General features: G+C 62.9%; 53 protein-coding genes (1 of these 53 cut by a window edge). 19 read left to right on the top strand and 34 right to left on the bottom strand.

The features are described 5' to 3' along the window. The 3 genes from ABQX22_RS09580 to ABQX22_RS09570 all read left to right on the top strand — a co-directional run. Positions 1-574, top strand: partial view of a TonB-dependent receptor gene (locus ABQX22_RS09580; protein ID WP_349798832.1) — the 3' end only. It extends 1,625 nt beyond the left edge of the window; the window shows 574 of its 2,199 coding nt (coding positions 1,626-2,199); its start codon lies off the left edge, out of view; its stop codon occupies positions 572-574. A gap of 256 nt (positions 575-830) precedes the next feature. Beyond that, positions 831-1,670 carry a glutathione-dependent disulfide-bond oxidoreductase gene (yghU, locus tag ABQX22_RS09575; protein WP_349798830.1) on the top strand — a complete coding sequence of 280 codons (840 nt, stop codon included), beginning with the start codon at positions 831-833 and terminating at the stop codon, positions 1,668-1,670. A gap of 108 nt (positions 1,671-1,778) precedes the next feature. Then, positions 1,779-2,159: a RidA family protein gene (locus ABQX22_RS09570; protein ID WP_349798828.1), complete on the top strand. Its 381-nt coding sequence runs from the start codon at positions 1,779-1,781 to the stop codon at positions 2,157-2,159. 65 nt (positions 2,160-2,224) lie between these two features. Here the strand turns inward: ABQX22_RS09570 and ABQX22_RS09565 are convergent, their stop codons facing one another. Both ABQX22_RS09565 and ABQX22_RS09560 read right to left on the bottom strand, forming a co-directional pair. Next, entirely contained in the window at positions 2,225-2,449 is a 225-nt protein-coding gene (locus ABQX22_RS09565; RefSeq protein ID WP_349798826.1) for a DUF6555 family protein, read from the bottom strand. A gap of 174 nt (positions 2,450-2,623) precedes the next feature. Further along, positions 2,624-3,271, bottom strand: coding sequence for a helix-turn-helix domain-containing protein (locus tag ABQX22_RS09560; RefSeq protein ID WP_349798824.1), 648 nt, complete (start codon positions 3,269-3,271; stop codon positions 2,624-2,626). 256 nt (positions 3,272-3,527) lie between these two features. On the opposite strand from ABQX22_RS09560, the gene ABQX22_RS09555 reads away from it, so the two are divergent. Genes ABQX22_RS09555 through ABQX22_RS09530 form a run of 6 tightly spaced genes read left to right on the top strand, consistent with a single transcriptional unit; the run spans position 3,528 to position 8,340 of the window. Further along, positions 3,528-4,496, top strand: coding sequence for a substrate-binding periplasmic protein (locus ABQX22_RS09555; RefSeq protein ID WP_349798822.1), 969 nt, complete (start codon positions 3,528-3,530; stop codon positions 4,494-4,496). Positions 4,497-4,541: 45 nt separating this feature from the next. Then, on the top strand, positions 4,542-5,339 hold the full coding sequence (locus ABQX22_RS09550) for an amino acid ABC transporter ATP-binding protein (protein WP_349798820.1): 798 nt from the start codon (positions 4,542-4,544) through the stop codon (positions 5,337-5,339). A gap of 3 nt (positions 5,340-5,342) precedes the next feature. Continuing rightward, positions 5,343-6,017 carry an amino acid ABC transporter permease gene (locus tag ABQX22_RS09545; protein WP_349798818.1) on the top strand — a complete coding sequence of 225 codons (675 nt, stop codon included), beginning with the start codon at positions 5,343-5,345 and terminating at the stop codon, positions 6,015-6,017. A 1-nt stretch (position 6,018) separates the two neighbouring features. Beyond that, entirely contained in the window at positions 6,019-6,666 is a 648-nt protein-coding gene (locus tag ABQX22_RS09540) for an amino acid ABC transporter permease (protein WP_349798817.1), read from the top strand. Between the two features lie 38 nt (positions 6,667-6,704). After that, the gene (locus ABQX22_RS09535; RefSeq protein ID WP_349798815.1) at positions 6,705-7,079 is read left to right on the top strand and encodes a RidA family protein; all 375 of its coding nucleotides are present in this window, start codon (positions 6,705-6,707) and stop codon (positions 7,077-7,079) included. Positions 7,080-7,083: 4 nt separating this feature from the next. Further along, a complete protein-coding gene (locus ABQX22_RS09530; protein WP_349798813.1) occupies positions 7,084-8,340 on the top strand; it encodes a D-amino acid dehydrogenase in 1,257 nt (418 codons plus the stop codon). 10 nt (positions 8,341-8,350) lie between these two features. Here ABQX22_RS09530 and ABQX22_RS09525 read toward each other — a convergent pair whose 3' ends face one another. The 5 genes from ABQX22_RS09525 to ABQX22_RS09505 all read right to left on the bottom strand — a co-directional run bounded on the left by ABQX22_RS09525 (position 8,351) and on the right by ABQX22_RS09505 (position 13,926). Further along, positions 8,351-9,607, bottom strand: a complete 1,257-nt coding sequence (locus ABQX22_RS09525) for an Nramp family divalent metal transporter (RefSeq protein WP_349798811.1) — start codon at positions 9,605-9,607, stop codon at positions 8,351-8,353. A 278-nt stretch (positions 9,608-9,885) separates the two neighbouring features. Continuing rightward, a complete protein-coding gene (locus tag ABQX22_RS09520; RefSeq protein ID WP_349798809.1) occupies positions 9,886-10,974 on the bottom strand; it encodes an alkene reductase in 1,089 nt (362 codons plus the stop codon). A 24-nt stretch (positions 10,975-10,998) separates the two neighbouring features. Further along, complete coding sequence (locus ABQX22_RS09515) at positions 10,999-12,372, bottom strand: NAD-dependent succinate-semialdehyde dehydrogenase (protein WP_349798807.1); 1,374 nt, start codon at positions 12,370-12,372, stop codon at positions 10,999-11,001. A 241-nt stretch (positions 12,373-12,613) separates the two neighbouring features. After that, the gene (locus tag ABQX22_RS09510) at positions 12,614-13,297 is read right to left on the bottom strand and encodes a type 1 glutamine amidotransferase domain-containing protein (RefSeq protein ID WP_349798805.1); all 684 of its coding nucleotides are present in this window, start codon (positions 13,295-13,297) and stop codon (positions 12,614-12,616) included. Between the two features lie 35 nt (positions 13,298-13,332). Continuing rightward, positions 13,333-13,926, bottom strand: coding sequence for a TetR/AcrR family transcriptional regulator (locus ABQX22_RS09505; protein WP_349798803.1), 594 nt, complete (start codon positions 13,924-13,926; stop codon positions 13,333-13,335). Between the two features lie 228 nt (positions 13,927-14,154). Here ABQX22_RS09505 and ABQX22_RS09500 point away from each other — a divergent pair, with 228 nt between their 5' ends. The 3 genes from ABQX22_RS09500 (at position 14,155) to ABQX22_RS09490 (ending at position 17,024) form a co-directional block, all read left to right on the top strand. Continuing rightward, positions 14,155-15,102 (top strand): GlxA family transcriptional regulator, encoded by a 948-nt coding sequence (locus ABQX22_RS09500; protein WP_349798801.1) that lies wholly within the window; start codon positions 14,155-14,157, stop codon positions 15,100-15,102. Positions 15,103-15,303: 201 nt separating this feature from the next. Further along, a complete protein-coding gene (locus tag ABQX22_RS09495) occupies positions 15,304-15,735 on the top strand; it encodes a DUF2231 domain-containing protein (RefSeq protein WP_349798799.1) in 432 nt (143 codons plus the stop codon). Next, positions 15,732-17,024 (top strand): PQQ-dependent sugar dehydrogenase, encoded by a 1,293-nt coding sequence (locus ABQX22_RS09490; RefSeq protein ID WP_349798797.1) that lies wholly within the window; start codon positions 15,732-15,734, stop codon positions 17,022-17,024. Before ABQX22_RS09495 ends, ABQX22_RS09490 begins: the two co-directional genes overlap by 4 nt. Before the next feature lie 54 nt (positions 17,025-17,078). Here ABQX22_RS09490 and ABQX22_RS09485 read toward each other — a convergent pair whose 3' ends face one another. Continuing rightward, positions 17,079-17,468: a RidA family protein gene (locus ABQX22_RS09485; RefSeq protein WP_349798795.1), complete on the bottom strand. Its 390-nt coding sequence runs from the start codon at positions 17,466-17,468 to the stop codon at positions 17,079-17,081. Between the two features lie 143 nt (positions 17,469-17,611). Between ABQX22_RS09485 and ABQX22_RS09480 the strand changes: the two genes are divergently transcribed. Then, complete coding sequence (locus tag ABQX22_RS09480; protein ID WP_349798793.1) at positions 17,612-18,538, top strand: LysR family transcriptional regulator; 927 nt, start codon at positions 17,612-17,614, stop codon at positions 18,536-18,538. Between the two features lie 371 nt (positions 18,539-18,909). On the opposite strand, the gene ABQX22_RS09475 is transcribed toward ABQX22_RS09480, so the two are convergent. From ABQX22_RS09475 to otnK, 9 genes are all read right to left on the bottom strand, one after another. After that, positions 18,910-19,872, bottom strand: coding sequence for a GNAT family N-acetyltransferase (locus tag ABQX22_RS09475; protein WP_349798791.1), 963 nt, complete (start codon positions 19,870-19,872; stop codon positions 18,910-18,912). Positions 19,873-19,918: 46 nt separating this feature from the next. Beyond that, positions 19,919-21,955 carry an LTA synthase family protein gene (locus ABQX22_RS09470; RefSeq protein ID WP_349798789.1) on the bottom strand — a complete coding sequence of 679 codons (2,037 nt, stop codon included), beginning with the start codon at positions 21,953-21,955 and terminating at the stop codon, positions 19,919-19,921. Positions 21,956-22,097: 142 nt separating this feature from the next. After that, positions 22,098-22,712 carry a hypothetical protein gene (locus ABQX22_RS09465; protein WP_349798787.1) on the bottom strand — a complete coding sequence of 205 codons (615 nt, stop codon included), beginning with the start codon at positions 22,710-22,712 and terminating at the stop codon, positions 22,098-22,100. Then, positions 22,709-24,007, bottom strand: a complete 1,299-nt coding sequence (locus tag ABQX22_RS09460; protein WP_349798785.1) for a sialidase family protein — start codon at positions 24,005-24,007, stop codon at positions 22,709-22,711. The genes ABQX22_RS09465 and ABQX22_RS09460 overlap by 4 nt, the downstream gene beginning before the upstream one ends. A 350-nt stretch (positions 24,008-24,357) precedes the next feature. Continuing rightward, a complete protein-coding gene (locus tag ABQX22_RS09455) occupies positions 24,358-25,992 on the bottom strand; it encodes a GMC family oxidoreductase (RefSeq protein WP_349798784.1) in 1,635 nt (544 codons plus the stop codon). Beyond that, on the bottom strand, positions 25,989-26,531 hold the full coding sequence (locus ABQX22_RS09450; protein WP_349798782.1) for a sugar dehydrogenase complex small subunit: 543 nt from the start codon (positions 26,529-26,531) through the stop codon (positions 25,989-25,991). The genes ABQX22_RS09455 and ABQX22_RS09450 overlap by 4 nt, the downstream gene beginning before the upstream one ends. Positions 26,532-26,546: 15 nt before the next feature. Continuing rightward, on the bottom strand, positions 26,547-27,947 hold the full coding sequence (locus tag ABQX22_RS09445) for a cytochrome c (RefSeq protein ID WP_349798780.1): 1,401 nt from the start codon (positions 27,945-27,947) through the stop codon (positions 26,547-26,549). A 1,019-nt stretch (positions 27,948-28,966) separates the two neighbouring features. Continuing rightward, complete coding sequence (otnC, locus tag ABQX22_RS09440; RefSeq protein WP_349798778.1) at positions 28,967-29,605, bottom strand: 3-oxo-tetronate 4-phosphate decarboxylase; 639 nt, start codon at positions 29,603-29,605, stop codon at positions 28,967-28,969. Then, positions 29,602-30,891 carry a 3-oxo-tetronate kinase gene (otnK, locus tag ABQX22_RS09435; protein ID WP_349798776.1) on the bottom strand — a complete coding sequence of 430 codons (1,290 nt, stop codon included), beginning with the start codon at positions 30,889-30,891 and terminating at the stop codon, positions 29,602-29,604. The genes otnC and otnK overlap by 4 nt, the downstream gene beginning before the upstream one ends. A gap of 278 nt (positions 30,892-31,169) precedes the next feature. On the opposite strand from otnK, the gene ABQX22_RS09430 reads away from it, so the two are divergent. The 4 genes from ABQX22_RS09430 (at position 31,170) to ABQX22_RS09415 (ending at position 36,636) form a co-directional block, all read left to right on the top strand. Beyond that, the gene (locus ABQX22_RS09430) at positions 31,170-32,540 is read left to right on the top strand and encodes a hypothetical protein (RefSeq protein WP_349798774.1); all 1,371 of its coding nucleotides are present in this window, start codon (positions 31,170-31,172) and stop codon (positions 32,538-32,540) included. Between the two features lie 93 nt (positions 32,541-32,633). Next, positions 32,634-33,983, top strand: a complete 1,350-nt coding sequence (locus ABQX22_RS09425) for a GntT/GntP/DsdX family permease (protein WP_349798772.1) — start codon at positions 32,634-32,636, stop codon at positions 33,981-33,983. Between the two features lie 125 nt (positions 33,984-34,108). Next, positions 34,109-35,161: a LacI family DNA-binding transcriptional regulator gene (locus ABQX22_RS09420; protein WP_349798770.1), complete on the top strand. Its 1,053-nt coding sequence runs from the start codon at positions 34,109-34,111 to the stop codon at positions 35,159-35,161. Positions 35,162-35,475: 314 nt separating this feature from the next. Then, complete coding sequence (locus ABQX22_RS09415) at positions 35,476-36,636, top strand: L-talarate/galactarate dehydratase (protein WP_349798768.1); 1,161 nt, start codon at positions 35,476-35,478, stop codon at positions 36,634-36,636. Between the two features lie 118 nt (positions 36,637-36,754). Here the strand turns inward: ABQX22_RS09415 and ABQX22_RS09410 are convergent, their stop codons facing one another. The 17 genes from ABQX22_RS09410 to ABQX22_RS09330 all read right to left on the bottom strand — a co-directional run bounded on the left by ABQX22_RS09410 (position 36,755) and on the right by ABQX22_RS09330 (position 54,665). Beyond that, positions 36,755-36,973, bottom strand: a complete 219-nt coding sequence (locus ABQX22_RS09410) for a DUF6434 domain-containing protein (protein WP_349798766.1) — start codon at positions 36,971-36,973, stop codon at positions 36,755-36,757. Between the two features lie 415 nt (positions 36,974-37,388). Next, entirely contained in the window at positions 37,389-39,200 is a 1,812-nt protein-coding gene (locus ABQX22_RS09405; protein ID WP_349798764.1) for an ABC transporter ATP-binding protein, read from the bottom strand. Positions 39,201-39,344: 144 nt separating this feature from the next. Further along, the gene (locus ABQX22_RS09400; protein ID WP_349798762.1) at positions 39,345-39,962 is read right to left on the bottom strand and encodes a GAD-like domain-containing protein; all 618 of its coding nucleotides are present in this window, start codon (positions 39,960-39,962) and stop codon (positions 39,345-39,347) included. Between the two features lie 12 nt (positions 39,963-39,974). Continuing rightward, positions 39,975-41,318, bottom strand: coding sequence for a DUF6861 domain-containing protein (locus ABQX22_RS09395; RefSeq protein ID WP_349798760.1), 1,344 nt, complete (start codon positions 41,316-41,318; stop codon positions 39,975-39,977). Positions 41,319-41,578: 260 nt separating this feature from the next. Further along, entirely contained in the window at positions 41,579-42,466 is an 888-nt protein-coding gene (gene yghX / locus ABQX22_RS09390; protein WP_349798758.1) for a YghX family hydrolase, read from the bottom strand. Positions 42,467-42,803: 337 nt separating this feature from the next. After that, a complete protein-coding gene (locus ABQX22_RS09385) occupies positions 42,804-43,808 on the bottom strand; it encodes an ABC transporter substrate-binding protein (protein ID WP_349798756.1) in 1,005 nt (334 codons plus the stop codon). A 39-nt stretch (positions 43,809-43,847) separates the two neighbouring features. Beyond that, complete coding sequence (locus ABQX22_RS09380) at positions 43,848-45,959, bottom strand: TonB-dependent receptor (RefSeq protein WP_349798754.1); 2,112 nt, start codon at positions 45,957-45,959, stop codon at positions 43,848-43,850. Between the two features lie 11 nt (positions 45,960-45,970). Next, complete coding sequence (locus ABQX22_RS09375; protein ID WP_349798752.1) at positions 45,971-46,735, bottom strand: ABC transporter ATP-binding protein; 765 nt, start codon at positions 46,733-46,735, stop codon at positions 45,971-45,973. Beyond that, complete coding sequence (locus ABQX22_RS09370; protein ID WP_349798750.1) at positions 46,732-47,748, bottom strand: FecCD family ABC transporter permease; 1,017 nt, start codon at positions 47,746-47,748, stop codon at positions 46,732-46,734. The genes ABQX22_RS09375 and ABQX22_RS09370 overlap by 4 nt, the downstream gene beginning before the upstream one ends. 507 nt (positions 47,749-48,255) lie before the next feature. After that, complete coding sequence (alc, locus tag ABQX22_RS09365) at positions 48,256-49,260, bottom strand: allantoicase (protein ID WP_349798748.1); 1,005 nt, start codon at positions 49,258-49,260, stop codon at positions 48,256-48,258. Between the two features lie 127 nt (positions 49,261-49,387). Then, positions 49,388-50,068 carry an urea carboxylase-associated family protein gene (locus ABQX22_RS09360; RefSeq protein ID WP_349798746.1) on the bottom strand — a complete coding sequence of 227 codons (681 nt, stop codon included), beginning with the start codon at positions 50,066-50,068 and terminating at the stop codon, positions 49,388-49,390. Between the two features lie 32 nt (positions 50,069-50,100). Further along, on the bottom strand, positions 50,101-50,757 hold the full coding sequence (locus ABQX22_RS09355) for an amino acid ABC transporter permease (protein ID WP_349798744.1): 657 nt from the start codon (positions 50,755-50,757) through the stop codon (positions 50,101-50,103). Then, a complete protein-coding gene (locus ABQX22_RS09350; RefSeq protein WP_349798742.1) occupies positions 50,757-51,416 on the bottom strand; it encodes an amino acid ABC transporter permease in 660 nt (219 codons plus the stop codon). The genes ABQX22_RS09355 and ABQX22_RS09350 overlap by 1 nt, the downstream gene beginning before the upstream one ends. Before the next feature lie 3 nt (positions 51,417-51,419). Beyond that, complete coding sequence (locus tag ABQX22_RS09345; RefSeq protein ID WP_349798740.1) at positions 51,420-52,064, bottom strand: urea carboxylase-associated family protein; 645 nt, start codon at positions 52,062-52,064, stop codon at positions 51,420-51,422. A 10-nt stretch (positions 52,065-52,074) separates the two neighbouring features. Beyond that, positions 52,075-52,692, bottom strand: a complete 618-nt coding sequence (locus ABQX22_RS09340; RefSeq protein WP_349798738.1) for an urea carboxylase-associated family protein — start codon at positions 52,690-52,692, stop codon at positions 52,075-52,077. An 8-nt stretch (positions 52,693-52,700) separates the two neighbouring features. Next, positions 52,701-53,552, bottom strand: coding sequence for a transporter substrate-binding domain-containing protein (locus ABQX22_RS09335; RefSeq protein ID WP_349798736.1), 852 nt, complete (start codon positions 53,550-53,552; stop codon positions 52,701-52,703). Between the two features lie 234 nt (positions 53,553-53,786). Continuing rightward, on the bottom strand, positions 53,787-54,665 hold the full coding sequence (locus ABQX22_RS09330) for a MurR/RpiR family transcriptional regulator (protein WP_349798734.1): 879 nt from the start codon (positions 54,663-54,665) through the stop codon (positions 53,787-53,789). Positions 54,666-54,902: 237 nt separating this feature from the next. Here ABQX22_RS09330 and ABQX22_RS09325 point away from each other — a divergent pair, with 237 nt between their 5' ends. Together ABQX22_RS09325 and ABQX22_RS09320 are read left to right on the top strand one after the other, a co-directional pair. Next, positions 54,903-55,511: an SCO family protein gene (locus ABQX22_RS09325; protein WP_349798732.1), complete on the top strand. Its 609-nt coding sequence runs from the start codon at positions 54,903-54,905 to the stop codon at positions 55,509-55,511. Further along, a complete protein-coding gene (locus ABQX22_RS09320; protein WP_349798730.1) occupies positions 55,511-55,990 on the top strand; it encodes a copper chaperone PCu(A)C in 480 nt (159 codons plus the stop codon). The genes ABQX22_RS09325 and ABQX22_RS09320 overlap by 1 nt, the downstream gene beginning before the upstream one ends. The last annotated feature ends 138 nt before the right edge of the window (positions 55,991-56,128 follow it).

The following is a 56,128-nucleotide window of genomic DNA, read 5'->3' as shown; positions in this document are numbered from 1 at the left end:
GCAGCTGGAAGCCGGTATCAAGCTGGACATGCAAACCTTCGGCGCCAACCTGGCGGTGTTCCGCATCGAGCGCCCGACCGATGGTTTCGTAGACACGACCCAAAACCTTTATGTGCGCGATGGCAAACAGGTCAACAAAGGCGTGGAGTTGAGCATCTTCGGCGAGCCGATCGAAGGGCTGCGCCTGATGGCCGGCGGTACCCGCATGACCTCGGAGTTGAAAGACACCTCAGGCGGCTTGAATGACGGCAACCACGCCATCGGCGTCCCCACCTTCCAGCTCAACGCCAGCGCGGATTGGGACATCCCGGGCCTGGAAGGCGCCGCACTCAGCGCCCGCATGCTGCGCACCGGTGGTCAGTACGCCGATCAGGCCAACAACCTCAGCCTGCCGACCTGGAACCGCTTCGATGCCGGCGCGCGTTACAAGCTCAAGCTGAGCGAGAAGGACCTGACCCTGCGCGTTAACGTCGAAAACATCACCGACAAAAACTACTGGGCCTCTGCCAACGGCGGTTACCTGACTCAGGGCGATCCTCGTCTGGTGAAGTTCTCCGGCACCATCGATTTCTAATCGAACGTCCGCCTGTTCACGGCGAAACCTGCACCTGACCTGCCGACACACTGTCGGCAGGTTCGCCTGAAAACCCTCGCAATCCCTACGCCGACCCCTGACATTTCATGCGCCGGACCTTCCGTTCGCCGCTGCCGGTGTTACCGTGGGCGCTGGTTGAACCGACGCCTTTGCCGGCCGGTCCCAACATCATCCTGGCATTGTCCTTTAGCTAGCGGTCCTCGTGACCGTATCGACCCACGTTGAGGTTCGTCCCATGAGCGAAGCACCGTATGTTCCCCCCAAGGTCTGGAAACACGAAGCGGAGTCCGGCGGCCATTTCGCCAGCATCAACCGCCCCACAGCCGGGCCGACCCATGACAAGACGCTGCCGGTGGGCAAGCACCCGCTGCAGCTCTACTCGCTGGCCACGCCCAACGGCGTGAAAGTCACCGTGATGCTCGAAGAGCTGCTGGCCCTGGGGCACACCGAAGCCGAATACGACGCCTGGCTGATCCGCATCAACGAAGGCGACCAGTTCTCCAGCGGCTTTGTCGCCGTCAATCCCAATTCCAAAATCCCTGCACTGATGGACCATAGCGTCGAGCCGGCCATCCGCGTGTTCGAGTCCGGTTCGATCCTGGTGTACCTGGCGGAAAAATTCGGCGCGTTGCTGCCCACCGACCCGGCCGGGCGCACGGAAACCTTGAATTGGCTGTTCTGGCAGATGGGTGCGGCGCCGTATCTGGGCGGCGGCTTCGGGCATTTCTACGCCTACGCCCCGGAGAAGCTGGAATACCCGATCAACCGTTTCACCATGGAAGCCAAGCGTCAGCTGGATGTGCTGGACCGTCGCCTCAGCGAAAGCACATACCTGGCCGGCGACAGCTACACCATCGCCGATATCGCGGTCTGGCCCTGGTACGGTCAGCTGGTGCGGGGCAATCTGTATTCGGCCGCCGAGTTCCTCGACGTGGGCCAGTACACCCACGTGCAACGCTGGGCCGAGACCATCGCCAACCGACCTGCAGTGCTTCGCGGTCAGCGTGTGAACCGCACATGGGGCGAAGAAGACAAGCAATTAGCGGAGCGGCATCAGGCCTCCGATCTGGACTGATGGCCTGGCTGCAAATCGTTGCAGCGCAGCGCCCCTCACGCGGCAGACGGAGCAATACGCCTGCCGTTGTCCGGCTCTATGATCAATCACGACTGGCTAGAGATTCTTATGGCACACGACGACATCACCTTCATCCCCGACCCTGATGCGGACTCCATCTCTTCTGACGTCGCCGGCTTCGGCGGCCTGCTGGTGTCCACTCAGGTGCCGACGCACGCCGACGGCAGCCTTGAACTGGGCAGCATCACGCGGCAGAGCGAGTGCACGTTGCAGGCACTCAAGCTGGCGCTGGAGAAAGCGGGCAGTTCAATGGATCGGGTGCTGCACCTGACCATCTACCTCACCGACATGGCCGATCGCGGCGCCTTCAATGAGGTTTACCAGCGGTTCTTCGCCAAACCGTGGCCGGTGCGTGCCGCCGTCGGCGTTGCAGCGCTGGCGGTGGAAGGGATGCGTGTGGAAGTCACAGCGATGGCGGCCAAGGGCTGACGCCATCCGTTGAAGCGGTTGACTTGGTCAGGCGGCGCAGGCGTTGAGCCTGCGCACAGTCCGGGTCAGGCAACGGTCCATTCGACGTTGGACAGCCCCAGATCCTGAGCTTTGGGCTTACTCAGTTTCGGGACTTTGTCCGATCGATATTTCGGGATCTGGCTGAAACCGGCGTCCACCGACGCCCAGTGCCAGGCTTCCGAATTGTCCATGTCCTGCGCGCTGATATAGAAGGTCTTGTAGCTGCCGTGCAGCAGATAATCGATTCTGAAATGTTTGTGTCCGGCCATCACCCGTGCTCCTGTTGCATTCATGTCTGCAAGAACAGAACGCACGGTCACAAAAAAATTCAGCGTTTTGCACTCAGCGGCACACACCTGTGGGTTCCGGCTGGCCGGTCGCCCACGTAAGTGAATGAGGAGGGAGTGTTTCCAGCATTGGCGCGGGCTTTGCTCATGCCCTGATCAGGTGCGGTATCGCGTGACCACGCTGAGAAAGCGCGCCGGTGTGGTCACCCCATAGTAGGCGTGGGGCATGGAGGCGTCGAAGTACACGCTGTCGCCCTGATTGAGTTGCAGCGGCGAATAATCCTGCATGAAGAACACAATGCTTCCCTCCAATACCAGTAGAAATTCCTCCCCCTCGTGGCCCTCCAGCTTGCGCAGGCCAGTGTCCGGTACCGCGTCGACGATGGTTGGCTCCATGCTTTTGGTCGCAAGGTCTGACCCCAGCCATTCATAGATCCCACGCGCCGTATTGTGGGTCACCCCGGAACCGGCCCGGGTAATTGCGCGGCAGCCTTTGGCGAATCGTTGTTCTTCCGGGCCGATCATGTCGGCCCAACGGATCTCCAGCGCCTCGCACAGCCGCGCCAGCACCGCATAGGTCGGGGAGATGAGGCCGTTTTCGATTCGGGAAATGGTCGAGATCGACACGTTCGATTGCTCGGCCAGCCTGGTCAGCGACCACTTAAGGCGCTTGCGCTGCATCGCAATCATCGGGCCAGGCTCATGCATGGGTGCCGGGGGCGGTTGCATGCCCTTGTTCAGCGCGCCGGGATCCTGATCAGCACCGTCCGGGGACGTGCCGTTTACGCGGGGTTGGTCACTCATGGGTTCAAAAAATCCGTGTTCAGGGGGCCGTGCCAAAGAAATACCAGCAGGCAGGGATTTTGCAGGTTCCCTTGTGAAACCTCAATTAAGAAAAATATTTGCATTTATGCAAAATAACGATAGAGTCGTTTTGCCGACACAAAACCAATAAGCCTCACCCCGCGTCACCTTTGCAGCCTGCCCAGCCTGTTGTTCGACGTTTGCCACCGCGTAGGTCGGGGCAAGCCAGTCAATCAATTCTTGTGGTAGGTGACTCATGACTTCAGATTCAAACCTCCTCGCCCGTGGCCTGTCCCGACGTTCGCTGCTCAAGGCTTCCGGCGTGGGTGCCGCAGCGTGTGTGGCCGCCGGCTTCATGGGCCGCATCCCCTCCAGCTTCGCCGCTGGCGCGCCGATCAAAACCATACGCCCCGGTTACCTGACAGCCGCCTGCATGGGCGACATGCCATTGGGCGCCGTGCGCGACGGCAAGCCGGTGGGCACCGATCTTGAAATGCTCAAGCTGATTGCCGACCGTCTGGAGCTCAAGCTCGACGTACTGCCCATGGGCTTTCCGGCGGTGATCGAGGCCGTGCGATCGGGCCGGGCTGACTGGTTCGGCGGCAATTTCGCCTGGAACCCGATGCGTTCGAAGATTCTGCTGCTGACCGATCCGCTGTTCTACACCGGCGCCTACATCATCATGCGTCAGAGCGAACCCTTCGCCAGCAGCATCACTGCCGACGACATGAAAGGCCGGACAATCGGCAGCAACACGGGTTATTCAGTGGTGCCCGACATGAAGAAAATCCCTGGCGTGAAGGAGGTCAAGCTGTACGACAACTCCGACGCCTGTGTGCGCGACGTGGTGGCCGGGCGCCTGGATTTTGCGGTGCTCGACGCGCCGACCATCGACTACATGATCCTGCAAAACCCGGACATGAAGCTCAAGCAGATCCCCATTGCCTTCGACGAGCGCTACCCGAGCCTGACCGGCAAGTTCGAAGCAATCTGGGGTGTCTACCCGCAGAACGTCGACCTGTTCGACGGTATCAATCAGGGCATCCGCTGGCTCAAGTCCACCAATCAGATCGCGCCGACCCTCGCTCGCTACGGGATCAGCAACCCGGACTATCTGGTCCCGATGCCGGTGGACCCGCGCCTGGGGGTGGACCGCGATGCGCAGGGCAATGTGTTGGGCCCCTTCAAACATCAACCGCGAGATTTCAGCCAGTCGTTCGGCTGATCGGGCGTCGCTGCCGCTTTCAACCACTCGCACAAGGGTTTCTTCATGTCGTACGCACCGTCTGAAACGGCTTGCACCGAGCCGCTGGTCAGGATCGAAAACCTGCACAAATCGTTCGGCCACATCGAGGTGCTCAAGGGCATCGACCTGACGGTGATGGCCGGGCAGAAGGTCTCGCTGATCGGCCCGAGCGGGTCAGGCAAGACCACCTTGCTGCGTTGCATCAATTACCTGGAGGAACCGTCGGCCGGTGACATTTATGTCGACAACCAGTTGATGGGGCATCGCGAGTCAGGCGGGCGGCGTGTGCCGTTGCGTGATGCCGAGCTGGCCCGATTGCGCGCCAGCATCGGCATGGTGTTCCAGCGCTTCAACCTGTTTGCCCACCTCACGGTGCTGCAAAACATCATGCTCGGGCCGCTCAAGGTCCAGGGCCGCCCGGCTGCCGAGGCCCAGGAAATGGCGCGTGCGCTGCTGGCCAAGGTCGGTTTGCACGGCAAGGAGCAGGCGTATCCGGATCAGCTGTCCGGCGGGCAGCAGCAGCGGGTGGCCATTGCGCGCGCGCTGGCCATGAAGCCCAAATTGATGCTGTTCGATGAAGCCACCTCGGCGCTGGACCCGGAATTGGTCGGAGAGGTGCTGGGGGTGATGCACCAACTGGCCGAGGAGGGCATGACCATGATCATCGTGACCCACGAAATGCGCTTCGCCGAACAGGTCTCCGATCAGGTCGTATTCATGGCCGAGGGCCGTGTGATCGAACAGGGCCCGCCGCGTCAGGTCTTTCGCGACAGCCAGGTGGAGCGCACCCGTGCGTTCATCCGTGCCGTCGAGGAGCGCTGATCAATGACGTTCATGAGCGAGCTGGAACACGCGGCCCGATTGTTTCCCTATTTCCTCAAGGTGCTGGGCCTGGGCGCGATGACCACAGTCGGCCTGACCCTGGCCTCGTTTGCGGTCGCGGTGCTGCTGGGCTTTGCGCTGGCGTTGATGCGCGTGTCCCGCAGCCTGTGGCTTCGCTCGATCGCGAGTCTGTACCTGGAGCTGTTTCGCAACGTACCGATCCTGACCCAGCTGTTCATTCTGTATTTCGGCCTGACCCACCTGGGGCTGACGCTACCGGCCACGGTCGCGGCCATCATCGGGTTCGGTCTCAACGGCGCGGCGATTCTGTGCGAGGTCTTTCGCTCCAGCATTAATAACGTCGACCGCGGTCAGGGCGAGGCCGCGTTTGCCATCGGCATGACCCGACGCATGACGATGCGCATCATCGTCTTGCCGCAAGCGATCAAGGTGGCGCTGCCGGGCATGGCCAACTTCGCCATCAGCCTGCTCAAGGACACCTCACTGGCCTCGGCCGCCGCCGTACCGGAACTTGCGTTCAAGGCGCGGATGCTGGTCAGCGAAACGTACCAGACCAACCTGATCTACCTCATGGTTGCGGTCATTTATCTGGTCCTCAGTCTGGTGCTCGCGCGGTTGGGCCACAAAGCCGAATCCCGCCTGAGAAGGAGCCACTGAGATGACCTATTTCGAACTGTGGCAAGCCTGTCGCGAAGAGCTGTTGAGCGCGGCGTGGGCCACCTTGCAACTGGCATTGGGCGCGTTGCTGATCGGCCTCGTCGTGGGGCTGCTGGTGGCGTTGCTGCGGATGAACCGCTCGCCGCGCATCCGGCGCCTGGCAACGATGTACGTCGAGCTGTTTCGCGGCACGCCGGCATTGGTGCAGCTATTCATTCTGTATTTTGGGCTGACCGCCATCGGCATTGAGTTCAGCTCGTTTCAGGCGGCCATGATCGGCCTGGGCCTGAATGCCTCGGCGTACCTGAGTGAAGTCTACCGAGCCGGTATCGAGGCCGTGCCCAAGGGCCAGTTCGAGGCCGCGCACACCATCGGCATGACCCGCTACAAGACCCTGCGCTGGGTGGTGCTGCCCCAGGCGATCCGCATCGTGCTGGCGCCCATCGGCAACGTGGCGATTTCGCTGCTCAAGGACACGTCAGTGGCCTCGCTGATCGCGACGCCTGATCTGATGCTGCGTGCCCAGGACCTCAGCTCTGTGTATTTCATGCCCCTTGAAACCTACCTGATCGTGGGCGCGATGTACTTCGTGCTGTGTTTCCCGCTGTCCCTCGCTGTGCGGATGCTGGAGCGCAAAACCTCCAGATGATCCACCCCTTGCAAGTCTCAACCTCAACAGGAGTCAACATGCGCAAAATCATCAAAACAGGTCTGCCTGACGGTTCTTCGCCCGTGGAATGGGCCACCGTGGGCGGCAAGACGCTGTACACCGCGAGCATTCCGATCTACCCCGACGCCAGCATTGAAACCGGCGACATCAGTGTGCAGACCGAATTGACCCTCAACAACCTCAAGCAGACCATCGAGGCGGCTGGCGGCACCATGGATGACTACACCCAGCTGCAGGTGATCCTCACCGACAAGCAGTATTTCGAAGGCATGAATGAGGTGTACCGCCGTTTCTTCACCGCGCCGTTTCCGAACCGGGCCACGATCATTGCGGACCTGATGGTGCCAGGCGCCAAGATCGAAATCATCGCCAACGCCTACCTGGAACACTAACCCCATGACCGCCACGATCATCATTGGCGCCGGCGTCATCGGCGCGACCACGGCTTATTTTCTGGCACGCGAAGGCCTGTCGGTGACGGTTCTGGACAGCCAGCCCGAACCCGGCCTGGAAACCAGCTTTGCCAATGGTGGGCTGCTGGCGGCCAACAGCGCGCTGCCCTGGTCTTCACCGGGCACGCCGCTGCAAATGCTCAAGTGGCTGGGGCGTGAAGATGCGCCCTTACTGCTGCGGCCCTCGGCCATCCCGTCTCTGGGTGCCTGGGGCCTCAAATTCCTGGCCAATTGTCGCGACAGCAAATACCGCGACACAGCCAACACCCTGACCCGCTTCGGCCAGCACAGCCTGGGGCTGATGGAGTCGTTGCTGGCGCGTGAACCCTTGCAGTTCGATCTGGGGCGGGGCGGGTTTCTGGAAATTTTCAAGGGCCCCCAGGCGCAGGCCAATGCTCAGGCCTTCGCTACATTGCTTGAACGCATGGGCGCGGTGATCAAGCGCCTCGACCGCAGCGCCTGCGTTGCACTCGAGCCGTCACTGGCGCCTATCGAATCGAGCATCGAAACCGGTCTCTGGCTGGAAAACGACTGTTGGGGCGATGCCCATAAATTCACCCGGGAAATGGTCCGCCTGGCCCAGGCTCAGGGTGCCACTTTTGTTTACACCAGTCAGGTCACCGGGCTGGACGTCACCGGTGGCAGGGTCTGCGGTGTGACGCTGGCGAACGGTCGAATGGACGCTGCGCGGGTAATCGTGTGCGGCGGCGCGGCGTCGTCAGGATTGCTTGCGCCTTACGGCGTGAAACTGCCCATCGCGCCGGTCAAGGGTTATTCCCTCACGCTGGATCGGGACGCGGCCGGCGTGGCGCCCACGCGGCCGATCGTCGATGACCATGAGCACATTTGCGTGACCCCGCTGGGTGATCGCCTGCGCGTGGCAGGCACGGTGGAGTTCGCCGGCAATGACCGCATACTGCGGTCATCACGGGTCGAGAATCTAAAGCAGGCGCTGCGCAATCTGTACCCGCACATCCGCATGCCGGTGGAGGTCAACGCATGGTGCGGGATGCGCCCGATGACGGTGGACGGCCTGCCGTACATCGACGCCACACCGGTGAATAACCTGTTGGTCAACACCGGTCACGGTGCGCTCGGCTGGACCTTGGCCTGCGCCAGCGCCGAGCGGATGACTCAATTGGTATTGGGCGGGTACGCGCCGAATGTCGGCGCGTTCAAGTTGCATCGCAGGGTGATCTGACACCCGGCGACTACCCCAGCATTTCCGCCCCCAGCTGGAACGCCACCCACAGGGCCAGGCCCGTGGCGAAGGCCAGTGCGACGTTTTCGAACAGGTTGTTACGGTATTCCTTGCTCAGCAGCGATTTTTGGTTGGACATGATCAGCAGGCCCAGGGAGATCACGGGCAGGCCGATGATGTTCAGCGCGTTGACACCGATGGTCAGCGTGACGAAGTCCGGCATGCCAGGCAGCGACCACACCAGCGGCGTCACCAGAATGAAGAGCATGAACCACTTGTGCATCGGGTCCTTGTGGAATTCCTTGCCGTAGCGTTCGCGGCGCTTGGGCCGGATGTGCTGGAAGGCGTCGGTGATGAGCATCGGGAAGGCGGTGGTCTTGCCCGAGATACTGGCGAACAGCGTGGCGAATACGCCGATGAAGAACACGTACCAGCCGAGCGGGCCGAAGAACATTTCCATGGCCTTGCCCAGGTCGCCCAGGGTTTTGACCTCAACCCCGTTCGGACGCAGGATCTCGGCGCCCACCACCCAGATGGCAAGGTTGATGATGATCCCCACCATCACGGCGAACAGCAGGTCGTTGCGTTGTATGCGCTTGTGTTCCGGGCCGGTCCAGCCTTTCTCGCGCATCACGTAGGGATGGACGAAGTTGGCGATGGAGCCCGCCACCGCGCCGATCACCGAGACCGCCACCAATACCGCGCCGTGCACGCCTTCGTCCGGCGGGATGCTGAAGCCGATGGTGCCTTTGAGAATGCCGAGCAGGTCAGGGCTGGCCATCAGCGCCAGCGCCAGGAACGCCAGGGTCATCACGGCCAGCAGCGCTTTCATCACGCCTTCGATCAGGCTGTAGATGTTGCGTCCCACCAGCAACCACACGGCAATCACCACCGCCAGCGAGCACAGCAGGGGCTGTTCGACGTGCAGCAGCATGGCGAGGGCTTCGCCGGCGCCTTTGATCATGTACGCGTTGATCAGATGCCCCATGAGCAGCGCGTAGCCGAACATGAACCAGGCGAACAGCGGGTGGAGTTGGGCGTAGCCCTGGAGGATGGTCATGCCCTGGTTATTGCAGAGCTGGAAGCGGGCAATGATGTTGACGATCAGGAACCTGAGCAGCAGCGACACCGCCAGCACCCACATCATCGCGTAGCCGTAACTGGCGCCGGCCACAGAGGAGGTGATCAGGTCGCCCGCACCGAGCCATGACAGGACCGCAATGATGCCGGGGCCCAGGAGTTTGCCGATCTGAGCCAGGCGTGACACCGGCTTTCCTGCAGTTTTTTCTTCGACTGAACTGCCAATCGCCATGAGCGAAACCCTCGTTGTTATTGTTGGTTCGAGGGCGCAAGTGGAGCATTGGGATAGGACGTCGTACAACTGCTGATGGGCCGTTAAAGTGTTTTCAGATGTTGCCGGCGGTTACTTGGCAGGGGCGTTTAATGCCTCGGCCTCATCGCGAGCAGCTCCCTCCCACTGGATTTGAGCCAGGCGAAAAAAAGCCCCCGGACGGCGGGCGCCGTGCGGGGGCAGGGGCGGCGGGGTTACGCCGTTTCGGTGACTTGCGAAAGGGTCGGGTAGTCGGTGTAGCCCGGCGCGCCGGGGGTGTAGAACAGGTCCCGGCGCACTTCGTTGAGCGGCGCATCCTGCCTGAAGCGCTCCGGCAGGTCCGGGGTCGCGATAAAGGGCACACCGAAGGCGACGGCGTCGGCCTTGCCTGCGGCGATCCACGCGTTGGCGCTGTCTTTGGTGAACAGCTCGTTGGCGATCAGCGGGCCGCCGAAGACCTCCTTGAGCATCGGCGCGATGCTGTCAGGGCCGACGCTTTCCCGCGCGCTGATGAACGCGATCTTGCGCTCGCCCAGCTCACGGGCGACGTGTTTGAACGTCTCCACCGGGTTTTCATCGCCCATGCCGTGATCGACATAGCTGCCAACGCCGCCGTCGCCGCGCGGCGCCAGGTGCACACCGACGCGACCCGCGCCCCAGACGCTGATGGCCGCGTCCGTCACTTCCAGCAGCAGACGCGCGCGATTGGCGTGGGAGCCACCGTAGGCGTCGGTGCGGGTGTTGGACGCGCTTTGCAGAAACTGATCCAGCAGATAGCCGTTTCCGCCGTGCACCAGCACGCCGTCAAACCCGGCGCGTTTGGCGTTTTCAGCCGCCTGGCGGAATTCTTCGATGATCCCTGGCATCTCGTCGAGCGCAAGCGCCCGTGGCGTCGGAAAAGCGACTTTCGGGCGAATAAGGCTCACATGCCCGGCAGGCTGAATGGCGCTGGGCGCCACCGGCAATTCGCCGTTCAGATACACCGGGTGCGAAATCCGCCCCACGTGCCACAGCTGCATCACCATCTTGCCGCCGGCTTTATGCACGGCGTCGGTGACCCGGGACCAGCCCTCAATCTGTGCGTCGGACCAGATGCCGGGGGTGTCCGCGTAACCGACCCCCATGGGCGAGACCGACGTGGCCTCGCTCAGGATCAGCCCGGCCGAGGCGCGTTGCGCGTAATACTCGGCCATCAGCGCGTTGGGGGTGCGATCAACCGCGCGGCTGCGGGTCAACGGCGCCATGACGACGCGGTTTGCCAGCTCGATATCGCCGAGCGTGACGGGGTCAAAAAGGTTGCTCATAAACAGTGTCCTTGAAAGGGGCGATCAGGCGTTGGCAACCAGCACCAGTTTCTGGTTGACGAATTCCTTGATGCCCAGCTCGGACAGTTCGCGGCCATAACCGGAGCGCTTCACGCCACCGAACGGCAGTTCTGGCGAGGTGCTGGAGAAGGTGTTGATCCAGACCGCGCCGGTTTCGAGGGCAGAGGCCAGCTTCTTCGCCCGCGCGATGTCTTTGCTGAACACCACGCCCGAGAGGCCGTAGTTCGAATCGTTCGCCAGCTCGACGGCTTCGTCGTCGCTGTTGACCACGTACACCTGGGCCACCGGACCGAAGAACTCTTCGAAGTACGCCGGGTTGCTGCGCTGAATGTTGGTCAGAATCGTCGGCTCGAAGAAGTTGCCCGGACCGTCGATGACGTTGCCGCCACAGTGCAGCGTTGCACCAGCTTTAACAGCGGCTTTGACCTGCTCGGCGAGGTGATCGCGGGCCGGTGCCGAAGACAGCGGGGCCAGCGTGGTGGACTCATCCAGCGGGTCGCCGGCCTGGACAGCCTGAAGGGCGACGGTGAACTGCTCAAGGAACGCGTCGGCCACTTTGGCATGCACGATGAAGCGCTTGGCGCCGGTGCATTCCTGCCCTGCGTTGTGCAAGCGCGAGACCGCGCCGCTCTGGACCGCTTTGGCGATGTCGGCGTCTTCCAGCACGATGAACACGTCGTTGCCGCCCAGTTCCAGGGTGGTTTTCTTCAGGTATTTGCCGGCCTGGGCCGCGACGGCGCTGCCTGCACCTTCGGAACCGGTCAGTGCCGCGCCCTGGACGCGCTTGTCGGCGATGATGTCCGCCACCTGATCGGAGGTGATGAACAGGTTGATCCACGCGCCTTCTGGTGCGCCCGCTTCACGGACCAGCTCTTCGAACACCTTGGCACAGTGCGGCACGATGGACGCGTGCTTGGAGACGATGGTGTTACCGGCCGCCAGGTTCGGTGCCAGCACGCGCATCAATTGGTACAGCGGGAAATTCCACGGCTCGACCGCCAGCAGCACGCCGATCGGATGGTGTTCGATGGACGCGTCGCCATGGGGCGTGACCAGTGGCACCGGGGCCAGGAAACCCTCGGCGTTGTCCGCGTAGTAGCGGGCGATCGCAGCAATGATCTGCACTTCGTCACGGCTTTCGTGGAGCAGCTTGCCCATCTCACTCGTGATCATGCGCGCCAGTTCTTCGGCGCGGGAGTCGATCAGGTCGGCCAGTGCGTGCAGCACTTTCAGGCGTGGCTGGATCGGGCCTTTTGACCACTCGGATTTGTACAGGCTGTGGGCGGTGGCCAGCGCGTGTTCGATCTGGGCTTCGGTGTGATTCGGGTAGGTCTCGATCACTTCGTTGGTGGCCGGGTTGACGGTTTGGTACGCCATGAAGATATTTCCTGTTTTCAGTGCGAACGTGTCCCACCCTCTGAACATAGAGAGCAACAGTCACGGGCGGGGTTCGCGAGTGGGTAATGCGTTTCCGCGCGCCTGAGTTCAGGCGCTCGGATAGAATTTTTGGCCCACCTGCAGGAGCGAATTTATTCGCGAAACGGCGGCAGGGTTTTACATCTCTGCAAGCCGTACGATTTTTCGCGAATGAATTCGCTCCTACAGGGAACGGTGGGGCTCAGACCTTGCCGAGCTTGACCAGCAGGGCTTTGGCCGCCGCTTCCGAGGACGCAGGGTTCTGGCCGGTGATCAGCAAGCCGTCTTCGACCACGTAGGACTGCCAGTCGCCGATTTTCGAGTACACGCCACCGTTCTGCTTGAGCATGTCTTCCACCAGGAACGGGACCACGTCGGTCAGGCCCACGGCCTCTTCTTCGGTGTTGGTAAAGCCGGTGACTTTTTTGCCGGAAACCAGCGGTTGGCCATCGGCGGCCTTGACGTGACGGAACACGCCCGGCGCATGGCACACGGCAGCCAGTGGCTTGCCAGCGGACAGCGTCGCTTCGATCAGCGCAATGGAATCGGCGTCTTCGGCCAGGTCCCACAGCGGGCCGTGGCCGCCTGGGTAGAACACCGCGTCGAAGTCAGCGTGGTTCACGTCTTTCAAACGCACGGTGCTGGCCAGTTGGGCCTTGGCGCTGCTGTCTGCATCGAAGCGGCGCGTGGCGTCGGTCTGGGAATCAGGTTCGCTGCTTTTCGGGTCCAGCGGCGGTTGACCGCCCTGGGGCGAGGCCAGAACGATGTCGGCGCCAGCGTCTTTGAACACGTAGTACGGCGCTGCCAGCTCTTCCAGCCAGAAGCCGGTTTTCTTGCCGGTGTTGCCCAATTGGTCGTGTGAAGTCAGAACCATTAGAACTTTCATGTGTGCGGCCTCTGCGTTGAGTAAGAAAAAGTGATTCAGGAATGAGCAAGCGCTTGTCGGGTGGCCGACATCGCTTCGTCGAACGGCATTGCGGTACGCGTGATCTTGGCCATGACGCTGGCCCCCAGCCACATCTGGTACAGCCGGAAGGCAACCGGTTGCGGCGCATCCTCCAGAGTGAACGAGCCATCTTTGAGCCCGCGCTCCAGGACCACCGCCAGCCGCGAAATGATGCCGGCGGTGCCGCGGTCCAGCGCCAGGCGCATGGATTCGGACAGGTCGGCAACCTCTGCCGCCAGCTTCACCACCAGGCACTTGCCGAAATCTTCGCGGCGGGTCTGGTTTGCCTGCCAGCGCTGCCAGTACGCCATGAGCTTGTCGCTTTCGCGCCCGGTGCCGGGCTGGAACAGCGCATCCATCTCGGCAAGGTAGGTCTGGAAATACGAATCCAGCAGCGCCTGGCCGAAAGCGTCCTTGGAGCTGAAGTAATGATAGAACGAGCCCTTCGGCACCTTGGCCAGCGACAGCACTTCATTGAGACCCACGGCGGTAAAGCCTTTCTGGCCGATGACCTGCGTGGCGGCATCCAGGATGCGTTGTCTCGAATCGGTGGTCGGGGTGGCGTTCATCTTCGGCTCTCTCAGTAGACCAGTCGTCTAGTGCTGAACGAATGGTAGGGACCGGGGCTGCGCGCAACAATGTCGTATCCGCAAGGATTTCGGACACGCACGAAAGTTACGTGCGTGCCGCAGGCTCCCCGCGATAGCATCGCAACCGGTCGCGCTGCGGTCCCACGGCCGATCCGTGGCCTGGGCCTACACCCATTCATGAACTGCGCAACTGCCGAAGAGGGCGTGATGCATACCGTTGCTTTGATCGTTTACCCTAAGTTCCAGTCCCTCAGCCTGTCCGTGGGCTCGGTGTTCGAATGCGCGAACATGATGCGCGGGGAGGCCGTCTACGGGTTTCGCCTGGTGTCGGAGTCGGGCGGTGCGGTGATGTCGTCCCAGGGTTTCTCGGTGCTGACCGAACCCCTGGATCCGGCCGGCTACGACACGGTCATCATCAGCGGCCACATGGAATTCGAGCAGCCGGCCGTCAGCCTGGTGCAGTTCGTGCGGGTGGCGTCGGCGCAGGCCCGGCGAGTGGTGTCGCTGTGCACCGGCAGCTTCGTGCTGGCCGAAGCCGGTCTGTTGGACGGCAAGCGCGCCACCACCCACTGGATTTATGCCCCATCGTTCAAAAAACGCTACCCCGATATTCAGCTCGACGAGGATCGCCTGTTCGTCGTCGACGGCCAGATATGGACCGGCGCCGGCATGAGCGCCGGGCTGGACCTGGCGCTGGCGATGGTGGAAAACGACCTGGGCAGCGACATCGCCCGGCGTGTGGCGCGCAAGCTGGTCATCTACCAACGGCGCGGCAGCGAGCAGTCACAGCTGTCGGCGCTGCTGGAACTGGACCCCAAGTCCGACCGGGTGCAATTAGCGCTGGTATACGCCCGGGAAAATCTCCAGGCCGACCTGTCGGTCGAAGCGCTGGCGGCCGTGGCGCGCTTGAGTCCGCGCCAGTTCAGCCGGGTGTTTCGTGAGGAGACCGGGCAGACCCCCGCCAAGGCCGTCGAAACCCTGCGGGTCGAGGCCGCCAAGGTGCTGATGGAAACCAGTCGCCACCCCATCGAAGTCATCGCCCGTGAAGCCGGGTTTGGCGACCGGGAGCGGATGCGCCAGGCGTTTCTGCGCACTTTTGGCCAGCACCCACAGGCGATGCAGCAAGCCCTGGCGCACATCGAGCGGGTGGGATAACCACATAAGCCCTGACGCGCAGAGCCCCGGTTAACGGGGCCTGCGGCGCAGCGGACAAACTTTCACATATCCGGACACGAAAACCGCTGAACTTACGCTTCGGCGCAAGGCTCCTTTGCTATGCGCAGTCAGTCCGACCCTGATGTGCCAGTGCATTCGCGTCAGGCATCAATCGGGGTCGCCGAACGATAAGGAGCTACCGTGACCCCCACCGACCACGCCGTCTACTACCGCAGCACGCCCGGCCCGCTTCACACCATCCTTCTGGCCGGCACCGTCCCTCTCTTTCTCGGCGCGTTGCTGAGTGATATCGCCTACTACAACAGCTACCAGATCCAATGGAGCAACTTTGCGTCCTGGCTGATTGCCGGGGGCCTGGTCTTCTGCGGATTGGCGTTTCTGTTCGCGCTGGTCCAACTGATCCGGGCAGACCGCAAGGTCGGCCGTCCTGTGTTGTACGTGGTCCTGCTGCTGGTGACGTGGGTCCTGGGACTCATCAACGCCTTCGAACACGCCAAGGATGCCTGGGCTTCGATGCCTATGGGTCTGGTGATGTCCGTGATTGTGACCCTGCTGACCTGCGTTGCGACGTGGATCGGGTTGACCCACCTGCGTTCGGGAGAGGCCAAATGAGACACGCCCATGCATTGAGCGCCTTGAGCATGGCGCTGCTGTTGAGCGCTTGCGGCAGTGAAGCCGACAGCACACAGGCTCGCGGCCCGGACCCTAAAATGCCGGAAACCCAGAGCAGCCTGCTGCCCAGCATGAAGATCGCCGAACCGGCCGCTTGGGGTGATCAAAAACCCACGGTGCCGCAGGGCTACAGCATCACGGCCATTGCCACCGATCTGCGGATTCCGCGCCAGACCCTGGTGCTGCCCAACGGCGACATCCTCGTCGCCGAAGGCCGGGGCGGCAGCGCAGCCAAACTCAAACCCAAGGATGTTATTGCCAGTTACATCAAGGCCCAGGGCAACACTCAGGTCAAAGGCGGTAACCGCCTGACCCTGTTGCGCGATGCCGACGGCGATGGCACCTACGAAACCAAGACCGTGTTCGCGGAAAACCTCAACGCGCCATACGGCCTGGCCTATGCCGACGGCAAGCTGTACGTGGCCAACCAGGACGCGTTGGTGCGCTTCGACTACCAGGACGGCCAGACCCAGGCAAGCGGGGCGCCGACCACGGTCACAAATCTGCCTTCGCTGATCAACCATCACTGGACCAAGTCCCTGGCCGTCAGCGAAGACGGCCGTTACCTGTACGTGGGCATCGGTTCCAACAGCAACGTCACCGAGCGCGGCATGGAAGTCGAACTCGACCGGGCGATGGTGTGGCAGATCGATGCGGCCACCGGCGCCCACCGGCCGTACGCCACTGGCGTGCGTAACCCGACGGCGCTGACCATTCAGCCAGGTTCCGGGCAGTTGTGGGCGGTGGCCAACGAGCGGGATGAATTGGGGCCTGATCTGGTTCCGGATTACCTGACCTCGGTGCGCGACGGCGCGTTCTACGGCTGGCCCTATAGCTATTGGGGCCAGAACGTCGACATCCGTGCGCAACCGCAGAACCCGGACAAGGTGGCGTCGGCCATCAAGCCGGACTACAGCCTCGGCTCCCACGTCGCAGCCCTGGGTGTGGACTTTTCCATTCCCGAAATGGGCGATGCCTACGCCGACGGCGCGTTTGTCGGTGAGCACGGCAGCTGGAACCGCGACAATCCGGTGGGCTACAAAGTCATCTTCGTGCCGTTCAAAGATGGCAAGCCGGCGGGCGAGCCGCTTGATTTCGCCACGGGCTTCCGGGGTGCCGACGGCAAGACCCGCGGCCGTCCGGTGGGCGTCACGGTCGATCCACGCGGTGCGTTGATCATCGCCGACGACTTGGCTAACACCGTCTGGCGCGTCACGCGTAACAAGTAGCGGCGCTGAAACCTGCACGGGGCGCAGCATCGCCCCGTGTCATCGCCTGACGGTCTACGGCACCTTGGCGATCACCTTGATCTCGAATTCAAACCCGTACAGCCACGTCACGCCGACACAGGTGATGTTGGGGTACGGCGCTTCTCCCCAGAATTCCGGCACCACTTTCCAGACCCGTTCGAACGTCGCCTCCGGGTCGACCAGGAACACCGTCACGTCCTGCACGTCATCGAAGGTACAGCCCGCCGCTTCAAGCACGGCGTTCAGGTTGTTGAAGGCGAGCCTGACTTGCGCTTCCAGCTCCGGTTCGGGGGACCCGTCTTCGCGGCTCCCCACCTGCCCGGACACAAACAAAAAGCCATTGGAACGAACCGCCGCCGAATAGCGATTACGCTCATACAGCGCATGGCGTCCGTGTGGAAATACAACGTCACGTTGCGTCATGGGGGTGTCTCCTTGAGGGGGTCCACTGCGAACCGCGATGAACCATGCGCTGACTGTAGGGGCTTGCAGACCGGGGATAAACGCGCAACGCTGCGCATCACTGTTTGTGAATCCCAAACAATCGAGCGTTTTTGGAGCCGGGCATGGACCGTTTTGATGCGATGCAAGCGTTCGCCCGCGTGGTGGAAACCGGCAGCTTCACCAAGGCCGCCGACACGCTGCACATGAGCAAGACCACCGTCACTCAACTGGTGCAGCAGCTGGAAGCGCGGCTCCGGGTCAGGCTGCTGAACCGCACCACGCGCAAGGTCAACATCACCGCCGATGGCGCCGCGTACTACGAGCGGGTGATTCAGCTGCTGGCGGACATGGACGATGCCGAGACCAGCCTGTCCAGCGCCGCGGCCGCCCCGCGAGGCCGTTTGCGGGTGGACGTGCCTAGCCCGCTGGCCCGGTTCATCCTGATGCCGGCCTTGCCGGATTTCCATGCCCGTTATCCGGACATCCAGATCGACATGGGCGTGAGTGACCGCGTGGTGGACCTGATCGGCGAGAACGTCGACTGCGTTGTGCGCGGGGGCGAGCTGACCGATCAATCGTTGGTGGCGCGGCGGATTGGCGATCTGCAGTTGGGTGTGTTTGCGGCTCCCAGCTACCTTGAGCGGCATGGCACGCCGATGCACCCTCAGGATCTGGAAAATTCCCACCACCGCATCGTCGGTTTTCTGTGGGCGCGCACCGGCAAGGCGCTGCCGTATGCCATGCACCGCGACGGCGAACGGCTTCACGTGCAGGGGCGTTACGTGCTTGCGGTGGACGACGGCAACGCCTACGTGGCGGCGGGCCTGGCCGGCATGGGGGTGTTATGGCTGCCCGACTACATGTCCAGGGCTGCACTGGCGTCTGGCGAGCTGGTGCCGCTGTTCGAAGACTGGCGCCTTGACCCGATGCCGATGTACGTGGCGTTCCCGCCCAACCGACACATCAGCCTCAAGCTGCGGGTGTTCATCGACTGGATCGCCGAACTGATGGCGCAGCACGCGCCGGTGGCGGATCGGTCTGAGGGTTGAAACAGCCGACCTTGGCCTCCGGCATAAGCCGATGGTTGTGGGAGTGAGCTTGCTCGCGATGGCGGAGTTCAGTTCGACACTTCTGCGGGGTCCGGACCATTTTTCGCGGGCAAGCGCGCTCCTACAGCGTATCGCGCCAGACGCGGAATCCGTGGCGCATGACAACTGTAGGAGCGCGCTTGCCCGCGAAGCTTTTTTCCTGGCAATGGGGAAAGCGCGGCTCAACGCCAATCATCCAGCACCCACGGTCTCTGGCCAGAATTAAAAGCCAGACCTCACCACGGTCCGCTTCTGCCGAAGGCGTGGGAGCTGGCTTGTCATGCGATCTGCCGGGCACCGGCAGCAAGGTTTAGGCGATATGGGCAGCTTGCTCAACGCCAATCATCCAGCACCCAGGCATCGGGATGATCGTAGCCATGGCCGCCCCGGTGCATGGAAATGCCGAGGATGTCAGTGCGAAACCCGGCGTCCATCAGCCAGCGATACGCACCTTGGCGGGCGGTGTTGACGCCAACGGTCACCGTCGTCTGGCCCGCTTGCAGCGCGGCGGTGTCGCAGGCCGCGATCAGCTTCGCGAACCGTGAAGAGGCTTCGGGCCCGGGCGCCACGGCCGCGAATTTGACGTAGAACACACCCGAACCCGCTTCGCTGTGGGGCCCGAAATGGCAGATCGCAAATGCCTCGGGCTCGCCCGCCTGATCCAGCAGAATCAACGTCGTGCCCAACTGTTGCTGGTGCACGGCGTCCATTTCACCGCTCAGGTCCAGCCCTGAGGCGATGCGGTGGGTGAGGGCGGTGCACGCGGTTTTCAGGCGCGGGCCGTCGGCGTCGGGTTGGCCGTAATGCAGCGCCGGCTGCGGCTGCTCCAGGGTCTGTACCGGACGCTGCACGATGGCGATCAACGCCGCCGGCCAGAACCCGAAGCGCTGGTACAGGCCGATGTGTTTCGGGCTGTCGGGGAAGGTCATCAAGCCGGCGTGGCTGACGCCCCAGGCATCCAGTTGCTCGACGCAGCGGCCTATCAGGCTTTTCGCGATCGAGCAGTCCCAGTAATCCGGGTGCACCGCCACTGGCCCGACCACTGCACTGCTGCCCCAGCGCGACACGCACAGCACCCCCACCATCCGGTCGTTCATCAGCGCCTTGAACCAGCGGCTGTGGGGCGAATTCCAGCGGTTGTGCACGTAGTCGCGGTCGTTCCAGAACTCGCCGGGTTCCGCGGCGCCGATGTACGTCGCAAACGCCAGCCTGACCAGCTCTGCAGCCTGGCTCAGGTCGGCTTTATCCAGTGGAACAACCACTGCCGTCGTGGCGTGATCGGAAGTCGCAGGCATGAGGGGTTCTCGGCATTCACGTGAATTCAATGCGCAAGCCCGGTGTTCACTTGCGCACGTTCTGGTACAGCATCAGCCGCGACGTTTCATGCATGCCCCGTGTCAGCTCGACCAGCCGTTTGAACTCCGTCGGGTTTTGCCCGGCGACGTCATCCAGCGGCGTCGGTGACGCCAGGTCGTGCAGGGTCGGCGAGCTGCCGTCGTGCTCCATCTGCACCATGTAGTGCTGTGTGACACCGGCGATCAGCGGGAAGGTCCCTTCGCGCAGGACCAGCGGCACCACGCGCTCACCTTCCGGCGCCGGCTGCTGAATGTCCCGGCCCATGCCGCTGTTGCGGAACGTGATGCCGGACATGCCCGCCACGGTCGGCAGCAAATCCACCAGGCCGACGGCTTCCTTGATGTCGCGCACGCCGATCAGGCCCGGCGCGTGGATCAGCATCGGCACCGCGTTGCTTTCCAGGCCCAGTTGCTCGTAGGCCGGGGCCAAAAACGGGATCTGCGCGATCCGGGTGTTGTGGTCACCGAACAGCACGAAAATGGTGTTCTCGTAGTAACCGCCTTTCTTGGCGATCTCCATCAGGCGCCCGATGTTGAAGTCCAGCAGGCGCACGGCGTTGTACTGCTCGACGCTGCGCGAACCTGCGGCCTGCACTTCGGCCAGGGTCGGCTGCTTGACCTCGAACCCGTCGTTGCTGGCCGGGATGGTGAACGGGCGATGGTTACCGGCCGTCTGCACGTAGGCGAAGAACGGTTTGTCCTTGGGCAGCGCCTGCAGGAGCTTGTCGGTTTCCTTGAACAGGTCCAGGTCGGAAATCCCCCAGACGTCCACCACCGGCGACTTCCAGTCACGCTCCTCGAACAGGCGCACGCCGTCGATGCTCTGGCGAATCAGGGCGTTCATGTTGGCCCATCCGGAGTTGCCGCCGATGGTGTAGAGCTTTTCATAACCCTCGAACGCGTTGATCAGCGTGTGCTGGCGGGTGATCAGCGGGTTGCGGGTGGCGGTCTCCTGACGGGTGACGTCCGGCACGCCGGAAATGCTGGCCCACACCGTTTTCGCGGTGCCGGTGACAGGCACGTAGAAGTGCTCGAAAAACCAGCTCTGGCTGGCCAGGCGGTCGATATTGGGTGTCGGGTTGATCGGGTTGCCGTAGGCGCCCACCGCGCTGTTGCCCAGGGATTCGAGCATGACGAACATCACGTTCGACGGCCGGGAACCCGGGACCTTGTAGGGCTGCGGCCCTTGATGGCGTACGAAGTCGAGGGTCTGCGGGTCAGGCTTTTCGACGCCCAAATAGTTGGCCATGACCGCGTAATGCGCTCGCACCTGCGCTTCGTCGTAGCGTGACTGGCCGACCTTGACCGTGTCGTAGAGGAAAATCACCGGGTTCAGGCCCAGCGCGGCGATCTGGTTGTTGCCGGAGAAAAACGCATCGCTCCAGCGCAGGGGCACCGGGTTTTCCAGATTCATGTTCTCGACCCGGCCCAGAATGCCCAGCAGCACCAGCACCACCATCACGGTGCCACCCCAGGTGGCAGACAGTTTGCTGATGACGATGCGGCGGCGGTCCAGGGTCCAGCGATCCAGCTTGAGCAGCAGCAGGGTGACCAGCGCGACGGTCAGCAGCCAGCCCAGGGTGATCCAGATCACCGGGTAGGTTTGCCAGACCATGTCGCGGGAGATTTGCGCGTCGTCGAGGAAGCGCAGGACCGTGGCGTTGATCCGCACGCCCAGATACGCGTAATGACCGAAATCGAGGATGTAGATCAGCAGGATGACACTCAGGGACGCCAGCAACCAGGCCCGGGCCAGCCAGCGCAATGCACGGACGCTGAGCAGGTTCCAGCGCGGCATCCACGCCAGCAACGCCACCGGAAGCATGACCAGAATCGCCAGCCGCAGGTCGAAGCGAAAGCCGATGCCCAGGGTTTCGCTGACCGCCGGCTGGCCGCTCAGGGCCGTGGCATCGAAGCCGGAAAAGCCGAAGAAAAACACCATCCTCAGCACCGCGAACAGCGCAAAGATAACGGCCGTTGCCGCGAGCCAATAGTGCAAGCGTCTGGAGTGCAACCAACCCATCCGTGTTCCCTCTTATAAAAGTGCAGTGAACAATCCCGTTGGAGCGAGGCTTGCCCGCGAAGAGGCCGGCGTGCCAATCGAGATGTGTCGTCTGATAAACAGTCTTCGCGGGCAAGCCTCGCTCCAACAAATTAGGCGCCTGTTACGTCACCGGCTGATCCAACGATTGATCGCGCGGCTGCCTGAAATGGCGATGCAACCACCGCCCACCCAACACCAGCAATGCCACGCAGCAAAAGACCCCCAGCAGCGGATCAACCAGGTAATCCCAGTAATTGCGGGACGGCTTGAGCCCGACCATGAACGCCAGCGTCGCACTGGCCAGCATCACCACCGCCAGGCCGTTGCGCAGGTAGAACAGGCCCAGCGTCAGCGCGGCAATTACCAGCAACAGGGGGCGCGGGCTGTAGCCGAAACGGTACGGGTCCAGGTAACTCAGGCCCAGGGTCGCCGGGTACAGCACCAGCGCCAAGGCAGCGAACAGGATCAACACCCCTATGGCGGACCGGTCTGCGGGCGGCACCAGATCGAGGCGTCGCAGGCAGGCCCAGAGCATCAGCACCATCGACGTCATCGCCAGGTCATCGATGTAGCTGCGCAGGTAAGCGGCCAGCGACAGACCGTCCAGCGGGATGAAACTGACCGCCAGCAGCGCGCACAGCAGCACGATCCGGGCGACCCGGTTCAGGCCGAACGACGGCAACAGCAGAAATATCAGCAGCGCGAAACTGACGTGGGCCTGCCACAAACTGATCATTGGCGACGCTCGGACAGCCACGCTTCATTGAAGGTGACGTGCTTGATGAAGGTGTTGTTCCAGGAGTAGACCAAGTGATACATCCCGTCCGGGCTGCGAATGAAGTACGGGTATTCGTATTCGAATTCACATCCGCGCTTGGTGCACACCCGGGTGTCGAGGCTGCTCAGAAACTCGGCTTCCAGCGGCAGGCGCAGCGCACCGCTGGACACGCGGAATTGGTCGCCGATGATTTCCTTGAAAGCCTCGGGTGAAAACGGGTCGCCTTCGGGGTCCGGTGATTTGTCCAGGTCGCGCAGGGTGCGCCAGTCGTCCATGTTTGCGTCGGTGCCGTACAGGCTCAGCTTGAAACGGCCGTCTCGCAGGTCATTGAGCGCCACCAGCAGGCCGTGTTCCGGGGTGGCGATGGCCGCCAGCGACGAGTTGGGGTTGGACGGGTCGAGCGGGTAGGGCTCGCTCCAGGTCTGGCCGGCGTCTTCGGTGCGGGTCGCCAGCACCCGATGGTGAATGTTGCCGGCGTAGCGCAGCAGGGCGATGCCCCGTTGACCGTCCAGGGGCACCACCGTCGGTTGCAATGAATTGTTGCCCCGGCTGATGCGGAATTTGTCGATCACCTCGCCATCAGCGCTGAGGTACAGGTATTCGGCAAACTTGCCCAGGAACTCGTGGTACACCGGCAACCCGATGGAGCCGTCGGCATGAAACACCGGCGCCGAGCGCACCAGCGTACTGATGTTGAGGAAGGGCGAGGTGATCAGTTGACGCGGTTCGGACCAGTTCCGGCCGAAGTCGTCCGACACCATCACGTTGACCGCGCTGCCGGCCCAGCCGCCCATGGACACCGAGACATAAAACAGCCACAGGCGGTTGTCCGGAGCGAGCGCGACCACGGGATTGCCCAGCTTGCGAATGTATTTCTGCGTGCCGCGCTGGGTCGATTCCCGGGTGGCGAGGACCTGCTCGGCCCCCCATTCCCCGGTGCTGACGTCAAAACGCGCGGCACGCACCTGTACATCCGCCGCGCCTTCCCGGGAGCCGGCGAACCAGACGCTCATGAGGCTGCCGTCCGGCAGGGCGGTGACGGCGGAGGAATGCACGAAATCCACCAGCCCGGAGGAGGCGAAACGGCTGGTGTAGATGGGCTTGGCGACCTGACCTGCGACAACCATCACTGGACTCATCAAGGCAAAGGACGCATGCAGATTGGCGGGGTGGGTGAACCACGCGGTCGCGAACAGAAAGGTCAGCGCCAGGTAGGCGCCGAGGGCTGGAATGCTGGGGGTTTTGATGCGCATGGTTTGACTCTGAGCATCTCGTGACCCGATCAAGCGCCGTAACCTAACACTCGCTGTTACAAGCAAGGGTTTTAACGGGTGCTCTAATTGTAAGTAATTGTTTGTCGGGCGAGCGTAGTCGGGTTGAACGCGTCGTGGAGGGGCTTTTCAGGTGGGAGGGGGGTGCGCCAGACGCAGGCAGGGGTGGGGTGAACATTCCAGGCTGTGCGGGGGAATGCCTTGAATGACGCTGCGCGGCAGCCACGCAGCGTCCAGATGACCGTTAATGACGATACACGTCCCGCTGTTGATTCTGGCCGGAGGCCAGACGCGAACAGCCTCCAGTCTAAGTCCGGTGAAAGGCCTGGTCCCTAGACTTCCTTGAGCAGCGTATCGGCAATCCTGATGCTCAACGCCGCACCGGTCAGTGTCGGGTTTACGCAGGACGACGATGGCATGACGCTGGTGCCGGCGATGAACAGGTTTGGGTGATCGTGGCTGCGGCAATCGCGGTTGACCACTGAATCCTGGGGGTCGTCGCCCATGATGGTGGTGCCCATGATGTGCTGGCGGTTCTGGAAACCGACATCAGTGCTGAGGATGTCGGCGTCCAGCAGCTTGGCGAACTGTTTGAAATCTTCCAGCGCCTTCTCTTTGCCCGCATGCCAGTAGTCCGGAACGCTGTAGTAAATCTCCGGCACCGGCAGGCCGATGGCGTCGAATTTGGTTTTGCTCGGCGTGACCCGGTTTTCCGGTAGCGGCAGGGTCTCGAAATCCACCGCCCAGTTCAGCGAGCGCGCCGATTGCAGACGAATCCCTTCATCGAGCCTGGAGCCCAAGATACCCTTGGCGATCAAGCCGGCGGTGATCTGCGACGTCGGCACCGTGTTGCGCACCTTGATCTTGTAGCCGGGGTAATCCTTGCGGAACGCACCGTCGCGGCTGTTGAGGTAGACCAACAATTGCGTCGGGCCTTCCCCGGGCCACATGTCTTCCTTGGTCATGACGTTCATGCTGATGCCGGTGTGATCCATCAGGTTGCGGCCGACCTGGTCCGACGAGTTGGCGATGCCGTTCGGGTACCTCTCCGAGGTGGACATCAGCAACAGCTTCGGCGACTCGATGCCGTACGCGGCCAGCACGAAATAACGGGCCTTGAGTTGATGCTGCGATTTATCCGGTTTCATGTACCAGATCGAGGTGATCTTGCCGCTGTCATCAGCTTCGATCTTGTACACCACCGAATTCTCCAGCACCTTCGCGCCATGACGCTCGGCTTCATCGATGTGCATCGAGCCATCGTATTTGGCAGCAATCGGGCACACCGGGTTGCAGTTGTTGTTACCGGCGCAGGGCGGGCGCTTGCCGTACGGGCGGGTGGCACGGCCGTTGGGTTCCAGAATCGGGTTGTAGCCGCCTTTGCTCAACAGCTCGGAAAGCCGCTTGAACATGTAGCTGGGCTTGAGCCCTTCCATCGGGTATGGGATCGAGCGCGGCGGGAACGCGGCCCCGCCCTGGCCACTTTCATCCTGACCGTCCACGCCGGACACGCCCAGCTCGGTTTCTGCGCGAGCGTAAAACGGTTCCAGTTCGTCGTAACTGATCGGCCAATCCCGGCCACGGCCGTACAGCGATTTAAGGCGGAAATCATTGGGCAGCATGCGCCACAGCGACGACCCGAAATGCCAGGTGGTGCCGCCCACGACCCGAAGGTAGGAGGTGCTGTATTTCACCGGACCGACTTGCTGCAGGTAATCGCCGTAGGTCGACGGCGCGTGGGGCAGGCTTGGGTAGGGTGATCCGGCGCCCTGCAACTTGGCGTTGGCCAGCGACAGCTTGACCGGCGCGTTGCGGAAGGTCTCGACGATGTCGCGTCGATTGACACGAGGGCCTGCTTCCAGAACGATCACGGATTTGTTGGCTTTGGCCATGTCCGTGGCAATCAGGCCGCCCATCACGCCCGAGCCGATGATCACCACGTCGGCGTCGAATTGTTCACTGCTCATAGTCTGGAATCCTGCGTGTCTGCTGGCTTGGCGCCCCATGTAGCCGGGCCGCCACCGTAAGTGGGGATGATCAGCGTGCCGTGGGTCGGCAGGTACATCAGCGCTTCGGAGTACGCCACCAATTCGGCGTCCGCCGCCTCCCCCACGATGCCCAGGTACCAGGCGGCAATGATGCTGGTCGCCGTCGCCTTGAGTGACGCGTCCGGAGCAGGCAACGCCAGATAGCCATCCACATGGGTCAGGCCATTGCTGGCGATCAGTTGGGTGAGTGCGGTGACGTTACCGGCGAAGTTCGGCGCGCGTCTGGCCAGCGCGGCGTAATAACGCGCGGCCAGCACCGGATTGACCGGGCGGCTGACCAGAAACTGCGACAGCGCGATGAATTCGGCGGTGGACGGCTCTGCCGCCATCACCGATTGCCACGGCAGGACGCTGCCCATCAGCGTCATCAAACCCAGCGTTACGGCGCCGCGCAGCAGACTGCGGCGGGACATTCCCGATGGGATGTCTGCCTGAGCGGACGTGGATGTATTGCTCATAAGGTTCTCCATGGCTCAGACACCCTGACGTCGGCGGCGGGCAATCAACCACGCGCCAAGGCCGATCAGCAGGCCCACCAGAATGATTGCCGGAACAGTGAACTTCGCCAGCACGGCGAGGGTGGCCTCCGGGCCGCCTTTGCGGCTTTGCGCCACGTCGGCTGCAGTGACTGTCTGGTCCGGATTGCCGTAGCGCGACAGCACGTAATTGCTGACGTCGGCGATTTGCTGATCGTTGAGGCGGTCGGTGAAGCGTCCGTCCGGGCCGAAAGCAGGCATGTCCACCGCGACGCCGTCTACCGTGCGATGCACGCCATCGACGATCACGGCGATCAGGTTGTCCGCCCGGCTGGTGGCGGTGTTGTTGAACAGCGACGGGTATTGCGCGTTGCCTTGGCCGTTGGCCTGGTGGCAGTTGGCGCAGGTCCCGCTGAAGATATGCCAGCCCGGACTGTCCTCAGGCTTGCCGCCGCGCAGGGTCAACTCGTCGGTGGAGGCCTCCCCGTATTCGTGGCGCGCCTTGGTCTGGCCGTTGTTGACCGGCTGGGTCTGCAGGAGGTAAGCGGCGATCGCCTTGAGGTCCGAGTCGCCCAGGTACTGCAGGCTGTTTTCCACCGCTTCGGCCATGGGCCCTGCGGCCTGGGCTTTGCCTGCGACGTGACCGGTGCGCAGGTAAGCGACGAGTTCATCGCTGGACCACGCACCGATGCCGCTGATTTTGTCGGCGCTGATATTGGGTGCGTACCAACTGCCCAGCGGGGCACCGCCCAAAGCTTCGCCGTTGTTGGCGGCCATCAGCACGTTGCGCGGTGTGTGGCAGGTATCGCAGTGAGCCAGTGCGTTGACCAGGTAATCGCCGCGGTTGATTTCAGCGGATTTGCTGGCGTCCGGGGTGAAGGGCCTGGCGTCGAGGAACAGCAGATTCCAGGCGATCATCGAGGCGCGGATGCTGAACGGGAATCTCAGTTCGGTTTTTTTCGACGGCGTGTCCACGGGCTGCACTTCGTGCATGAAGTAATCGTAAAGCGCGGCGGTGTCGCTGTCGGTCATCTTCGCGTACGAGGTGTAGGGCATCGCCGGATAAAGGTGGGTGCCGTCGGCTGTGACGCCGTCGCGCACGGCGCGAGCGAACTGCTCTTTGGTGTAGCCACCGATACCGGCCGTTTTGGACGGCGTGATGTTGGTCGAGTAGATAACGCCCATGGGCGATACCAGCGGATACCCGCCTGCGAACGATGCGCCGCCCGGCGCGGTGTGGCAGGCCACGCAGTCTGCAGCGACGGCCAGGCGTTTGCCCGGCGATGCATCAGGTTCCAACGGTTGGCCGTAGGCGGTTCCGGCGAGACAGCCCACAAGGGTCAGCACGCTGGCAAAGGTCAATTTCAGGCGTTGTTTAGCACGGTCGTCACGCGACATCGGTTCTACCTTAAGCAATTGCAGCCATGGCGTTTTTACATTCATTGGCTAGATGCGCTGGGTCAGGTGTCGCTGCTCACGGAAGGCAACGGCAATGCGCTGCGACAGGATGTCGCACAAAGCGCGGCGAATATTTCACACGAAGTAACATCCTGCAACACTTAATCTTGGCGAATGGCCACTCATCGTACAACTGGTGGAGCGCTCTAGGTCGGGCTTCTTGCATGGAAGCTGTAGCCTGCTTGCTTTCGCGGGCAGCCTGGAAGGGGAAGTGGGTGACAATTTTTTGTGAGGTTTTTGCATACGGGCAATGCCGTGGGGCTCGCTTGCTCAGGAAGGGCGGGTCGTCTCAAACCGTGAGTGGGTGTGGAACCCTGCGACCGAGATGTTTCAAAGTGAGACCGTATGTATAGGTTTTGCTGCCGCTTCGCGCCAGATCGCGGGCAAGCCACGCTCCTACGCCTTCGGCAGAAGCGGATCGGCGCCTCTGGGCAGAAGCAGATCGGCGCCTCGGGGCAGGATCGGATCAACGGCTCTGGCCGAAGCGAATCGGCGTACGCTCAGGCTTTTGATTCTGGCCGGAGGCCGTGGGAGCGCAGCTTGTCCCGCGATGGGCTGCGCAGCAGCCCCAAAACCTGGCGACCGAGATTTCACAGGGAAACTGCGTGCACAGGTTTTACTGCCGCTTCGCGCCAGATCGCGGGCAAGCCACGCTCCTACGCCTTCGGCAGAGGCAGATCGGCGCCTCCGGGCAGGAGTGGATCAACGGCTTTGGCCGAAGCGGATCGGCGTACGCATAGGCTTTTGATTCTGGCCGCAGGCCGTGGGAGCGCAGCTTGCTCGCGATGGGGCGCGCAGCGGCCCTAAAACCTGGCGACCGAGATTCTCAGGGAAAAACCGCGTGAACAGGTTTTACTGCCGCTTCGCGCCAGATCGCGGGCAAGCCACGCTCCTACGCCCTCCGGGCAGAAGCGGATCGGCCTACCATCAGGCTCATCAAGCCTTCGGCACCACCCGCCTCAGTACACCGCGCCAAACACGGCGCGCAGTTCGTCGAGGGCGGCGTCGCTCATGGGGGCGGGGCGGGGTTGGGTCATGAGCCACAGGCGGGCGGTTTCTTCCAGCTCTTCGAGCACGTAGCTGGCCTTGGAGATGGAGCTTTCCCAGACCACCGGCCCCAGGCGTTCGAGCATCACGGCGCGTACCCGGTCGGCCAGCAACGCTACTTGTTCGGCCACCTCTGGCGAGCCTGGGCGGTCGTAGTTGATCAGCGGCACGCGGCCGACTTTCATCACCTGGTAAGGCGTGATCGGCGGCAGGATATTCTCCTGGCTCCAGACGCCGGCCAGGGTCAGGGCCACCAAATGCGTGGAGTGGGTGTGCACTACGCCGTTGGCCTGCGGATTGCGGTCGTAGATCCTGCGGTGCAGGGCCAGGGTCTTGGACGGTTTCTCGCCGCTGAGCCAGGTGCCGTCAACGCTCACTTTGGCGATCTGCGCGGGGTCCAGGTGACCCAGGCACGCGTCGGTGGGCGTGATCAGCCAGCCGTCATCGAGCCGTGCACTGATGTTGCCGGCGCTGCCGACGGTGTAACCGCGCCCGAACAGGCTGCGGCCCACGGTGCAGATTTCTTCGCGCAGTGCGTTTTCGTTGCTCATGCTGTTGCTCCTTGCATAAAGCGCAGGGCTTTGCTGAAGAAGTCCACGCTGCCGAAGTTGCCGGATTTGAGTGTGAGGGACACCGCGTCGTCGCTGCCCAGCGCCAGGGTCAACGGCACGCCAGGGTCGATCTGCCGGCCGATGCGCAGCCCTTTAATGTTCAGGGCCTTGACCACCGCCCCCGACGTTTCCCCGCCGGCCACCACGAAACGGCGGAAGCCCTTGTCGTGGAGGGTGCGAGCGATGTTGCCCAGTGCTTCCTCCACCAGCGCGCCGGCGCGTTCGACACCCAGCCGTTGTTGCACCTCGCGCACCGCGTCGGGGCTGCTGGTGGCATAGATCAACGCCGGTTCGTTCTGCTCTGCAAACGCGACGGCCTGGGCCACCACGTCCTGGCCGTCAGCCAGGGCCAGCGGGTCGACACGAAAACCCGCGTTGCCGCGCTGCAACCAGTCGGCAACCTGGCCGTTGGTGGCTTTGGACGCGCTGCCCGCCAGCACCACGGCGCGGCCTTCGGCGTTGTCCATGTCCGCAGCATCCACCGGGCGCAAGACCCCGGAGCGCAGAAAGTTAGCTGGCAGCCCCTGGGCCACACCCGAACCACCGGTGATCAAGGGCAGCGACGCGCAGGCCTCGCCGAGTGTCATCAGGTCGGCGTCGGACACCGCGTCCGCAATCGCCACCCGTACGCCGTCACCGCGTAACTGCTCGAAACGCGATGCCACCGCCGAAGCGCCCTGGGCCACGGCGTCGTAGCGCACCAGGCCCACCGGCGAGGCGGTCTGCTGGCTCAACACGCGCACCAGATTGGCGTCGGTCATGGGGGTCAGCGGGTGATGTTCCATGCCGGACTCGCTGAGCAGCGCGTCCTGTACAAACAGGTGACCGCGAAACACGGTACGGCCGGTTTCGGGAAACGCCGGGCAGGCAATGGTGAAGTCCGCGCCCAGGGCGTCCAGCAGCGCGTCGGTCACCTGCCCGATGTTGCCGGCGGCGGTGGAATCAAACGTCGAGCAGTACTTGAAGAAGAACTGCGTGCAGCCGCGACTGCGCAGCCATGCCAGCGCTTCCAGCGATTCGCGCACGGCGTCGGCGGCGGGGCTGGTGCGGGATTTCAAGGCGATGACCACGGCATCGGCGTCCAGCAAGGACGCCAGGCTTGCGTCCGGGATGCCGATGGTCTGTACAGTGCGCATGCCGCCGCGCACCAGAATGTTGGCCAGGTCGGTGGCGCCGGTGAAGTCGTCGGCGATGCAGCCGAGCAAAGGTGAGGTAACCGGGTTCATACAGTGCTCTCCGGCGGCGAGGTCTGAGACCTGTCCGCAAAATCCGCTGCTGACGTGCGACTTTCAGCAGTGTGAAAAAATGATAACTGTGAGGCAGTTACCTGAGTCTCTTTCACCGATACTAGTTCAAAATTAGGTAAAGATGTTAATCCGTGTGAAATAAATTGACGTTGATGTGAATTCTGCACTAGGGTGCGTAACTCGGTAGCAACGAATCCATAACAATTATTGTTCATCCGGTGGTCGTTACCGACTCAAGCCTTCACCGAGGACGAACCATGAATTTCGAATTACTGTTTGCAGATCAATCAGCACCTGTTCGCTACGCACTGACCGGCGCCAAAGGTGGGTTCTCCCGCACCTTGCTCGCCCAGACCCTGAGAATGCCGCGCATCAGCGCTGCGGCGTTGTGCGACCTGGATGTGCCGGGCTTGCGCGCGCTGTGCATCGAGCTGGGTTTCGACGCTGAACGTCTGGTCGAATGTGCCGACGCACAGGCCGTGGCCGCTGCCCCCGCCGACGCCATTGTGCTGGTCGCGGACGTCGAACTGTTGGCCGCTGCTACCTATGACATCCTGGTAGAAGCCACCGGCAATCCGTCCATCGGTTACCGCACCGCGCGCCGCGACATTGAAGCCGGACGCCACGTGGCCATGGTCAGCAAGGAAGTCGATTCGGTTTCCGGGATTACCTTGTCGCGCCTGGCCGCCAGGCACGGCGTCGTCTACACCACCGCCGATGGCGATCAGCCGGCCAACCTGATTGGTTGGGTGAGCTGGGCACGCGTCCTGGGGCTGGACATCGTGGCCGCGGGTAAATCCAGCGAATACGACCTGGTGTTCGACCCTGCGACCGGCAACGTCACCCAGCTTGATCAAACCATTTCCGCTCCGGCACTGGGCGACCTGATGAACCTGGGCGATGACATCCCCGCGACCCTGGCCGCACGCCGCGCCGCGCTCAACGGCCTGAAAACCTCGGCCACTGCCGACTATTGCGAAATGCTGGTGGTGGCGACCAACACCGGGATGATCCCCGACGTCGAGCTGCTGCATTACCCCATCGCCCGCACCGCCGAACTGGCTGACATCTACGCCCTGCGCGAAGACGGCGGCGTCCTGAGTCAGTCGGGCGTGATCGAAGTGTTCAACGTGCTGCGTCTGCCGGACGAAGCCAGTTTTGCCGGCGGCGTGTTCGTCGTCGTCCGCACCCACGATCAGGAAACCTGGCAGTTGCTGGCGCAAAAGGGTCATGTGGTCAGCCGCAACGGTCGCTACGCCTGCATGTACCTGCCGTACCACTTCATGGGCGTCGAAACGCCGATCACGCTGCTCAACGCGGTGCTGCACAAGCGTGCCTCGGGCTCCGACAAGCCGACCCAGTGCACCGTGCTGTCGGGCCGTGCCACGGTGGACATCGCCGCCGGCACCGTTCTGAAAATGGGCGGGCATCACCACGACGTCACCGGCGTGCAGGCGGTTCTGCTGGCCGCCAAGGATGCCGACGAAGACGTGGCGCCGCTGTACCTGGCCGCACACGCCACCGCCGCGCGGGACATCAAGGCCGGTTCGCTGCTGCAGATCGCCGATCTGAAAGACTACAGCGCCGACCTGCATGACGCGTGGCGCGCCGGTCGCCAGCCAGCCTGAAGCCAGGCGCCCGGTGAACGGGCGCCTCTTTGTGGTGTGCTCCTTATTTCCTACGCGTGACTCTAGTGTCCGAAAAACAGGTTCAACAAAAAGATGAATAGCGAACTGTTTGTTTTCTCGATGGCGGCGGGCGCCATCGTTGTGCTGATCGTGCTGATCACCCGGCTCAAGCTCAACCCGTTTCTGGCGTTGACCATGACCGCCATCGGCCTGGGTCTGCTCAGTGGTGTCAGTTCGACGGAGACCATCGACAGCTTCGCCAAGGGCTTCGGCTCGGCGCTGGCCAAGACCGGTCCTGTGATCGGGCTGGGCACTTTGCTCGGCGGGATTCTGCTGGGTTCGGGCGGGGCGGATCGCATCGCCAACGCCTTTATCGGCAAGCGTCCGGTGCAGTACGCGCCCTGGGCCATTTGCGCGGCAGCATTGCTGATCGGCATGCCGCACCTGTTCGACGTCAGCTTCATCATGCTGGCGCCGCTGGTGTACACGGTCGCCAAGCGCACCAACAGTCACTTGCTCTACATCGGTCTGCCATTGGCGGCCGGTCTGTATGTGTCTCACGGTCTGCTGCCGCCTCACCCGGCGCCGACCCTGGCGGTCGCGGCGTTTCACGCCAACACCGGGCTGACCATTTTCTACGGTTTGCTGATTGCCGTGCCGGTCGCGGTGATTTGCGGACCGGTGTTCACCAAGATCATCAGCCCATGGTTCGGCCCTGCGCCTGACTTGACGGCAGGTCCGGTGGGCGCGCGGGAAGTGGTGGAAGGTCAGCCACAGGCGTCGTTGGCGGCGTCGATCATCGCGGTGCTGATGCCACCGGCGTTGATGCTGATCGGTACGCTGGGCATCGCGTACACCGAGAAAGGCACTGCGCTCTGGGGCTTTTTCAACTCGCTCAACAACCCGATCCTGTCGTTGCTGGCTGCTGTGATCTTTGCCTTCTTCGCCCTCGGTCTGCGCTCGGGCTTCAACCTGGGCCAGGTGCAGAAAATGGCGGGCCAGGGCCTGGCGCCGCTGGGTGCCATCGTGATGATTCTCGGCGCGGGCGGTGGCTTCAAGGAGATGCTCACCACCACCCACGTCGACGTGCTGATCACCCATCACGCGTCAGGCTGGGCGATCAACCCGTTGATCCTCAGCTGGGGCATCGCCGCGCTGCTGCGGATCTGCCTGGGTTCGGCCACGGTCGCCACGGTCGCGGCCACCGGTATCGTCGCGCCATTGGCGCTGGCGCATCCCGGCCTGTCACCGGAGTTGCTGGTGCTGGCCACGGCGTCGGGCGCAGTGATGCTGTCCCACGTCAACGACTCGGGCTTCTGGCTGTTCAAGGAGTACTTCCAGTTGACGGTCGCTCAGACCTTCCGCACCTGGACGCTGATGCTGTGCCTGCAATCGATACTGGGCCTGATCGGCGTGCTGTTGATCGAGGCCGTGATTAGCTAGCGAGTTTCCGGGAAACCGGCGCAGCGACAAGGTAAGGTGCGTGTCCGACGGGGCTTTGGTAGATTCTGCCAGCCCCGTCTTGCTGTCAGCAGTCCACTTTGTCGCGCTTTGAACCGGAACCCCCCATGGCGAAACCACCTGCAAAGCCCGCGTCCGCGGCGTCCCTCCTTCAGCCGAAAAAGCCTGGCAACCTCACGTTGATCGATGTGGCCAAGGTCGCGGGTGTCTCGCCCATGACCGTCTCCCGTGCCTTGCACCGCCCTGAGCTGGTCAACGAACAGACCCGGGACAAAGTCCGCGAAGCGGTACGCACCACCGGGTACGTGCCCAACATGCTGGCGGGCGGGCTGGCCAGCAACAAAAGCCGTCTGGTGGCGATCTTCCTGCCCACCATCGCCAACTCGATTTTTGCCGACACCGTCCAGGCCCTGATGGACCGCCTGACCGAGGCCGGTTATCAGACGCTTCTGGGGCTGACGGGTTATTCCGCCGAGCAGGAAGAAAAGCTGCTGGAAGCGGTGCTCGGTCGGCGCCCGGACGGCATCGTCCTGACCGGCACCCTGCACACCGAGTCAAGCCGGCTACGGCTGGCGCAGTCAGGGATCCCGGTGGTGGAGGCGTGGGACCTCAGCGAGGACCCGCTGGACATGCTGGTGGGGTTTTCCCATGAGCGCGTGGGCGAAGAAACCGCCCGGCATTTGCTGAACAAGGGCTACACGCGTTTTTCGGTAGTCACCATCAGCGACCCCCGCGGCCTGCGTCGCTGCAACAGCCTGATAGCCGAACTCAAGCACTTGGGCATCAAGAACGTCCCCATGCAAGTGCTGACCCCGCCGGCTACCCTGGAGGTCGGCCGGGAAGGGCTGCGTCGTCTGCTGGATCAAGGCGATCGGCCGGATGTGGTGGTCTGCAGTTCCGACACCATCGCCCAGGGCGTGCTGGCCGAAGCGGCGAGCCGTGGCTGGCGGGTGCCGGAGGATCTGGCGGTGATGGGCTTCGGTGATCTGAGCAGCGCCGCGCAGGTGTACCCGGCGTTATCGACCGTGCGCGTGGACGGCAGGCACATCGGTCAGCAAGTGGCGCAGGCGCTGCTGGATCGCTTCGCGTACCCGCAGGGCAGTCATGATCCGGTGCGGATCGACACCGGCTTTACCCTGGTGGATCGGGAAAGCACCTGAACCTGGCTGCCGCTGAGCGTGCTGCCGGTTGATGCAAGTCCTTGTGGGAGGGAGCTTGCTCGCGAGAAGTCGGCAAGGTCGACACACCTTCACAACTGTCAGTGCGCATCGCGAGCAAGCTCCCTCCCACTCGCAAAAACGACGAACGTGCTGTTGAGTGATTGCGCAATCAGTGTAGTATCCGTTGCAAGGTGAATTGCCGTAGACGCAGCGCGCCTTTTTTTTAAGTGGGCATGATTGCGCAATCATAATCGGTGCGTCATGACACGCCGTCTTGCCTGGATGGTATTTTTCAGCGCCCAAAGGAGAACCTCATGCTCACACAACAACAAAACCTCAAATCCTCCGATGACGACCGCATTGCCTGGGTCCGGGTGTCGTCCGTCTTTCTGCCGCTGGCCAACCCCATCAGTGACGCCAAGGTCCTGACTGGCCGGCAAAAGCCGATGACCGAAATCGCCATTCTGTTCGCTGAAATCGAAACCGTGGACGGCCATCGGGGCTTGGGTTTCAGTTATTCGAAACGGGCAGGGGGCCCCGGTCAGTTTGCTCACGCCAAGGAGATCGCCCCGGCCCTGATCGGCGAGAACCCCAGCGACATTTCCAAGCTGTGGACCAAGCTGTGCTGGGCCGGTGCATCGGTGGGCCGCAGCGGCCTGTCCACCCAGGCCATCGGTGCGTTCGACGTGGCGCTGTGGGACCTCAAAGCCAAACGCGCCAACCTGTCGCTGGCGCGTCTGCTGGGGGCCGAGCGTGATTCGGTCCGCTGCTACAACACCTCCGGCGGCTTCCTCCACACGCCGCTGGATCAGCTGATGAAAAACACCGATCTGTCCCGGGAGAAGGGCATTGGCGGGATCAAGTTGAAAGTCGGTCAGCCGGATTGGGCCCTGGACCTTCACCGGGTCAGCACGGTGCGCAAACATCTGGGCGACGACTTCCCGCTGATGGTGGACGCCAACCAGCAATGGGACCGCCCGACCGCGCAGCGCATGTGCCGGCGTTTTGAGGAGTTCAACCTGATCTGGATCGAAGAGCCCCTGGACTGCTACGACGCCGAAGGTCATGCGGCCCTGGCGCAACAGTTCGACACGCCCATTGCCACCGGCGAAATGCTCACCAGTGTGGCCGAGCACGCCGAGTTCATTCGCCTGCGCGGCGCTGATTTCCTGATGCCCGACGCGCCGCGGGTGGGCGGCATCACGCCTTATTTGAAAGTGGCGGCCATGGCCGAACAGGCGGGCGTGATGCTCGCACCGCACTTCGCCATGGAATTGCACGTTCACCTGGCGGCGGCTTACCCGACTGAACCCTGGGTCGAGCACTTCGAGTGGCTGGAGCCGCTGTTCAACGAACGCCTTGAAACTCGCGACGGACGCATGCTGGTGCCGACCCGGCCAGGGCTTGGGTTGTCGATGAGTGAGCAAGTCAAAGCCTGGACGGCGCAACACGCAGAAGTCGGTACTCGGCCTTGACCATGGGTACGAGCATCTGACCTGTTGGAGCGAGGCTTGCCCGCGAAGGGGCCGGCACATCTGACGCCTCTGTGGCGGCTGATCCATTGCCTTTCGCGGGCAAGCGCGCTCCTGCAGGCTAAGCGGTGGCGTCTGGATTTCTTCGTGTCCACTCAATCGCGACATCGCCCATGGTCTTGGACGTGCCGTCCTTGATCCAGGCCATGAAATCCCGATCAAAGCGAAACGCCGCGCCGCACTGTTCCGTCAGGAAGCGCCGCACGTTCTGGGTGTTTTTGTACCGGGGATCAACGGGGGTGGTGGCAGTGATGGGGTGGCTGTGCCAGTCGAAGGTCATCGGGTTCTCGGTCGCCGTATCAAGGATCAATGTCGGGGAGTGTAGACCGTTCGCAGCGTTTGATTCTGGCCGCACTGCGTGCTCGGATTTTGCTGACGCTGCGCGCCAGATCGCAGACACGTCAGCGCCCACGCCTTCGGCAAAAGCCGACCGTGGCCCGCAGAAAGAAACAGTACCGTTCTCAAGCTGATCCCCAAACGACAGGCAGAAAAAAGCCCGCTGGGGCGGCGGGCTTAAAGAGGATCAAAAGGAGTAAAGAGAAGATGACGGTTAGGGCGTGAATATTTTGTGAAAAGACAATTGAAAATGATTCCGCTTTGAACGAGCCGATGAACGGTCGCTTTTCGCGCGCTATGCCACCTCAGCGCCGCTCGCCAAAACCCGGAAATGCTCATACTCGATCCTGCCGTGCGGGCTAGCGATAGCCCCGGGCCTGAAGGTCAAACAGCTGGGCATAGCGCCCGGCCTGCGCCATCAGACTCTCATGGTCGCCGCGCTCCAGAATGCTGCCCCGGTCCAGCACCACGATGTGTTCGGCGTTGCGCACACTGGAAAAGCGGTGCGAGATCAGCAGGCTCATCCGCCCTTTGGCGTACGCCCGGAAATGCTCGAAGACGGCCGCCTCGGCGCCGGCATCCAGTGCAGCCGTGGGCTCGTCGAGGATCAGGATGTCGGAGTCACGGCGCATGTAGGCGCGGGACAGGGCGATCTTCTGCCACTGGCCGCCTGACAGCTCCTGTCCGCCGGCAAACCATTTGCCCAATTGCGTCTGATAGCCGTTGTCGAGGCCGTCAATGAAGGTCGCGGCCATGCCTTGCGCGGCGGCCTCGCGCCAGCGGGTTTCATCATCGAAGGCGCGGACGTCGCCAACCCCCAGGTTTTCACCGACCTTCATCTGGTAGCGCAGATAGTCCTGGAAAATCACGCCGATACGCCGGTGCAGTGTCCCTTGATCCCATGCCTGCAGATCACTGCCGTCCAGCAGGATTCGGCCTTCGCTCGGGGCATAAAGCCGGGTCAGCAGTTTGATCAGCGTGGTCTTGCCGGAGCCGTTTTCGCCCACCAGCGCCAGGCTCTGGCCGGGTTTGAGGTGCAGGTCGATGCCGCGCAACACAGGGTGCGAGGCGCCGGGATAGGTAAATCCGACCCCTTCAAAACGCAATCCGTCGCCGGGTTGCGAGCCGGTGGTCAGGTGCCCGGTTTCGGTGTTGACCGGCTGGGCCAGGTATTCGTGCAGGTGGGTCAGGTACAGCCCGTCTTCGTACAGCCCACCGATGGCGCTGAGGCTGGAACTGATCGCCGATTGGCCCTGCTTGAACAACACCAGGTACATGGTCATCTGGCCCAGGGTGGTGGTGCCGTTCACGGTGTCCAGCACGACCCACGCATACGCCACGTAAAAACCCAGGGTGCCGAGCAGTCCCAGGACAAAACCCCAGCCATCCCGGCGCAGGGTCAGGCGCCGGTCCTCGGCGTAGAGCCGGGTGAACGTCTCCCGGTAGCGCTGAAGCAACAACGGCGCGATGCCGAACAGCTTCACTTCCTTGATGTGGCCTTCCTGGGAAAGCAGCGCTTCGATGTAATTCTGCTGGCGGGTTTCCGGCGCGCGGCGGGTGAAGAGGCGGAAGGCGTCGCCGGAAAAATGCGTCTCGGAGAAGAACACCGGCAGGGCGGCCACCACTAGAATCGCCAGCGCCCAGGGCGAAAAGTGCACCAGCAGCACGGCGAAACTCACCAGCGAGATGAGGTTCTGCACCAGGCCCAGGGATTTGATCACCAGCCCCAACGGCCGCGTTGAGGCGTCCCGGCGCACGCGCACCAGCTTGTCGTAGAAATCCGAATCCTCGAACTGCAGCAGCGACAGCGTCTGCGCTTTTTCCAGAATCAGCAGGTTGACCTTCTGCCCCAGCTGCACCCGCAACAGCGACTGCTGCACCGACAACGCCCGTTGCGCGGCGGCCAGCAGGGCCAGCACACCCGCTTCGGCGAGCACGAAACGCAACACCGGCCACAGCGGCGCATGACCTTGGTCGGCGTGCAGTTGAATGCCTTCGAGCACCGCGTCGACGATGCGCTGGCCGATCCACGCTGCCAGCGCGGGCAACACACCGGCGATCAACGTCGCCACCATCAAGCCAATGAACAGTCCTCTGGACGTGCTCCACACCAGACCCAGCGCACGCCGAGATTGATCCGCAAAGGCCGTGAGGCGGGGAAATGACATCATGAATCGGCGAACTCCGAAGGCGCCTGCTCAGCCGCAATGGGCCGGGCAACACGCGTGAGGCGGGGAGGGGTGGTGCACTTTCAACGGTCGTGACACTCATCGTTGCCAGCTTCGACAGCAGACGCCAACGAAGTACTGCACCTGTTAAACATCCGAAAAATCGTACGGCTGAAGCTCGGCGAGTTGAGACAGCAGGATCAAATGTTCCACTGCTTTTACCTTCTCCAGATGTTGGAGCGTATCGCGGCCGCCCAGCATTAGCGCCGGAACAAAACCGTACATCTCATCGTGACGCAGGACGCCGAGTTTTTGGGTGGCGGGTTTGAACAGGTCGCCGTAGTCGTTGGAGTCAACCTGCCTGGAAAGCAGAAAGGAACGAAGTCCCTTATCCATCTGTGCGCCTGTGTAGATCGATGTGTGCGTGGTGTAACGAGAGAGATAACTGGTTATCTTGAGTGAGGCGCCTGTATTTTCTCCCCATAGGTACAAGTCACCAAAGGCACTACGTGCAATGAGGTGGTAGGTGTCAGACGTCGCAAATTGGGTGTTTTCAATCCAATAAGCGACTACCTCTTCGTATTCCTTCGGGTTAACGATCCAGAAAAGACCCTCTGCGTATCCGCACCAGCCATGTTCATTCCAATACTCAAGTAGCTGCGCGGGTAGCTTGCCTCTATACCGTTCGATGCTGGACGCCGGGACTTCTTGACGGTCCACCGGTCCACCAAACGTCTCCAGAAACATGGAAAACACCTCATCCATTGTTGTTGCTCCTCAACATTTATGAAGTTTGACATTGAGATAGGTGCCGCCGCGCATAGACACAGGCACTGTCTGTGCTGCGCTTTCCAGGCGTTTTATCTTTGATCTCCATTGCGGTCCAATACTGGAGTTAACTTGCCTGTCCCCGAAGTCGGCAATGACATCCCGGCCTCCAGCGCTCAAATCAGGATTGTGGAGCCCTGCAAGATTTGACAGGGTTTGCCTGGCTCTTTCTATGCTTTGCGCTCTGGCTTCTCTTGGACCGAGAGTTTGCAAGAGTTCCTCTTGAAAGCGGTTTATCAGTTTGTCTTCCAGTTCCCGCCGGGCCTTCCTTGCAGCGCTCGGGCTGCGCTTCATCGGATTGGCAATGTTCTCAAGATACTCATCAACCGTCAGCCGATTCAGCCCGTCTTCCTGCCCCTTCAACTGTCGCTCGAACTCACCGATCTTGGACGCTGGCATGTTGTCGGCCTTGAAGCACTCGACTTCATGACGCGCCATGGTAGTCGGCGTGGGTTTGGGCGGCGCAGTGTCTTTTTCGGGTGGGTGCGTCGGGTGGTGCGATGGCGGCGGCGGACCGAGCGTCCCCCGGTTTGGCTTTGATGCGCCCAGATCGGGCCTTTTTTTCAGCGCGTCTTCATGCTTGAGCATCCAGGCGCCCAGTCGCGCGCCTTTGCGGCTGGACCGCATCTGCTGTGCCAGAACGTTCGCATCGCCTCGGCCCCGCGTGAGGTATTCGACGATGGCGCCCAGCAACAGCACCACGACCTCCACATGCGCCAGTGCGATCTGTTGCGCCGCCGAGCGCCGGGCAAACGGGCAATCCGGTCTGATATGACATAAGCCTGTGTCGCTCTTGGGGCCGTTCCAGGCGATCTCGATGCCGCTCACGTAGTACCCGGCAATGCGTGGCAGACCGTCGATGAAAAACTCGGCGATGGATGTCAGCCCCAGCATCCCTAATAGCCAGGTGCTGATTTGCAGTCCCATGGCGGCGCCGGCAACACCGAGGGGGTAGGCACCGGCGCCCCCGGCAAACACACCGGCCCCTGCGCCGATCACCCCGCCAGTCAAGGCGCCGCCGACGATGATCGTTGCCATTTGCGTGACGACACCGAGCAGATCGTCAAGAACGCTGGCGATGTCGAGGGCCGCGAAGCGTTGTTTCAGGAGGTAGGCGGCGTCCGGTCCGGCCAGATCAAACGCGGACCTTACGCTGTTGAAACGGCGCAGGCCGAGCCGGGCGGCGTACAGGTGTGTGTCGCCCTGTGCGCTGTAGCTCAGCGGCTCGTGCGTATGGGCGGCGAAGCGTCGTTCCAGATCGCGCCATGCAGGCACGATGTCCCCTAAATACATCCCCTCTCTCCCTGGCAGCGTGTCCGGCCAGTGGACAAATACCGCTGACTCCCGGCGCGTTGAGTGCGCGGAGTACGGTCTTGCACTGGCCATCCTTTGCCGCACACGAATCTGGAGGGGAGTAGGCAGGCGCGCCGCGCCCTTGCATGTCAGGCACGTTGTTGAGCGAAGTGGGAGGGGGTGTGTTTGCTTGTAGCCGGTGGACTACACCGAAGCGTAAGGCGCCCCGTCAGCCGCGCTGGCTGACAGGTGCCCGAAGGTTAGACCAGATACCGTCGAAACCACGTCAGCGTTCGTTCCCATGCCAGGTTCGCGGCGGCTTCGTCGTAGCGTGGGGTCGAGTCGTTATGAAAACCGTGGTTGGCGCCAGGGTAGATATAGGCTTCGTAGGTTTTGCCTGCTGTTTTCAACGCCTGTTCGTACGCTGGCCAGCCTTCGTTGATGCTTTTATCCAGTTCTCCGTAGTGCAGCAACAGCGGCGCCTTGATCCGCGCGACATCTTCGGCTTTCGGCTGGCGTCCGTAGAACGGCACGGCGGCCGCCAGCTCGGGGTACGCCACCGCCGCAGCGTTGGCCACGCCGCCGCCGTAGCAGAACCCGGTGATCCCGACTTTGGCGGTGCCGGTGTCGTGGTTCATCAGCCACTCGATGGCGGCGAAAAAGTCGTTCATCAGTTTGGTCGGGTCCACCTGTTGCTGCAGCTCGCGGCCCTTGTCGTCATTGCCGGGATAACCGCCCACCGAGGTCAGTCCGTCCGGTGCCAGCGCGATAAACCCGGCCTTGCCCAGGCGGCGGGCCACGTCTTCGATGTAAGGATTGAGCCCACGGTTTTCATGGGCGACCACCACCGCCGGCAATTTGCCGCTGGCCTTGGCGGGCCGGACCCGGTACGCCCGCACCGTGCCGTTGCCCTTGGGCGAGGGGTAGGTGATGTACTCGGCAACGATATCCGGGTCAGTGAACGACACCTGTTCGGCCAGCGCGTAGTTCGGGCTCAGTGACGCCAGCATCGCCGACGCCGTGAGACCGCACAGCGTGAACGCCGCCGCCCGGTCCAGAAACTCCCGCCGGTTGATCCGGCCATGGGCGTAGTAGTCGTAGAGTTCGAGCAATTCGGGAGCAAAGTCTTTGGCGGTGAGGCGAGTCATCGGCGCTTCCTTTTTGGTTCGTCGGGCGGGCGATTACGCGGGCCATAAGACAGTAGGCATGTTCTGAGGCGTGCGCAATCTCACTGGCCTGAACGGACGTGTAGGCGCTGCCGACCCGGAGGGAGGCTGCGATGCAGTACACCTGACACACCGCATCGCAGCCTCGCACGGGCTCGTCAGCTCCTACAGAAAAGGGGGCGTTTGATGATCGCTCCCGCGCTCCGCGTGGTAGCGCAGGGGATGACGCTCTGCGTCACAGGACGCGGAGCGTCCGGGGCTGCATTCCCACGCGGAGCGTGGGGACGATCGGGCTGCTGGGATGGTCAATCACCCGGCGTTATCGGCTGGGCGGCAGGCCCTGAAGGATGAGGCGGGCGTCGGCCTGGCTCAGGGGGTAATCGAAGAATCGCTGGTAGAACGCCGCGGTCTCGTCGAGCATGTTGACGCCCTGAAACAGCCGGGGATGCAGCTGTTGCGCCGCCCATTGAAGCTGCAGCGCCACTTCGGTGCCGTAGCGATCCCACGGGAATACGCCCGCCGGGTTGCGCAGCACGTGGCCGTCTTTTACGGCCTTGAGCTCGGCCAGCAGCGGCGCTTGTGCCGCCTGACTCAAATCGCCGGCGTTCGCCGCCAGGATCACCACGTCCGGTTGCCAGGCCAGCACTTGCTCGGCGGAGACCATCTGCAGGTTGCCGGTCAGGCCGGTGGCGGCGTTGCGTCCGCCGGCGATCCTGATCCAGTCGTCGATCAGGGTGTCGCTGCCGTCGACCTTCAGCGGATTGACCGAGGCGATGTGTAGCACCCGAGGTCGTTGCTCGGTCGTCAACGTGCTGACTTTGCCCTGCACATGGGTCAGTTGCGTGTTCAGGTACTGGTTGTACGCCTCGGCCCGCGCCATGGGTTGCGTACCGCCCAAGGCCTGCGCCGTGGCCAGCATCGAGCGTTGCAAGCCGGCAAGGTCCGTATAACCCATGCGCATCACCGGCAAGCCCACTTGCTGATAGGCCAGGGCCTGCCGATCGCCTGTGGCGGTGAACACCAGATCGACCCCATCGGCCAGCAGTCCTTCGACGTTGAACGCCGTGCCTTCGACGCGCGTGGCCTGGTTCAGGCTCGGCAGCACTTTGAACATCCACGGCTGGCTGCGAGCGTGATTGACTGTGGCGACGATGCGTGGCCCGGCGCCCAGGGTCATCAGCAGCACGTGGTGCGCGTACCAGGCATCGGCGATGCGCATCGGTTCCGCCGAGACCTTCACGGATTGCCCGCTGTCATCGGTCACCTGCCGCTCGTTCGCCGCCTGGGCGTTGGCGCTCAGACCCATCACCCACAAACAACCCACCCACCATGCCCTCCCGCGCTTCAACACACCCGCGCCCATTTACAGGTCCACCTGAATCGAGGCCTGCAACATCCGTGGCGCAGCCGGTGAAGCGCTCGCCTGGCCCGCACCGGTGTAACCGTTCAAACCGCCGGGGACGATGTTGGTCCAGTAATGCGCGTTGCCGACGTTGGTCATTTCCAGGCGATAGACCGTGTCGCGCTCCACCAGCCGGGTGCTGTAGCTGGCGCCGATGTCGAAGGTTTCGTAGCTGCCGACCCAGTGATCGTTGCTGTCATCGGTGGGGCGTGGGCCCACGTAACGCGCGTTGAGATTGACCGCGAGGCCGGGCACCTGATCGATGCGGTATTCGGTCAGCAGGCTGGCGGTGACCCGGGACAGGCCGACGATGCGCGTGTCTTCGGTGCTGGCGTTGCCGGTGGACAACAATTTGGGATCGAGCCAGGTAAGGCCGCCGTACATTTTCAGGTGTTGCGTGACGTTGCCGTCGGCCAGAAACTCAAGGCCCCGGTTACGTTGCTCGCCGGCGATGGCATACACGTTGTCGGCCTGGGTATAGGCGAACGGACGCTTGACCTGGAACGCCGCCAGCGACAGGTTCACGCCGCTGACCACCCACTTGCTGCCCAGCTCCCACATGCGGCTGCGGTACGGCGCCAGGATGCTGCCCACATTGCTGCTGCCTGCTGCGGCGCTGTCGCCTTGTTGCAGGCTGTCGGCGTAGGTGAGGTAAAACGTCAGGTCATCCACCGGCTTGTACAACAGGCTGCTGGCGGTGCTGATGCCGGAATCTTTGGACGAGGTGTGCACGTCAGCCAGGGTGTAGTTGTCGGCGGTCAAGCGGCTTTGGCTGCCGCTGAGCATGACGCTCCACTGCGGGGTGAACGTCAGCGTGTCGCCCATGATGAACGAGCGCTGCTTGGCGTTGGCCGAGTGGTAGCGGTCAGTGAAGTCGGGGTAATCGGGTTCGGCGAAGCTTTGCGGGTTGCTCAGCGAGGCGGTGCCCAGGGTCTGGGTCCTGCCGGAGACGGGGTTGTAGTTATCCCAATCAAAACCGGTCAGGCCGAAGGTCAGCTCGTGCTGGATCGGCCCGGTGTAGACCGTGCCGTTAAGGTTGGCCAGGTAGCTGTTGATGGTGAAGCGGCTGGCCGTGGCGCTGGCGACCGATGAGCGATAGGTGCCGTTGTTGTTGATCAGGGTGTTGGTGACGCCGGTGGATTCGCGGTCGGCGATCTGCCGCAGCGCGCCGACGTCGAGTTTCCAGTTGCCGTTGTAGTCATGCTTGAAGTGCAGGCTGCCGGTGTCGGTAGTGTTGTTGTCGCCGGCGTAGTTCTGGCCCAGGTTGCTGCGCGTCGCGTCCGGCGCGTTGGGCAGCTTGACCCCCGAGGCCACGGCGAATTTGCCCGGCAGGCCTTTGGCGAGGTAGCTGTAGTGGCTGAAGTTGGTTTCGATCACGCTGTCGTCGCTGATCTGGAAATCCGTCGCCAGGCTCACCAGTTGCCGGCGCAAGGTGCTGCCCTGCGCGTAACTGTGGCCCTGCTCGTCGGCGACGTTGAGGCGGTATTTGATCTTGCCTTCGGGGTCGAACGGGCCGCTGAGGTCGGCGGCTTTCAGCCAGCTCAAGCCGGTGCCGACGCCCACGGTGACCCGGTTGCGGGTGAAGTCGGTGGGGCGCTTGGACAGCAGGTTGAAGGTGCCCGCCGGGTTGGCCGGGCCGTACAGCGAGCCGGACAGTCCACTGAGCACTTCAACCCCGCCCAGTTGCTCGGCCGGGTAATCGGTGGTCGAGACCACGTTCAGCCCGTCGAGCCGGCTGTTCTGCACCACGCTGCCCTGCAGGCCGCGGGTCTGGGGGCGTGCGCCGTCGGCCTGCACCGACGGCAGGTAACGGATGATGTCCTTGAAACTCTTGAGCTGCTGGCTGTCGATCAAGTCGCGCGGCACGACGCTGATCGAGTAGGGCGTGTCCTGCAAACGGCGCTGGCCCATGGGCCCGACGGTGGCGGATTTGTCCCGTGCCTGCTGCGCGATGGAATCGTCGGCGCTGACATCAATGGGTGCCAGTTGCACCTCGTCGGCGTGGGCCATTTGAACGGCAACGCTCAACAACAAGGGCGCAAAAACAAGGCGGGGTGCACGTGAACGTTTCATCGGTGGAAGGCTCAGCAAGGGATAAAAAATCGGTGTCCGTCGGCATCGATCTGCCGCACGGTGGCGTGATAAAGGCGCTGCATCAGGTCGCTGTCGATGACGTCACGCGGCGTGCCATCGGCGATCAGCCGGCCTGCGTGCAGCACCAGTACGCGGCTGGCGGCGGCCAGCGCCTGTTCCGGGCGATGGCTGCTGGACAACACGCTCAAGCCCTGGTCGGCCAAGCGCTGGAGCAAGGCCAGAAGGCGCAACTGGTGGCCGTAATCGAGGCCCGTGACCGGCTCGTCGAGAATGATCAGCCGGGCCTTTTGCACCATCGCCCGGGCAATCAGCACCAGCTGGCATTCGCCGCCGGACAGCTCGGTGTAGGGCCGCGTTTGCAGGTGAGCGATGCCCAGTTGCGTCAGCGCGTCGGTTACCGCCTGCTCATCGGCGACGCCCGGCGCACGTCCCAGGCCGGTCACCGGCAAGCGGCCCTGAGCGACGATCTGCGCGACGCTGAACGGGAAACTCGGCACATGGGTTTGCGGCACATACGCCAGTTGCCGGGCGATGGCGCGGCGGCTCAAGGTCGGTAACGGTTGACCGTCGAGCAGCACTTGCCCGCTGGCCGGTTTCAGCAGCCCCAGCAGCAGGCGCAGCAGCGTGCTTTTGCCGGCGCCGTTGGCACCCAGCAGCGCAATGTTGTCGCCGGGGTGGATGGTCAGGGACAGGTCATCGAGGATCAGCCGGTGGCCGAGGCGATAACTCAGACGGTCAGCCTGCAGCACGCTCATAACCAGCCCTTGCGCACGCGGTGCAGCACCAGCACGAAGGCGATGGCGCCGAACAATTCAGTGATGATCCCCAGGGGGATTTCTCCGGCCGAGACACTGCGCGCGACGCCATCCGCCGCCAGCAGAAACACGCCGCCCAAGCAGGCGCTCACCGGCAGCAAGCGCACATTGCCAGGGCCCACCAACAAGCGCGCCAGGTGCGGCACCAGCAGGCCGATCCAGCCGACCATCCCGGCCAGGCTGACGGTCAAGGCGCAGATCAGCGTTGCGAGAATGATCACGCCGTATCGGATTTTCTGCACCGGCACGCCGAGGCTGTAGGCCTCGTCGTCGCTCAGTGACAGCGCGTCGATGGCCCGGTCGCCGAGGCATAGCAGCACGATGGCCAGCGCGAGAATGGGGGCGATCCACATCAGGGTGTGTTGATCCACCGCACTGAGACTGCCCAGTAGCCAATAGACGATGCTGGGCAGCTGATCCACCGGGTCGGCCACGTATTGAGTGATCGACAGAAGCGAGGTGAACAGGGCATTGGCGACGATGCCGCCGAGCACCAGCAGCAGGATCGAGGAGGTCTGGAACATATGCGCAATGCCGACGCCTACCGCCACGGCGGTCAGCCCGGTGACACATGCCAGCAGTGCAATGGGCAGCGCCTGCCAGTGCCAGAGGATCCCCAGCGCCGCACCGAATGCACAACCGCTGAGCACCCCCAGCAACCCCGGCGACACCAGCGGATTGCGGAACACCGCCTGATACGCCGCGCCGGACACCGACAGCCCGGCACCCACCAGCACGGCGGCGATGACGCGGGGCAGGCGCGCGTCGAGGATCAGGCTGTGGAGCAGCTGGGCGCGCCCGTCAGGCAGGTCGCTCATACCTAATGGGTGAAGGATGAAACGCAGGAACTCAGCGAGTGAAATCCAATAGCGCCCCACCAGCAGTGCAATCAGCGTCGCGGCACACAGCAGACACAGGCTGAGCCAGAGGGAGAAGCGGGAAGAGGGGAACATCGAACGCTCAAGACAACGGTATGTAAAAAAGTATATAGCGCTGGGGCTGAGGGGACCACGGGCAATCGCCGTTATGAGGAAATCTTCATCTGCGACCGCGCACCCTCTGTAGGAGCCAACTTTTTGGCGAAGCGGCAGAACGGGCGTATCAGGTATGACGCTTCGGGAACACGTTCGCTCCTACAGGGGGGGTGGTTATTTAGGGGGCGCCGCCATCCTGCTTCTGCCCGGAGGGCGTGGGAGTCTGGCTTGCCGACGATGGGGTGCGCAGCGGCCCTAAGATCGGACGCGTCGGCAGTCCAGAGAGATCGCACGCTCAGGTTCTGCTGCCGGTTCCCGGCAGATCGCAGGCAAGCCAGCTCCCACGGCCTCCGGCCAGAATCAAAAGCGGAAGATGCTCGCACTTATTCAGCCGAACGCAGGCAATTGTGGAGCTGCCGAGCTGCCGAGCCGCCAAAGGCTGCGATTGCGGTGTGTCTGGCACACCGCGATTCAAGGGGCCGGGGGTTAGCTGCTCTTGCGCACGGGCTTGCCGAACAACCGCAACCGGCTGACGCCGCCGTCCGGGAAGACGTTCAGGCGCACGTGGGTGATGGGGCCCAGTGCATTCAGTTCGGCCTGGTAGAAATGCTCGCGGTCCATTTCCATTTTTTGCTCGGGCAGCAGCTCGCGCCAGAACAGGCTTTGGGTTTCGATCTGGCCGTCGGTGCCGCCTTTGACGTACGCGGCCTGGATCGACACGCGGTCCGGGTAGTTGCCCTTGTAGTGCAGGGTGTCGACCAGGATGCGCTCGACTTCCCCGGCCACGCCCAGCGCGACGATCACCCAGTCATTGCCCGGTGTGCGACGGCGGGCGGTTTCCCAGCCTTCGGCCATGACGGCGGCGCGACCGGGGTTGATGATGTTGCCCATCTGACCGTAATGCTCGTCCGAGCAGGCGATGGCGCGGCCGCCGTTGAGCGCGGCGCACAGGTCCACGCTTTCATCCGGATCGTTGTTCGACCAGTCCTTGTGCGGGATGCCGTAGACCCGCAAGCGCGCGACGCCGCCGTCCGGGAAGATGTTCAGCCGCAGATGGCTGTAGGGCGCGCTGTCGTCCAGGGCGTGGAAGTGGTGACTGTTGCCACTCAGTTCGACGGCGCCCAGCACTTCGGTCCAGACCGTGTCGGCGTCAGGGTCGGCGCCTTGCAGGAAGCAGCCCTCGATGGACGCCGAAGGCGGGAAGTTACCGGTGAAGAACGAGGTGTCGATGTCCACGCCCTTCAGCGTGCCGGCGACCCCGAGGCGGATCACGGCGTGGTCATAGCCTTCGTGGCGCTTGCGCCGGGATTCCCAGCCGTCCATCCATTTGCCGTTGTCGTCGAACACGCCGTCCTTGAACACCGCCGGGGTGTGCTGGAACAGGCGGTTGACGTCGGCGAACCAGTCGTCGGTGACCGACAGCGCGACGGTGCCCAGGCGCGCGTCGGCCAGGTTCAGGTATTTCTCGAAGGCGTGTTGATGAGCGTGCATGGATTTACCTTTTTTAATTGATCGTACCCACGCTCCGCGTGGGTATGCATCCCGTGACGCTCCGCGTCACCAGAGAGACGCGGAGCGTCGGAGGCGGGGTTACCACGCGGAGCGTGGGAACCATCATTTATCGTACTGTTTTAACGTGATCCGGCACCCAGGGCCCTTTCACGCTGATGGCCGCAAACGCGTCATCGATGATCTGCAGTTCGGCGTCCTTGGGCGTGTTATCGCCGGCGCCCTGGATGCTGACGATGTCCTGCGGGCAGGCGGAGAACGCGACGAAGCAGTCCATCTCCGCCCGTAGCGTGATGAAGTCGCCGGGATTGGTGACCGTGGGCAAGGTCGCCAGGGTGATGTTGTCCGGCTGCACGCGGATATTCATGAAGATATTGAACGAGGCCAGGTTGCGGCGCGGCGGGGTCACGCCCAGTTCCAGCATGCCTTCGAACAGGTTGTCGCTGCAGTTGCGGTGGTAATGGGTGCAGCCCAGCAACTCGTAACGGCGACGGTCGCAGGCGGCCATGAAGGTGTCGTGCACGCCGGGGGAGGTGTCTTCCACCACGGTCAGTATCGGATGACGCGCGCTGGTGACGAAGCTGTCGCCCACCACCGGGTTCAAGTGCTGGGTCCACACCCGCGTGGCTTCCATGCACATGAACTCGTCGAGGTCATAGGCGTTCCAGGCCCAGCAATCCACCACTTGGGTGCCGTGGGTGTTGATGACGCGCACCGATTGCCCGGCTTTCAGGCGGACGGCTTTGCCGTGGCCGGCGGGGATGGTCAGGGTCGAAGGGATGACAGACATGGGTAAGCTCCAGTTCAAAGGCAGATTCGGGTTCAGGCCAGACGATGGCGATGCAGGCGGCGCTCAAGAAAGCCGGCCGCAGTGTCCAGCAACACAGTGATCAGCCAGTAGGCGAGGGCGACCATCAGATAGATTTCCAGCGGGGCGTAGCTGGTGGAAATAGCCTGCTTGGCGGCATACATAAACTCTTCCACGCCCACCACCGAGAGCAGCGCGGTGTCCTTGATCAGGCCGATGATCAGGCCCACCGACGGCGGCAGCGCCACCGGCAAGGCTTGCTTGAACAGCACGTGGCGCAGGGTTTCCCACGGGCGCAAGCCCAGCGCGGCACTGGCCTCAAATTGGCCAAGCGCGATACCGCCGAACGCGGCGCGCAGCACTTCGCCCATGTACGGTCCGTAATACAGCGTCAGGGCCGTGACCCCGACCACCGGCGAACTCAGGGTGATGCCGTATTCCGGCAGGATAAAAAACAGCAGATAAATCAGGACCAGCATCGGCAGGCCCAGCACAAAATCGATGTACGCGCGGACCAGCCCATGCAGCCACGGACGACCTTTGAGCAGCGCCCAGGCCAGCAGCGCGCCGAGGGCAAGCGCGGTGCACACCGAGATCAGGCTCAGGCGCAGGGTAACCAGCAAACCGGCGGCCAGATCGGGTGCGTTGTCGAGAATCGCCGACCAATCCATCAGTGACTCCTCGCGCGGTTGAAGCGACGTTCCAGCCGTCGCGCCAGCTTGAGCGTCGGCCAGCAGATCAGCAGATACCCGGCGACCACCAAGGCCAGCACCGGTGTGGCTTCGAAGGTGCGGGCGATGACCAGTTGCCCGGCGTAGGTCAGTTCAGTCACCGCCACCACCGAGGCCAGCGGCGTGGTCTTGACCACCAGTGTGAATTCGTTGACCAGCGCCGGCAGACTGCTGCGCAGGGCTTGCGGCGCCGAGACGTACCACCAGACCTGAAACGCCGACAGCCCCAACGCGTGGGACGCCTCGGTCTGGCCGTGGGGCAGGACCCGGTAATTGGCGCGCAGGACTTCGGCCACATACGCCGCGCTGTTCAGCCCGATGGCCAGCACCGCCGCCAGCAACGGCTTGCCGCCAAGGCCAATCATCGGCAGCGAGAAGAACACGATGAACAGCTGCACAATCGACGGCACGCCGCGCATGAGGCTGACATACAAATGCCCGACACCACGGAGCAGCGGCGTCGACCGCCCGCGCAGCCACCAGATGACGTGGCCCATGATGAAGCTGGTGACGGCGGCCAGCACCGTCAGTTCCAGCGTCACCACAAGCCCCTTGGCCAGATCGGGCAGGGCATTGAGCATTTGTGCGCTCGTGGTCATGGGTCAGGCCGGGAAGTCACTGAGGTCTTCGGCCACGGACAATTCGACCGCGCCGGGCTTATCGTTGCCGGCGATGCCGGTGCAGCAGGTCGAGACCACGAACACGGTGTCGAGCACCACGCGGCAGGTCACCGAATCACCGGCTTTGACCGTGTTGGGCTGCGGCGTCAGCGTGCCTTGCTGGTCCAGTTGCACGTTCATGAACAGGTTGATCGGGTCCGGCAGTTTCGGCTGCTGGCGGTTCAGGCGTTGCAGTTCGGCGACCAGCGCTTCGACGCAACCGGGCTGCCCTTCATAGCCGTTGGCGGCCAGAAATGCGGTGGTGGACGCCGGCATCAGCAGGTCGTGTTTGCCGACGCTGTCCTTGCCCAGCACCATCACGGGACGGCGACGGTTATTGACCAGGCGCATGCCCGCGCCCAGCACGTACGAGTTGCTGAACACCCGGGTGTGATGCACCGACAGGTGCACCGTGGGCTCCGCTTCGCTGAAACCGAACAGGCTTGCCACGGCGCCGTCTTCCCGCGCGGTGATGCGCAGCAACTGGCCGCGCTTGACCAGGATGGAACCGGCGCTGGCGGCGGGGACCGTGACTGACTGCATCGGCAGCGGCGTGCGGGTTTCGGTGGCGTCTTTCATTAACAACATGGGGCGATCCTCAGGCGTGCGCGGGCGCTTCGTCGGAGATGACGATGTCGATGGGGGTGACCAACAGCCCGTTGCCGGGAATGATGTCCTGCGGGCACGACGACACCGCGCACACCAGGTCCTTGAGCGCCCGGAAGACGATCCGGTCGCCGGCCTTGCTGGTGGGGTCGGTGACCTGCATGCGGCAATCGGCGGTCACCGGGCCGTTCTGGAACAGGTTGAACGGCTCGGGCACGTTCACCGGCAACACGCCGTAATGGCTCAGGCCTTCGTGCATGTTGTCCAGGCAGTTGCGGTGGCCATCCACGCCGAAGTCGACGCTGAACCGCGTGCAGTCACAGGCTGGAACGTTGGCGTCATGCACACCGACGGTGTCATGGAGGATGGTCAGCAACGGCTCGTCGGCGTTGGAATACAGGCTGTCGCCGACCGCGAAAAACAACGAATCCAGGCGGCGACGGGTGTGGGTCGGCGACAGGTATTGCTCAGGCGCGCCGTTGACGATGGCGACGAAATCCGCCGCTTGCTGGCCGTCACGGTCGATCACCGTGATGAACTGGCCGCTGCGCACTTCGAACGTACGACCGTGGCCGGCCGGTACGTGAACGTGGGTGGATGGCGAAGACATGGGTGTTCTCACTTGGCAGGAATGAAGTCACTGGAAGGCAGATCAAAGGTCACGCCCAGGTACTGCTGCTGCAATTTCTGCAGCTCGCCGGAGCTTTTCATCGCAATGATCTGGTCGCTGATGGCTTTGTTCAGGCGCACGTCGTCTTTGCGCGTGGCCCAGCTGATCCACTGGCTGTCCCCCAGCTCACTGACCTGGCGCAGGTTGTCCGGGTGCTGCTTGCGCAGGCTGCCGAGCACGGTAATGTCATCGAGGATGAAGTCGGCGCGCTTGGTCATCAGGGCGGACAGGGTCTGATCGACGCTGTCGACGCCGACGATCTTGATCGGGGCCAGGCCCTTTGCCTTGAGCTCGACGTTGAACTGCTTGACCAGTTGCTCGGGCGCCGAGGTGGTTTTGACTGCAGCGCTCAGGCCCGCCAGGCTTTCGATTTTCAGGCTGGCCGGATCAAGGCGCTTGTCGTCGGCGCGGGTCATGACCGCGTTGACGCTTTTGCCGAAGGGCGCGACGAACAACACCTTGCCGGCGCGTTCGGCGGTGACGTTCAGCGAGGAGCCTTCGGCGTCCACTGAGCCTGAAATCAGCGCCGGGATGATGCCGCTGAACGCCATCTTCTGATACTCAACCTTCACGCCGAGGGTCTTGGCCACCTGCGCCATGATCGCCGGGGTGTAGCCGGTGATGGCGCCGCTGTCGTCGGTGTATTCGTACGGCGCGAACGTCGGGTCGATTGCCACTACCAATGTGCCGCGCGCTTTGACGTCGTCCAGCGTATCAGCCAGGGAAACCGAGGCGTGCAGGCTGGCAGCCAGCGTGATGGCGGCCAGCGCAAACGGGAATGCGGAGAAGGTTTTTTTCATGATGGCGCCCTTGGTCAGGTAGGAAGACACAAGGGGTATCGCAGGTTCTGTGCCAGCCTTGCGGACGATGGCGAAAGAAAATCAGCGGGCCTTAAGAAACAAGGGTTTCACGAATTTAAATCGTGAAACATTGGTTTCTTTGGGCTAATCCGCGTTTCAGGATGGCTGTGTGAGCGCTCTGCGGTGGTGCGAACTCAGCGCTTTTATGGTGCGCCGGGCCGCACGTCCTGCCCTCTACTCCAGCTCTTCAAGCTGCTGGTGCAGGACTTCCACCTGGGCCAGGTGCGTGGCTTTTTCCCCGGCCAGCTCCTTGCCCACCAGCGAACACAGCAGGTTGGTGATGCCCGCGACGCTGGCGATGCTGTCGAACATCAGGCTGCCTTCGGTGTGGCAGCGAATCACCCAGCGCGCCAGCTTCGCCGGTTTGCCCGCCAGCACGTCGGAGACGTACAGAATCTGCACCCCCAGCGCCGCCATCGCCACCATGCCGCTTTCCAGCTGCGGCACGCGCCGGCGCAGACCGATGCAGATGGCGACGTCGCGCTCATCGAGCCCGGCGATGTACTCGGCCAGACTGTCGCCAGCTGCGGGCAGCAGCAGAATGTCGCCGCGCACCTGAATCAGGTTCCTGCGAAACATCACCGCCACGGTCTGGCTGTGGCGATAACCGATCAGCACCACGCGACGGGCCTTGGCGATGGCCTGCGCCATCTGGAACAGATCAGGCTGGGACAGGGATTCGTAGGTTTTCACCAGATTGGTGATCTCCTGATCCAGGTGATGCTGGATCAGCGCCTGAGGGTCTCGATCCTCGTCACCCAGATGCTGGAGGTACAGCGGAGAGCCGCCGCTGCTGGCCTTGCGCGCGTCGCGGCGGGCGGTGTCGTAGGAGTCGTAACCCAGGGCGCGGAAGAAACGGGTGGTGGTGGCCTTGGACACGCCGGCGCTGATGGCCAGCTCGGTGGCGGTCTGCATCGCCAGATGGCCGGGGGAGGCGAGGATGACGTCCGACAGCTTCTGCTCCACCGCCGACATCTGGTCGTAGCGACCGCGAATGCGGCTTTCCAGCGACACTGACGGTTCCGTTGCCTTGGGGTTGCTCTTCGGCGCCATGTGGCGGCTCCCTGAATTGACTTGCGAAGTGTTGCCCTGCGAAGGGGACGCAGTGTACAGAAGAATGACCGGCGATCGCCCATGATCCCCGCTGCGCCGAAGCCTCGCACAGCGTGTGCCATTTTGTCGCAGGCCCGTATGTCCTCGTGACACACTTCCGGGCGCCGCCGATGGTAAATTCTGCGCCCGCTCACCTGCGTGGCGCCGCCTGTGGCCTGCGTGCGAGGAAGGTAAAACATGAATGGATTATTGACCCGTCGCCGGGTGCTTACCGGCATGAGCCTGCTGAGCCTGGGCCTGATCGCGGGCTGCGACGGCTCCACCAGCGCCTTGTCGTTCAAGTACGGCAAGGACCTGAGCAACACGATCCTGGGGCGCACGTTCAAGCTAAAGGACGTCAACGGCGACGTAAAAATGCTGACCAGCTATCGCGGGCTCATGCCGATGGTGTTTTTCGGCTTCACCCAATGCCCGGCGGTCTGTCCGACGGCCCTGGCCCGGGCGGCGCAAGCCAAGAAGCTGATGGGCCCGGACGGCGACACGCTGCAGGTGATTTTCATCACCCTGGACCCGGAGCGCGATACGCCCGCGATCATCGACCACTACGTCAAACAGTTCGATCCAAGCTTTGTGGCGCTGTCCGGCACGCTGGAAGAAACCGCCGCCACGGCCAAGGAATTCGGGGTGTTCTACGAGAAAGTCCCCTTGGGCGACACGTACACGATGTCTCATTCGGCCACCAGTTTCGTCTTCGATTCCCGGGGCAACCTGCGCCTGGGCCTGTCACCGTCACTCTCCGCCAAACAGTGTGCGGAAGACCTGGCCACCGTCATGGAGGTGTGCTGATGCGCACGCGTTTGTTTACATCGTTCGGCCAGCCGTTGGCGTTGGCGCTGTTGTTGGGTTTTAGCCTGAACGCGTCCGCGCAGACCACGGTCGACGACGCCTGGGTCCGCGCGACCGTGCCGCAGCAGCCGTCCACCGGAGCATTCATGCGCCTCACGGCCTCCACCGACAGCAAGCTGGTGGGTGTTCAATCGCCCGTCGCCGGGATCGTGCAGATCCATCAGTCGAGCATGGTCAACGACGTCATGAGCATGAAACCGGTCGCCGAAGTCGCGCTGCCTGCCGGCAAGACGGTGGCCATCGACCCGGAGGGTTACCACATCATGCTGATCAACCTGACCGGGCCGATCAAAGAGGGCGACGCCGTGCCGCTGACGCTCATCGTTGAGGATGACAAGGGCGAGAAAGAAACCATCGAAGTCACCGCCACCGCCCGCGCGCTGAACGCGCCGGAGCATGGCGGTATGCACATGCATTGACGTGCACCGCAGTTCCCCTGTGGGATTGCGTCTGGCCGGGAATAAAGTGAGGCATCCATCGTTGGAGCGAGGCTTGCCCGCGAAGCTTTTCAGGCTTCAGACATTGCTGCGCTGCACCGGCCTCTTCGCGGGCAAGCC

Source organism: Xanthomonas sp. WHRI 1810A (assembly GCF_040202885.1).
Taxonomy (GTDB): Bacteria; Pseudomonadota; Gammaproteobacteria; order Pseudomonadales; family Pseudomonadaceae; genus Aquipseudomonas.
Note: the sequence above shows the minus strand (reverse complement) of the source record. Positions and strands in the feature narration are given on the sequence as shown.

What these genes read in the sequence shown, in the direction of transcription:
- ABQX22_RS09555 (WP_349798822.1), top strand. Translation starts at nt 3,528, where the DNA reads ATGACTTCAGATTCAAACCTCCTCGCCCGTGGCCTGTCCCGACGTTCG.
- ABQX22_RS09450 (WP_349798782.1), bottom strand. Translation starts at nt 26,531, where the DNA reads ATGAGCAATACATCCACGTCCGCTCAGGCAGACATCCCATCGGGAATG.
- ABQX22_RS09350 (WP_349798742.1), bottom strand. Translation starts at nt 51,416, where the DNA reads ATGACCACGAGCGCACAAATGCTCAATGCCCTGCCCGATCTGGCCAAG.
- ABQX22_RS09395 (WP_349798760.1), bottom strand. Translation starts at nt 41,318, where the DNA reads ATGTATTTAGGGGACATCGTGCCTGCATGGCGCGATCTGGAACGACGC.
- ABQX22_RS09485 (WP_349798795.1), bottom strand. Translation starts at nt 17,468, where the DNA reads ATGACGCAACGTGACGTTGTATTTCCACACGGACGCCATGCGCTGTAT.
- ABQX22_RS09500 (WP_349798801.1), top strand. Translation starts at nt 14,155, where the DNA reads ATGCATACCGTTGCTTTGATCGTTTACCCTAAGTTCCAGTCCCTCAGC.
- ABQX22_RS09530 (WP_349798813.1), top strand. Translation starts at nt 7,084, where the DNA reads ATGACCGCCACGATCATCATTGGCGCCGGCGTCATCGGCGCGACCACG.
- ABQX22_RS09535 (WP_349798815.1), top strand. Translation starts at nt 6,705, where the DNA reads ATGCGCAAAATCATCAAAACAGGTCTGCCTGACGGTTCTTCGCCCGTG.
- ABQX22_RS09430 (WP_349798774.1), top strand. Translation starts at nt 31,170, where the DNA reads ATGAATTTCGAATTACTGTTTGCAGATCAATCAGCACCTGTTCGCTAC.
- ABQX22_RS09475 (WP_349798791.1), bottom strand. Translation starts at nt 19,872, where the DNA reads ATGCCTGCGACTTCCGATCACGCCACGACGGCAGTGGTTGTTCCACTG.
- ABQX22_RS09460 (WP_349798785.1), bottom strand. Translation starts at nt 24,007, where the DNA reads ATGCGCATCAAAACCCCCAGCATTCCAGCCCTCGGCGCCTACCTGGCG.
- ABQX22_RS09340 (WP_349798738.1), bottom strand. Translation starts at nt 52,692, where the DNA reads ATGTCTTCGCCATCCACCCACGTTCACGTACCGGCCGGCCACGGTCGT.
- ABQX22_RS09565 (WP_349798826.1), bottom strand. Translation starts at nt 2,449, where the DNA reads ATGGCCGGACACAAACATTTCAGAATCGATTATCTGCTGCACGGCAGC.
- otnC (WP_349798778.1), bottom strand. Translation starts at nt 29,605, where the DNA reads ATGAGCAACGAAAACGCACTGCGCGAAGAAATCTGCACCGTGGGCCGC.
- otnK (WP_349798776.1), bottom strand. Translation starts at nt 30,891, where the DNA reads ATGAACCCGGTTACCTCACCTTTGCTCGGCTGCATCGCCGACGACTTC.
- ABQX22_RS09515 (WP_349798807.1), bottom strand. Translation starts at nt 12,372, where the DNA reads ATGGCGTACCAAACCGTCAACCCGGCCACCAACGAAGTGATCGAGACC.
- ABQX22_RS09325 (WP_349798732.1), top strand. Translation starts at nt 54,903, where the DNA reads ATGAATGGATTATTGACCCGTCGCCGGGTGCTTACCGGCATGAGCCTG.
- ABQX22_RS09360 (WP_349798746.1), bottom strand. Translation starts at nt 50,068, where the DNA reads ATGTCTGTCATCCCTTCGACCCTGACCATCCCCGCCGGCCACGGCAAA.
- ABQX22_RS09550 (WP_349798820.1), top strand. Translation starts at nt 4,542, where the DNA reads ATGTCGTACGCACCGTCTGAAACGGCTTGCACCGAGCCGCTGGTCAGG.
- ABQX22_RS09540 (WP_349798817.1), top strand. Translation starts at nt 6,019, where the DNA reads ATGACCTATTTCGAACTGTGGCAAGCCTGTCGCGAAGAGCTGTTGAGC.
- ABQX22_RS09560 (WP_349798824.1), bottom strand. Translation starts at nt 3,271, where the DNA reads ATGAGTGACCAACCCCGCGTAAACGGCACGTCCCCGGACGGTGCTGAT.
- ABQX22_RS09345 (WP_349798740.1), bottom strand. Translation starts at nt 52,064, where the DNA reads ATGTTGTTAATGAAAGACGCCACCGAAACCCGCACGCCGCTGCCGATG.
- ABQX22_RS09320 (WP_349798730.1), top strand. Translation starts at nt 55,511, where the DNA reads ATGCGCACGCGTTTGTTTACATCGTTCGGCCAGCCGTTGGCGTTGGCG.
- ABQX22_RS09465 (WP_349798787.1), bottom strand. Translation starts at nt 22,712, where the DNA reads ATGATCAGTTTGTGGCAGGCCCACGTCAGTTTCGCGCTGCTGATATTT.
- ABQX22_RS09370 (WP_349798750.1), bottom strand. Translation starts at nt 47,748, where the DNA reads ATGTTCCCCTCTTCCCGCTTCTCCCTCTGGCTCAGCCTGTGTCTGCTG.
- ABQX22_RS09410 (WP_349798766.1), bottom strand. Translation starts at nt 36,973, where the DNA reads ATGACCTTCGACTGGCACAGCCACCCCATCACTGCCACCACCCCCGTT.
- ABQX22_RS09335 (WP_349798736.1), bottom strand. Translation starts at nt 53,552, where the DNA reads ATGAAAAAAACCTTCTCCGCATTCCCGTTTGCGCTGGCCGCCATCACG.
- ABQX22_RS09505 (WP_349798803.1), bottom strand. Translation starts at nt 13,926, where the DNA reads ATGAACGCCACCCCGACCACCGATTCGAGACAACGCATCCTGGATGCC.
- ABQX22_RS09480 (WP_349798793.1), top strand. Translation starts at nt 17,612, where the DNA reads ATGGACCGTTTTGATGCGATGCAAGCGTTCGCCCGCGTGGTGGAAACC.
- ABQX22_RS09445 (WP_349798780.1), bottom strand. Translation starts at nt 27,947, where the DNA reads ATGTCGCGTGACGACCGTGCTAAACAACGCCTGAAATTGACCTTTGCC.
- ABQX22_RS09455 (WP_349798784.1), bottom strand. Translation starts at nt 25,992, where the DNA reads ATGAGCAGTGAACAATTCGACGCCGACGTGGTGATCATCGGCTCGGGC.
- ABQX22_RS09400 (WP_349798762.1), bottom strand. Translation starts at nt 39,962, where the DNA reads ATGGATGAGGTGTTTTCCATGTTTCTGGAGACGTTTGGTGGACCGGTG.
- ABQX22_RS09510 (WP_349798805.1), bottom strand. Translation starts at nt 13,297, where the DNA reads ATGAAAGTTCTAATGGTTCTGACTTCACACGACCAATTGGGCAACACC.
- ABQX22_RS09330 (WP_349798734.1), bottom strand. Translation starts at nt 54,665, where the DNA reads ATGGCGCCGAAGAGCAACCCCAAGGCAACGGAACCGTCAGTGTCGCTG.
- ABQX22_RS09520 (WP_349798809.1), bottom strand. Translation starts at nt 10,974, where the DNA reads ATGAGCAACCTTTTTGACCCCGTCACGCTCGGCGATATCGAGCTGGCA.
- ABQX22_RS09490 (WP_349798797.1), top strand. Translation starts at nt 15,732, where the DNA reads ATGAGACACGCCCATGCATTGAGCGCCTTGAGCATGGCGCTGCTGTTG.
- ABQX22_RS09570 (WP_349798828.1), top strand. Translation starts at nt 1,779, where the DNA reads ATGGCACACGACGACATCACCTTCATCCCCGACCCTGATGCGGACTCC.
- yghX (WP_349798758.1), bottom strand. Translation starts at nt 42,466, where the DNA reads ATGACTCGCCTCACCGCCAAAGACTTTGCTCCCGAATTGCTCGAACTC.
- ABQX22_RS09405 (WP_349798764.1), bottom strand. Translation starts at nt 39,200, where the DNA reads ATGATGTCATTTCCCCGCCTCACGGCCTTTGCGGATCAATCTCGGCGT.
- ABQX22_RS09470 (WP_349798789.1), bottom strand. Translation starts at nt 21,955, where the DNA reads ATGGGTTGGTTGCACTCCAGACGCTTGCACTATTGGCTCGCGGCAACG.
- ABQX22_RS09420 (WP_349798770.1), top strand. Translation starts at nt 34,109, where the DNA reads ATGGCGAAACCACCTGCAAAGCCCGCGTCCGCGGCGTCCCTCCTTCAG.
- alc (WP_349798748.1), bottom strand. Translation starts at nt 49,260, where the DNA reads ATGCACGCTCATCAACACGCCTTCGAGAAATACCTGAACCTGGCCGAC.
- ABQX22_RS09355 (WP_349798744.1), bottom strand. Translation starts at nt 50,757, where the DNA reads ATGGATTGGTCGGCGATTCTCGACAACGCACCCGATCTGGCCGCCGGT.
- yghU (WP_349798830.1), top strand. Translation starts at nt 831, where the DNA reads ATGAGCGAAGCACCGTATGTTCCCCCCAAGGTCTGGAAACACGAAGCG.
- ABQX22_RS09425 (WP_349798772.1), top strand. Translation starts at nt 32,634, where the DNA reads ATGAATAGCGAACTGTTTGTTTTCTCGATGGCGGCGGGCGCCATCGTT.
- ABQX22_RS09375 (WP_349798752.1), bottom strand. Translation starts at nt 46,735, where the DNA reads ATGAGCGTGCTGCAGGCTGACCGTCTGAGTTATCGCCTCGGCCACCGG.
- ABQX22_RS09380 (WP_349798754.1), bottom strand. Translation starts at nt 45,959, where the DNA reads ATGAAACGTTCACGTGCACCCCGCCTTGTTTTTGCGCCCTTGTTGTTG.
- ABQX22_RS09415 (WP_349798768.1), top strand. Translation starts at nt 35,476, where the DNA reads ATGCTCACACAACAACAAAACCTCAAATCCTCCGATGACGACCGCATT.
- ABQX22_RS09545 (WP_349798818.1), top strand. Translation starts at nt 5,343, where the DNA reads ATGACGTTCATGAGCGAGCTGGAACACGCGGCCCGATTGTTTCCCTAT.